This is a genomic window from Mycobacterium sp. (assembly GCF_049647605.1).
Classification (GTDB): domain Bacteria; phylum Actinomycetota; class Actinomycetes; order Mycobacteriales; family Mycobacteriaceae; genus Mycobacterium.
The window spans coordinates 1-53,018 of the sequence record NZ_JBARXZ010000132.1 but is presented as its reverse complement, the minus strand read 5'-3'; the positions used below and the strand labels follow the sequence as shown (position 1 = coordinate 53,018).

77 protein-coding genes, 1 tRNA gene and 3 pseudogenes (1 of these 81 running past the window's edge) are annotated in these 53,018 nt (G+C 64.5%); 8 read left to right on the top strand and 73 right to left on the bottom strand.

The features are described 5' to 3' along the window. The 6 genes from WBB07_RS17815 to WBB07_RS17790 all read right to left on the bottom strand — a co-directional run. Window positions 1-485: the beginning of an ABC transporter substrate-binding protein gene (locus WBB07_RS17815; protein ID WP_526309727.1), read on the bottom strand. The gene continues 964 nt to the left of window position 1, outside the view; the window shows 485 of its 1,449 coding nt (coding positions 1-485); the start codon lies at window positions 483-485; its stop codon lies off the left edge, out of view. A gap of 43 nt (window positions 486-528) precedes the next feature. Then, window positions 529-900 carry an ArsR/SmtB family transcription factor gene (locus tag WBB07_RS17810; protein WP_526309726.1) on the bottom strand — a complete coding sequence of 124 codons (372 nt, stop codon included), beginning with the start codon at window positions 898-900 and terminating at the stop codon, window positions 529-531. A gap of 62 nt (window positions 901-962) precedes the next feature. Continuing rightward, window positions 963-2,375: a sensor histidine kinase gene (locus WBB07_RS17805; RefSeq protein WP_526309725.1), complete on the bottom strand. Its 1,413-nt coding sequence runs from the start codon at window positions 2,373-2,375 to the stop codon at window positions 963-965. Between the two features lies 1 nt (window position 2,376). After that, window positions 2,377-3,036, bottom strand: a complete 660-nt coding sequence (locus tag WBB07_RS17800; protein ID WP_526309724.1) for a response regulator transcription factor — start codon at window positions 3,034-3,036, stop codon at window positions 2,377-2,379. A gap of 69 nt (window positions 3,037-3,105) precedes the next feature. Continuing rightward, on the bottom strand, window positions 3,106-3,411 hold the full coding sequence (locus WBB07_RS17795) for a hypothetical protein (protein WP_526309723.1): 306 nt from the start codon (window positions 3,409-3,411) through the stop codon (window positions 3,106-3,108). A 171-nt stretch (window positions 3,412-3,582) separates the two neighbouring features. Beyond that, complete coding sequence (locus tag WBB07_RS17790) at window positions 3,583-4,764, bottom strand: hypothetical protein (protein WP_526309722.1); 1,182 nt, start codon at window positions 4,762-4,764, stop codon at window positions 3,583-3,585. 187 nt (window positions 4,765-4,951) lie between these two features. Between WBB07_RS17790 and WBB07_RS17785 the strand changes: the two genes are divergently transcribed. The 6 genes from WBB07_RS17785 to WBB07_RS17760 all read left to right on the top strand — a co-directional run bounded on the left by WBB07_RS17785 (window position 4,952) and on the right by WBB07_RS17760 (window position 7,917). Beyond that, on the top strand, window positions 4,952-5,242 hold the full coding sequence (locus WBB07_RS17785; protein ID WP_526309721.1) for a putative quinol monooxygenase: 291 nt from the start codon (window positions 4,952-4,954) through the stop codon (window positions 5,240-5,242). Window positions 5,243-5,528: 286 nt separating this feature from the next. Then, a complete protein-coding gene (locus WBB07_RS17780; protein WP_526309720.1) occupies window positions 5,529-6,374 on the top strand; it encodes a site-specific integrase in 846 nt (281 codons plus the stop codon). Window positions 6,375-6,416: 42 nt separating this feature from the next. After that, entirely contained in the window at window positions 6,417-6,626 is a 210-nt protein-coding gene (locus tag WBB07_RS17775) for a DUF2510 domain-containing protein (protein WP_526309719.1), read from the top strand. Next, entirely contained in the window at window positions 6,614-7,021 is a 408-nt protein-coding gene (locus WBB07_RS17770; RefSeq protein WP_526309718.1) for a DUF2510 domain-containing protein, read from the top strand. Before WBB07_RS17775 ends, WBB07_RS17770 begins: the two co-directional genes overlap by 13 nt. Next, window positions 7,021-7,656: a DUF732 domain-containing protein gene (locus tag WBB07_RS17765; RefSeq protein WP_526309717.1), complete on the top strand. Its 636-nt coding sequence runs from the start codon at window positions 7,021-7,023 to the stop codon at window positions 7,654-7,656. The genes WBB07_RS17770 and WBB07_RS17765 overlap by 1 nt, the downstream gene beginning before the upstream one ends. 3 nt (window positions 7,657-7,659) lie before the next feature. Further along, window positions 7,660-7,917 (top strand): hypothetical protein, encoded by a 258-nt coding sequence (locus tag WBB07_RS17760; protein ID WP_526309716.1) that lies wholly within the window; start codon window positions 7,660-7,662, stop codon window positions 7,915-7,917. Here WBB07_RS17760 and WBB07_RS17755 read toward each other — a convergent pair. The 66 genes and pseudogenes from WBB07_RS17755 to WBB07_RS17430 all read right to left on the bottom strand — a co-directional run bounded on the left by WBB07_RS17755 (window position 7,914) and on the right by WBB07_RS17430 (window position 51,852). Next, a complete protein-coding gene (locus WBB07_RS17755; RefSeq protein ID WP_526309715.1) occupies window positions 7,914-8,087 on the bottom strand; it encodes a hypothetical protein in 174 nt (57 codons plus the stop codon). The two genes, WBB07_RS17760 and WBB07_RS17755, sit on opposite strands and share 4 nt — an antisense overlap. 150 nt (window positions 8,088-8,237) lie before the next feature. Beyond that, window positions 8,238-8,639, bottom strand: coding sequence for a putative phage holin (locus tag WBB07_RS17750; RefSeq protein ID WP_526309714.1), 402 nt, complete (start codon window positions 8,637-8,639; stop codon window positions 8,238-8,240). After that, complete coding sequence (locus tag WBB07_RS17745; protein WP_526309713.1) at window positions 8,639-8,863, bottom strand: DUF7620 family protein; 225 nt, start codon at window positions 8,861-8,863, stop codon at window positions 8,639-8,641. Before WBB07_RS17745 ends, WBB07_RS17750 begins: the two co-directional genes overlap by 1 nt. Then, window positions 8,860-9,150, bottom strand: a complete 291-nt coding sequence (locus WBB07_RS17740; protein WP_526309712.1) for a hypothetical protein — start codon at window positions 9,148-9,150, stop codon at window positions 8,860-8,862. Before WBB07_RS17740 ends, WBB07_RS17745 begins: the two co-directional genes overlap by 4 nt. After that, window positions 9,150-9,512 (bottom strand): hypothetical protein, encoded by a 363-nt coding sequence (locus tag WBB07_RS17735; protein WP_526309711.1) that lies wholly within the window; start codon window positions 9,510-9,512, stop codon window positions 9,150-9,152. The genes WBB07_RS17740 and WBB07_RS17735 overlap by 1 nt, the downstream gene beginning before the upstream one ends. A 5-nt stretch (window positions 9,513-9,517) precedes the next feature. Then, window positions 9,518-11,002: a peptidoglycan-binding domain-containing protein gene (locus WBB07_RS17730; RefSeq protein WP_526309710.1), complete on the bottom strand. Its 1,485-nt coding sequence runs from the start codon at window positions 11,000-11,002 to the stop codon at window positions 9,518-9,520. After that, window positions 10,999-12,549 (bottom strand): hypothetical protein, encoded by a 1,551-nt coding sequence (locus WBB07_RS17725; RefSeq protein WP_526309709.1) that lies wholly within the window; start codon window positions 12,547-12,549, stop codon window positions 10,999-11,001. Before WBB07_RS17725 ends, WBB07_RS17730 begins: the two co-directional genes overlap by 4 nt. Then, window positions 12,549-12,857 (bottom strand): hypothetical protein, encoded by a 309-nt coding sequence (locus WBB07_RS17720; RefSeq protein WP_526309708.1) that lies wholly within the window; start codon window positions 12,855-12,857, stop codon window positions 12,549-12,551. The genes WBB07_RS17725 and WBB07_RS17720 overlap by 1 nt, the downstream gene beginning before the upstream one ends. Window positions 12,858-12,864: 7 nt before the next feature. Further along, window positions 12,865-13,827 carry a hypothetical protein gene (locus WBB07_RS17715; protein WP_526309707.1) on the bottom strand — a complete coding sequence of 321 codons (963 nt, stop codon included), beginning with the start codon at window positions 13,825-13,827 and terminating at the stop codon, window positions 12,865-12,867. Further along, window positions 13,824-14,717 carry a hypothetical protein gene (locus tag WBB07_RS17710; protein ID WP_526309706.1) on the bottom strand — a complete coding sequence of 298 codons (894 nt, stop codon included), beginning with the start codon at window positions 14,715-14,717 and terminating at the stop codon, window positions 13,824-13,826. The genes WBB07_RS17715 and WBB07_RS17710 overlap by 4 nt, the downstream gene beginning before the upstream one ends. Before the next feature lie 18 nt (window positions 14,718-14,735). Then, a complete protein-coding gene (locus WBB07_RS17705; protein WP_526309705.1) occupies window positions 14,736-16,472 on the bottom strand; it encodes a Gp37-like protein in 1,737 nt (578 codons plus the stop codon). Further along, window positions 16,469-18,136: a DUF7257 domain-containing protein gene (locus tag WBB07_RS17700; protein ID WP_526309704.1), complete on the bottom strand. Its 1,668-nt coding sequence runs from the start codon at window positions 18,134-18,136 to the stop codon at window positions 16,469-16,471. The genes WBB07_RS17705 and WBB07_RS17700 overlap by 4 nt, the downstream gene beginning before the upstream one ends. Further along, complete coding sequence (locus WBB07_RS17695; RefSeq protein ID WP_526309703.1) at window positions 18,133-22,044, bottom strand: transglycosylase family protein; 3,912 nt, start codon at window positions 22,042-22,044, stop codon at window positions 18,133-18,135. Before WBB07_RS17695 ends, WBB07_RS17700 begins: the two co-directional genes overlap by 4 nt. Before the next feature lie 19 nt (window positions 22,045-22,063). Beyond that, window positions 22,064-22,441 (bottom strand): hypothetical protein, encoded by a 378-nt coding sequence (locus WBB07_RS17690; RefSeq protein WP_526309702.1) that lies wholly within the window; start codon window positions 22,439-22,441, stop codon window positions 22,064-22,066. A 46-nt stretch (window positions 22,442-22,487) separates the two neighbouring features. Then, the gene (locus tag WBB07_RS17685) at window positions 22,488-22,991 is read right to left on the bottom strand and encodes a hypothetical protein (protein ID WP_526309701.1); all 504 of its coding nucleotides are present in this window, start codon (window positions 22,989-22,991) and stop codon (window positions 22,488-22,490) included. Between the two features lie 108 nt (window positions 22,992-23,099). Next, window positions 23,100-24,182, bottom strand: coding sequence for a hypothetical protein (locus tag WBB07_RS17680; RefSeq protein ID WP_526309700.1), 1,083 nt, complete (start codon window positions 24,180-24,182; stop codon window positions 23,100-23,102). A gap of 98 nt (window positions 24,183-24,280) precedes the next feature. Next, a complete protein-coding gene (locus WBB07_RS17675) occupies window positions 24,281-24,718 on the bottom strand; it encodes a hypothetical protein (RefSeq protein WP_526309699.1) in 438 nt (145 codons plus the stop codon). Continuing rightward, window positions 24,715-25,014: a hypothetical protein gene (locus WBB07_RS17670; protein WP_526309698.1), complete on the bottom strand. Its 300-nt coding sequence runs from the start codon at window positions 25,012-25,014 to the stop codon at window positions 24,715-24,717. The genes WBB07_RS17675 and WBB07_RS17670 overlap by 4 nt, the downstream gene beginning before the upstream one ends. After that, the gene (locus tag WBB07_RS17665; RefSeq protein ID WP_526309697.1) at window positions 25,014-25,445 is read right to left on the bottom strand and encodes a hypothetical protein; all 432 of its coding nucleotides are present in this window, start codon (window positions 25,443-25,445) and stop codon (window positions 25,014-25,016) included. The genes WBB07_RS17670 and WBB07_RS17665 overlap by 1 nt, the downstream gene beginning before the upstream one ends. Before the next feature lie 3 nt (window positions 25,446-25,448). Continuing rightward, window positions 25,449-25,817 carry a hypothetical protein gene (locus tag WBB07_RS17660; protein ID WP_526309696.1) on the bottom strand — a complete coding sequence of 123 codons (369 nt, stop codon included), beginning with the start codon at window positions 25,815-25,817 and terminating at the stop codon, window positions 25,449-25,451. 5 nt (window positions 25,818-25,822) lie between these two features. Beyond that, window positions 25,823-26,104: a hypothetical protein gene (locus tag WBB07_RS17655; protein WP_526309695.1), complete on the bottom strand. Its 282-nt coding sequence runs from the start codon at window positions 26,102-26,104 to the stop codon at window positions 25,823-25,825. Window positions 26,105-26,107: 3 nt separating this feature from the next. Beyond that, window positions 26,108-26,449, bottom strand: a complete 342-nt coding sequence (locus WBB07_RS17650; RefSeq protein WP_526309694.1) for a hypothetical protein — start codon at window positions 26,447-26,449, stop codon at window positions 26,108-26,110. Then, the gene (locus WBB07_RS17645; protein WP_526309693.1) at window positions 26,446-27,387 is read right to left on the bottom strand and encodes a phage major capsid protein; all 942 of its coding nucleotides are present in this window, start codon (window positions 27,385-27,387) and stop codon (window positions 26,446-26,448) included. Before WBB07_RS17645 ends, WBB07_RS17650 begins: the two co-directional genes overlap by 4 nt. A 34-nt stretch (window positions 27,388-27,421) precedes the next feature. Beyond that, a complete protein-coding gene (locus WBB07_RS17640) occupies window positions 27,422-27,790 on the bottom strand; it encodes a capsid cement protein (protein ID WP_526309692.1) in 369 nt (122 codons plus the stop codon). A 1-nt stretch (window position 27,791) separates the two neighbouring features. Beyond that, window positions 27,792-29,093, bottom strand: a complete 1,302-nt coding sequence (locus WBB07_RS17635) for a head maturation protease, ClpP-related (RefSeq protein WP_526309691.1) — start codon at window positions 29,091-29,093, stop codon at window positions 27,792-27,794. Beyond that, window positions 29,090-30,493 (bottom strand): phage portal protein family protein, encoded by a 1,404-nt coding sequence (locus tag WBB07_RS17630; RefSeq protein ID WP_526309690.1) that lies wholly within the window; start codon window positions 30,491-30,493, stop codon window positions 29,090-29,092. The genes WBB07_RS17635 and WBB07_RS17630 overlap by 4 nt, the downstream gene beginning before the upstream one ends. A gap of 15 nt (window positions 30,494-30,508) precedes the next feature. Further along, window positions 30,509-32,062 (bottom strand): DEAD/DEAH box helicase family protein, encoded by a 1,554-nt coding sequence (locus tag WBB07_RS17625; RefSeq protein ID WP_526309689.1) that lies wholly within the window; start codon window positions 32,060-32,062, stop codon window positions 30,509-30,511. A 52-nt stretch (window positions 32,063-32,114) separates the two neighbouring features. Further along, window positions 32,115-32,456, bottom strand: a complete 342-nt coding sequence (locus tag WBB07_RS17620; RefSeq protein ID WP_526309688.1) for a hypothetical protein — start codon at window positions 32,454-32,456, stop codon at window positions 32,115-32,117. 224 nt (window positions 32,457-32,680) lie between these two features. Next, window positions 32,681-33,052, bottom strand: coding sequence for a hypothetical protein (locus WBB07_RS17615; protein ID WP_526309687.1), 372 nt, complete (start codon window positions 33,050-33,052; stop codon window positions 32,681-32,683). Further along, window positions 33,052-33,276 (bottom strand): hypothetical protein, encoded by a 225-nt coding sequence (locus WBB07_RS17610; RefSeq protein WP_526309686.1) that lies wholly within the window; start codon window positions 33,274-33,276, stop codon window positions 33,052-33,054. Before WBB07_RS17610 ends, WBB07_RS17615 begins: the two co-directional genes overlap by 1 nt. Further along, complete coding sequence (locus WBB07_RS17605) at window positions 33,273-33,497, bottom strand: hypothetical protein (RefSeq protein ID WP_526309685.1); 225 nt, start codon at window positions 33,495-33,497, stop codon at window positions 33,273-33,275. The genes WBB07_RS17610 and WBB07_RS17605 overlap by 4 nt, the downstream gene beginning before the upstream one ends. Next, window positions 33,494-33,772, bottom strand: coding sequence for a hypothetical protein (locus WBB07_RS17600; RefSeq protein WP_526309684.1), 279 nt, complete (start codon window positions 33,770-33,772; stop codon window positions 33,494-33,496). Before WBB07_RS17600 ends, WBB07_RS17605 begins: the two co-directional genes overlap by 4 nt. Then, entirely contained in the window at window positions 33,769-34,170 is a 402-nt protein-coding gene (locus WBB07_RS17595; RefSeq protein WP_526309683.1) for a hypothetical protein, read from the bottom strand. Before WBB07_RS17595 ends, WBB07_RS17600 begins: the two co-directional genes overlap by 4 nt. Beyond that, entirely contained in the window at window positions 34,163-34,495 is a 333-nt protein-coding gene (locus tag WBB07_RS17590) for a hypothetical protein (RefSeq protein WP_526309682.1), read from the bottom strand. Before WBB07_RS17590 ends, WBB07_RS17595 begins: the two co-directional genes overlap by 8 nt. Window positions 34,496-34,626: 131 nt before the next feature. Next, window positions 34,627-35,625, bottom strand: a complete 999-nt coding sequence (locus WBB07_RS17585) for a hypothetical protein (RefSeq protein WP_526309681.1) — start codon at window positions 35,623-35,625, stop codon at window positions 34,627-34,629. Next, on the bottom strand, window positions 35,622-35,891 hold the full coding sequence (locus WBB07_RS17580) for a DUF3850 domain-containing protein (RefSeq protein WP_526309680.1): 270 nt from the start codon (window positions 35,889-35,891) through the stop codon (window positions 35,622-35,624). Before WBB07_RS17580 ends, WBB07_RS17585 begins: the two co-directional genes overlap by 4 nt. Window positions 35,892-35,900: 9 nt before the next feature. Further along, window positions 35,901-36,125, bottom strand: coding sequence for a hypothetical protein (locus WBB07_RS17575; protein ID WP_526309679.1), 225 nt, complete (start codon window positions 36,123-36,125; stop codon window positions 35,901-35,903). A 93-nt stretch (window positions 36,126-36,218) separates the two neighbouring features. Next, window positions 36,219-36,539: pseudogene (locus tag WBB07_RS17570) on the bottom strand (WhiB family transcriptional regulator); the annotation flags it as partial. Continuing rightward, window positions 36,452-36,826 carry a hypothetical protein gene (locus WBB07_RS17565; protein WP_526309678.1) on the bottom strand — a complete coding sequence of 125 codons (375 nt, stop codon included), beginning with the start codon at window positions 36,824-36,826 and terminating at the stop codon, window positions 36,452-36,454. The gene WBB07_RS17565 and the pseudogene WBB07_RS17570, both read right to left, overlap by 88 nt. A 713-nt stretch (window positions 36,827-37,539) precedes the next feature. Next, entirely contained in the window at window positions 37,540-37,818 is a 279-nt protein-coding gene (locus tag WBB07_RS17560; protein WP_526309677.1) for a hypothetical protein, read from the bottom strand. After that, window positions 37,815-38,153 (bottom strand): hypothetical protein, encoded by a 339-nt coding sequence (locus WBB07_RS17555; protein WP_526309676.1) that lies wholly within the window; start codon window positions 38,151-38,153, stop codon window positions 37,815-37,817. The genes WBB07_RS17560 and WBB07_RS17555 overlap by 4 nt, the downstream gene beginning before the upstream one ends. Beyond that, the gene (locus WBB07_RS17550) at window positions 38,150-38,464 is read right to left on the bottom strand and encodes a hypothetical protein (RefSeq protein WP_526309675.1); all 315 of its coding nucleotides are present in this window, start codon (window positions 38,462-38,464) and stop codon (window positions 38,150-38,152) included. Before WBB07_RS17550 ends, WBB07_RS17555 begins: the two co-directional genes overlap by 4 nt. Window positions 38,465-38,929: 465 nt before the next feature. Next, window positions 38,930-39,241, bottom strand: coding sequence for a hypothetical protein (locus WBB07_RS17545; protein ID WP_526309674.1), 312 nt, complete (start codon window positions 39,239-39,241; stop codon window positions 38,930-38,932). A gap of 381 nt (window positions 39,242-39,622) precedes the next feature. Continuing rightward, complete coding sequence (locus WBB07_RS17540; protein ID WP_526309673.1) at window positions 39,623-39,886, bottom strand: hypothetical protein; 264 nt, start codon at window positions 39,884-39,886, stop codon at window positions 39,623-39,625. Continuing rightward, window positions 39,879-40,706, bottom strand: coding sequence for a hypothetical protein (locus WBB07_RS17535; RefSeq protein ID WP_526309672.1), 828 nt, complete (start codon window positions 40,704-40,706; stop codon window positions 39,879-39,881). Before WBB07_RS17535 ends, WBB07_RS17540 begins: the two co-directional genes overlap by 8 nt. Next, window positions 40,706-41,302, bottom strand: coding sequence for an HNH endonuclease (locus tag WBB07_RS17530; protein WP_526309671.1), 597 nt, complete (start codon window positions 41,300-41,302; stop codon window positions 40,706-40,708). Before WBB07_RS17530 ends, WBB07_RS17535 begins: the two co-directional genes overlap by 1 nt. 154 nt (window positions 41,303-41,456) lie before the next feature. After that, window positions 41,457-42,620: a DNA cytosine methyltransferase gene (locus WBB07_RS17525; protein WP_526309670.1), complete on the bottom strand. Its 1,164-nt coding sequence runs from the start codon at window positions 42,618-42,620 to the stop codon at window positions 41,457-41,459. Next, window positions 42,617-42,952 carry a hypothetical protein gene (locus tag WBB07_RS17520; protein WP_526309669.1) on the bottom strand — a complete coding sequence of 112 codons (336 nt, stop codon included), beginning with the start codon at window positions 42,950-42,952 and terminating at the stop codon, window positions 42,617-42,619. Before WBB07_RS17520 ends, WBB07_RS17525 begins: the two co-directional genes overlap by 4 nt. Then, entirely contained in the window at window positions 42,949-43,362 is a 414-nt protein-coding gene (locus tag WBB07_RS17515) for a hypothetical protein (RefSeq protein WP_526309668.1), read from the bottom strand. The genes WBB07_RS17520 and WBB07_RS17515 overlap by 4 nt, the downstream gene beginning before the upstream one ends. After that, the gene (locus WBB07_RS17510) at window positions 43,359-43,700 is read right to left on the bottom strand and encodes a hypothetical protein (RefSeq protein ID WP_526309667.1); all 342 of its coding nucleotides are present in this window, start codon (window positions 43,698-43,700) and stop codon (window positions 43,359-43,361) included. Before WBB07_RS17510 ends, WBB07_RS17515 begins: the two co-directional genes overlap by 4 nt. 11 nt (window positions 43,701-43,711) lie before the next feature. Next, the gene (locus WBB07_RS17505) at window positions 43,712-43,951 is read right to left on the bottom strand and encodes a glutaredoxin family protein (protein WP_526309666.1); all 240 of its coding nucleotides are present in this window, start codon (window positions 43,949-43,951) and stop codon (window positions 43,712-43,714) included. 181 nt (window positions 43,952-44,132) lie between these two features. Further along, window positions 44,133-45,182 (bottom strand): hypothetical protein, encoded by a 1,050-nt coding sequence (locus tag WBB07_RS17500; RefSeq protein ID WP_526309665.1) that lies wholly within the window; start codon window positions 45,180-45,182, stop codon window positions 44,133-44,135. Beyond that, window positions 45,179-46,027 carry a PD-(D/E)XK nuclease-like domain-containing protein gene (locus tag WBB07_RS17495; RefSeq protein ID WP_526309664.1) on the bottom strand — a complete coding sequence of 283 codons (849 nt, stop codon included), beginning with the start codon at window positions 46,025-46,027 and terminating at the stop codon, window positions 45,179-45,181. Before WBB07_RS17495 ends, WBB07_RS17500 begins: the two co-directional genes overlap by 4 nt. Before the next feature lie 181 nt (window positions 46,028-46,208). Then, complete coding sequence (locus WBB07_RS17490; protein ID WP_526309663.1) at window positions 46,209-46,529, bottom strand: hypothetical protein; 321 nt, start codon at window positions 46,527-46,529, stop codon at window positions 46,209-46,211. Between the two features lie 342 nt (window positions 46,530-46,871). Then, entirely contained in the window at window positions 46,872-47,087 is a 216-nt protein-coding gene (locus WBB07_RS17485; protein WP_526309662.1) for a hypothetical protein, read from the bottom strand. Next, window positions 47,084-47,425 (bottom strand): DUF732 domain-containing protein, encoded by a 342-nt coding sequence (locus WBB07_RS17480; protein ID WP_526309661.1) that lies wholly within the window; start codon window positions 47,423-47,425, stop codon window positions 47,084-47,086. The genes WBB07_RS17485 and WBB07_RS17480 overlap by 4 nt, the downstream gene beginning before the upstream one ends. Beyond that, window positions 47,422-47,820 carry a hypothetical protein gene (locus WBB07_RS17475; RefSeq protein WP_526309660.1) on the bottom strand — a complete coding sequence of 133 codons (399 nt, stop codon included), beginning with the start codon at window positions 47,818-47,820 and terminating at the stop codon, window positions 47,422-47,424. Before WBB07_RS17475 ends, WBB07_RS17480 begins: the two co-directional genes overlap by 4 nt. Before the next feature lie 56 nt (window positions 47,821-47,876). Beyond that, a complete protein-coding gene (locus tag WBB07_RS17470; RefSeq protein WP_526309659.1) occupies window positions 47,877-48,290 on the bottom strand; it encodes a hypothetical protein in 414 nt (137 codons plus the stop codon). A gap of 235 nt (window positions 48,291-48,525) precedes the next feature. Further along, complete coding sequence (locus WBB07_RS17465) at window positions 48,526-49,023, bottom strand: hypothetical protein (protein ID WP_526309658.1); 498 nt, start codon at window positions 49,021-49,023, stop codon at window positions 48,526-48,528. A 52-nt stretch (window positions 49,024-49,075) separates the two neighbouring features. Then, window positions 49,076-49,333, bottom strand: a complete 258-nt coding sequence (locus WBB07_RS17460) for a hypothetical protein (RefSeq protein ID WP_526309657.1) — start codon at window positions 49,331-49,333, stop codon at window positions 49,076-49,078. Next, a complete protein-coding gene (locus WBB07_RS17455) occupies window positions 49,330-49,563 on the bottom strand; it encodes a hypothetical protein (protein ID WP_526309656.1) in 234 nt (77 codons plus the stop codon). The genes WBB07_RS17460 and WBB07_RS17455 overlap by 4 nt, the downstream gene beginning before the upstream one ends. After that, window positions 49,560-49,799 (bottom strand): hypothetical protein, encoded by a 240-nt coding sequence (locus tag WBB07_RS17450; protein WP_526309655.1) that lies wholly within the window; start codon window positions 49,797-49,799, stop codon window positions 49,560-49,562. The genes WBB07_RS17455 and WBB07_RS17450 overlap by 4 nt, the downstream gene beginning before the upstream one ends. Then, complete coding sequence (locus WBB07_RS17445; RefSeq protein ID WP_526309654.1) at window positions 49,796-50,734, bottom strand: phage antirepressor KilAC domain-containing protein; 939 nt, start codon at window positions 50,732-50,734, stop codon at window positions 49,796-49,798. The genes WBB07_RS17450 and WBB07_RS17445 overlap by 4 nt, the downstream gene beginning before the upstream one ends. A gap of 109 nt (window positions 50,735-50,843) precedes the next feature. Next, window positions 50,844-51,038 (bottom strand): hypothetical protein, encoded by a 195-nt coding sequence (locus WBB07_RS17440; RefSeq protein ID WP_526309653.1) that lies wholly within the window; start codon window positions 51,036-51,038, stop codon window positions 50,844-50,846. Then, window positions 51,035-51,157, bottom strand: a complete 123-nt coding sequence (locus tag WBB07_RS17435; RefSeq protein ID WP_526309652.1) for a hypothetical protein — start codon at window positions 51,155-51,157, stop codon at window positions 51,035-51,037. The genes WBB07_RS17440 and WBB07_RS17435 overlap by 4 nt, the downstream gene beginning before the upstream one ends. Beyond that, window positions 51,154-51,852, bottom strand: coding sequence for a phage antirepressor N-terminal domain-containing protein (locus tag WBB07_RS17430; RefSeq protein WP_526309651.1), 699 nt, complete (start codon window positions 51,850-51,852; stop codon window positions 51,154-51,156). The genes WBB07_RS17435 and WBB07_RS17430 overlap by 4 nt, the downstream gene beginning before the upstream one ends. Before the next feature lie 392 nt (window positions 51,853-52,244). On the opposite strand from WBB07_RS17430, the pseudogene WBB07_RS17425 reads away from it, so the two are divergent. Continuing rightward, window positions 52,245-52,475, top strand: a pseudogene (locus WBB07_RS17425) (helix-turn-helix domain-containing protein); the annotation flags it as partial. Window positions 52,476-52,521: 46 nt separating this feature from the next. Here WBB07_RS17425 and WBB07_RS17420 read toward each other — a convergent pair. Next, window positions 52,522-52,594 (bottom strand) — tRNA-Arg (locus WBB07_RS17420). Window positions 52,595-52,705: 111 nt separating this feature from the next. On the opposite strand from WBB07_RS17420, the pseudogene WBB07_RS17415 reads away from it, so the two are divergent. After that, window positions 52,706-53,018: pseudogene (locus tag WBB07_RS17415) on the top strand (arginine--tRNA ligase); the annotation flags it as partial.

Here is a 53,018-nt window from a genome sequence, read left to right as displayed (position 1 = left end):
GCCATGTGTTCGGTGGCGATGGCGTACATCGCGCCTGGGCCCGACTTCGAGGTCAGCATTCCGATGCGCACCGCACCCGGACTGACCGGTGGTGTGGGAAGGACTATCCCGGTCCGCCGGATGAGCCACGCAACGCCGTCGGCGCCGACGTCGGCACGTACCCGGACCCGGGTGCGTTGCCATCCGGCGCGGTCGAAGCGCAGCCGGATACGCCCTTCCCACGGCTGGGTGTGCGCGATGGTGATCGATGAATTCGGCCGCACCTCGGCGATGTGGCCCAGGAGGTCGACCCCGAAGCGGCTCGACCCGTCGTCATGGGGGAGCCGCAGGCTCACGGCCGCGCCGACGCGGACCACGTCGCAGTGGGCGGCGAACAGCCAGGACTGCGACTCCGGGCGGCCGAAGAGCCCAAAAGCCTTCTCGGCGTCGAGGTCCACAACAGACTCCGCCGTCAACGTTGCCGTATTGGTCAACGTCTGGGTCACGGCGGCGAGTCATTCACGGTGTGCCCTCGGCTGAGCGGCGAGCTCAGCTGACGTTGCGCTTTCGCGAGGATTTTGGCGCCGCAGTTGTTGCCGTGTCGGTATCCGCGGCGTCGCGGCCCGTCAGGTTCGACTCGACACCTTGCTGCAGCAGACCCTGCAGATAGATGAATGCGTCGCGGACCGCGCCCTCGGTGTCGAGTGAGTAGTAGCGGTGGCGTCCATCCCGCCGCTCGAGCACCACGCCAGAGGTCCGCAGCACCCGCAGGTGGCTGGAAATCGTGGTTCGGCCGACCACACCGACGCGCTCGGCGATGTCGTTGACGGTGACCTCGCCGCCTTCTCCGAGAACGGCCAGGATTTGGCGGCGGACCCGGTCAGAGAGAGCCTCGAAAGCGAGATTCTCCTTGGCGTTCACCGCTGCAGATTATCCCATCTGTCGATATCTGTGCACATGTCACTACATTGGCGAATTGCTGCTCACGACGGATGGGGCAGCGTGAGCTCCACCCGGAGACCGGATGGCCGGCACGCACTGACCGTCAGCACGCCGCCGGCCCGTTCGGTGAGTGCTCGCGCGATGGCCAGGCCCAGCCCGGTGCCCTGGCCGACGGTGCTCGACGCCCGGTAGAAGCGGTTGACGAGCAACGGCAGATCTTCCTGCCGAACTCCGGGCCCGGAGTCCGATACCCACACCGTCACCGCGTTTTCGGTTGCCCGGCACCCTATTTCGGCGGTGGTTCCTGCACCGGCGTACTTCACTGCGTTGCTCAGCAGCACATCGAGGATCTGCGTCAGGTCGTCCTCGGTGATCGCGGCCTGGGGTTGTGTCGGCGTCGCGTCGAGAACTGTCACCGCCATTCCCGCTGCGGCGAACGCACCCGACCAGAACTCGTGCCGGCCCGCCACCACAGCGCCCACGTCGCACGACGGGCGGCTGGTGTGCTCCAACGGCCGCGACTCCGCAGTGGCCAGCGCCAGGAGATCGGCGACGATGCCGCTGAGCCGGTCGACTTCCAGCGTGGTCTTGCGATGAACTTCGGCGGACTTACCGGACAGCCGCATACCCAGAGTGTCCAGACGTATTCGCAGTGCGGCCAGAGGATTTCGCAGTGCGTGCGCCGAGTCGGCCACGAGTCGGCGCTGGGCGAGCGCGGCTGCCTCGACGTTGTCGGCCATGGCATCGAAGACCCGGGCGAGCTCGCGTACCTCCGGTGGGCCGGCGTACCTCGTCTTCCCAGCTGACGCGGCGGATGTCGGGGTGAGGGCGACCGGGAGCCGGTCGAGTGCGGCGGCGCCCACGGAGTTCACCCGGGCCGACAGTGCCGTCAGGGGCCGGACCGTCCAGCGAGACAGCGCCACGGCGATCACCGAGACCACCGCGAGCAATCCCACTGCGCCCGCGAGGATCACCGCCCAGGCCCGGGCAACGTCACCGGCCGCCGCTGCCGTCGACGCGGACAGCACCACGGCCCCGTCGACCTGGGTGCCGGTCCCGACCGGGACCGCGATCAACACGTCGGGATGGGACCACGGTGTCAATGTCGACGGCACACTCGTTCGCTGATTCCGCAGGGCCTCGGAGATCGCATTGCCCACATCGGCGGACTCGGTACCGATGCCCGCCGCGGCCCGCGCACCGCCGTCCCTGTCGACCACCACCAGGCCTTCGCCGTAGAGCGAGTGGTACCGATTCACCGCTTCCTGTAATTCGAGGTCGCCGGGGGTCAGGTCACGGGCCGCCAGGTCAGCAAAATACGAGGCAGTGGCAAAACGACTCTCACCGAAACGCTGGAGTCGTTCCCGGCTTACCGTCAGCGCCAGCGGAACGGCGAGACCGACCACAACAATCGCCGAGTAGGCCACCAGGACCAGGAGCACCCGCCGCCACACGTCATGCGCTCCATCGGTAGCCGTAACCGCGGATGGTGGCGATCAGGTCGGGTCGCCCGAGCTTGGCGCGCAGCGAGGTCATGTGGACATCGAGGCTGCGTGAGATGGCCACGTAGGCGTCACCCCAGATCGCGTCCATGAGTTGTTGACGGCTGACGGCCTCGCCGCGCCGGATCACCAGCTGGGCGAGCAGGTCGAACTCCTTGGGCGTGAGCGACACCTCGTGACCGTCGATGTCGATACGCCGGGCACCCAGGTCGACCACGATGTCGTCCATGGTGACGATCTCGACCGTCGACTCGGAGGTCTGGCCGCGCCGGCGGCCGGCGACCTCCAGGCGGGCCCGCAGCTCGCCGAGCCTGGCCGGCTTCACCACGTAGTCGTCGGCGCCGCCTCGCAGTGCCCGCACCACGGAGCGTTCGTCGTCGCGTGCGGTCAGGACAACAACCGGGATCTGGCTGACGGCGCGCAACTGACGCAGCACCGTCAGGCCGTCGATATCGGGCAGACCCAGGTCCAGGAGTACGAGGTCGACATCGCGGTGTCCGAGCAGCAGGTCAGCGCCCCGGTGCATCCTGATCGGGGCGTGGCCCACTTCGGTCAGTGCTTCGACAAGAGCGTCACCCAGACCGTCGTCGTCCTCCACCACCGCGATTCGCATCGATCCAAAGGTACGACACACCGGCCCGGGCTTTACGCAGGTCGGGCCGGTGTGCGGGCATGCCCGCTGTCAGTCGCAGGTGTAGCTCAGGACCTCGGTGCAGCTGTTGGGTGTGGGCATCGGGCTCGCTTTGACCCCCGGCACCGCCTTGATGTTGCTGCGGATCTGGCCCTGGGTGCCCGAATTACGCACATCGCCCTGTACTGCCGACGTTCGAACCTGGGTGCCCGCTCCCGAGCTGGCGGTCACCGTCGACGGGTCCGCCTTGATCTCCGAGGCGTTGGCGGGGGCGGTGCCACCCAGCAGGGCCGCACCGATCCCGGCAACAGCCAGTCCCGCACAGATGATGTGTTTGGCCATGGGTCTCTTCGTCACCGTCCTGCATCCAGTCCGGGGGAGGATGCGTTGGACTCACGGTATAGAAGTACCGCGCAGCGCTGCACGACTCCACAGCGGATCGGGAGGAAACTCCATGGTTGAATACAGACGGAGTTGCTGAAAATCGGCGGCTTGGACAAACATGCATTTTGCGTGCGTTTTGTGGCGTTACGGCTTGTCGCTGGCCAGGCGTCGTAGGCCAAGCGATTCGAACGCGACGACGTAGAGCAGCGTGATGAGCACCATCCAGTCCAGGAACCCGAGCGCATTGCCGCTGATCCCCGGAGCCACCGACGGCTCGTGGAGGATGTGCTGGGCCGCGAACCGGTAGTAGAAGAGGAAGGTGAGCAGGCCCAGCGCAAACGTCACAGCGGTGCGGATGATGTTGTTGGCCGCATCGCTGAAACCGGTCGGCCGATTACCGAACGCGTTGGCCCAGAAGATGATCCAGAACGCCCAGCAGACGCCGAGCTGAGCCGGATACTGCGCGATGGCGCTGCCGAGTGCGTCGCTGGTCTGCGCGCCGAACAACGCTTTGATCAGTGGGACGGCGACGAAGTAGAAGGCGGTGCCGAGCGTCAGGTTCCCGACGGTGGCGGCCAACGCCACCCGGGCCGGGCTGCCCGCCAGCCGCCATGGCCAGTTGTCCAGGGTCTGCCCGGTCAGCAGGACCGAGACGATGACGCAGTAGAACCAGCCCAGAACAACATCGAGTGACAGCAAGGGGCTGGCGTCGGCCAGGGTGACCGACGGCAGGCCGATGACGAAGTACAACACCAAGGTGGGGCCGGCCACCGCCGCGACCTCGGCCATGCCGATGGCGGGTTGTTTCAGTCCCAATTGTGGCCACGGCCAGTGTTGCCAGTTCAAGACTGCCATCACGAAGGTGCCGAAGCCGAACAGCACAAACAGCGCCCCGGTGAAGTACCCGAGACCGCCGGCCCGCTCCGCGGCGAAGTCGGGGTTGAGACTGCCGAGCCCCGCGGACAGCAGCCAGGTCATGCCCACCGCGAAAACAACGGTGGTGCAGGTGATCAGGAGTCCCCGCAGCGGTTGGCTGAATCGGTTGAAACCGGCGAACTCGGCGTTGAACCCGATGAACACCACAAACAGAATCGCCCAGAATAATGCGGCGTTGAACGGCAGCGGGTAGAAGCTCCACGGGCTGACCTCGGGGTCGGCCAGCAGATACCAACCGGCCAGCGACAGCGCGATGACGGCGGCGAGGTTGGCCAGCCCGGACACCACCCACCGATTCCGCGGCAGCTCCGGTGTGGCTGGGTCGGTTGTCGTGACCATGGGTCTGGGGCCGGCGGCGTCCGCGTTCGGCGGGACGTGCGTAGTCGACATCGATGTCGCTCCTTGCAGATGGCGGGGTGATCGGGCCAACTATGAGGTGGATCACAACGCCGATCCAGAGTTGCGGGAGGTTGCGGCGAACAGCCGCCGGCGGTGTCGCTACCCTCCGGGGAAGATCCGACCCCGTCCCGATGAGCCCTGCGGTTCGGGGCGGTACCGATCAAAGGACACCCATCTGATGCTCAAGGTCATCGCCCAGGACTTCATCAAGCCGGAAGCCATCGAGATCGTCACGCCGCTGTATCGGGAACTGGTCGAGAAGACGCGGCAGGAAGAGCTCTGTATCGCCTACGACCTGTTCGTAGATCAGGAAGTCCCTGGGCATTTCGTTTTCGTCGAGGAATGGCCGGATCGGGCGGCGCTTGACATCCACTGCGGCAGTGAACATTTCACGCGACTGGTCCCGCTCATCGATGCTCATCGACGCCAAGATGGGACCGCGATGCTGATGGACCGGTTCCCGGGCTGAGGGTGGGGGTAGACACGGGGGCGCCTGGAGGTGTCCGCGCAGTTTCGCTGTGTTGGCGGTGGCCGCTTGGCGACCTGAACGGCAGATGCCAGATCAAGATGGTGCCCCCGGCAGGATTCGAACCTGCGGCCTTCTGCTCCGAAGATGGATGCACCGATAACGTCGTTGAGCTGGGCACATACCGGGATCGGACCAACGAAATCCCCATGCAGATTCGCGCTTTGAAGTGATTGCGAAAAGGATCACTTTACGAAACTCCCAGCCAGTTCACAGCGAAGTAAAGAACATGACAGCCACGCAAATCACCCACCTGGACGACTGGACCCTCTCGATGCATGGAGCGCGGAACTCCTACACGGTGATTTCCGAACGGGTGCGGATTATTACGCAGTTTGCGGCGGAGGAACGACTGCAGCCGTGTAGCGCCAAACCGATTGAGATAGCAAACTGGCTGGCTCGCCATCGCAACGACTGGTCACCGGGCACCGCCTGCACGTATCACGGCTACCTAAAGGCCTGGTACCTCTGGCTCCAACTCCAGGATCACCGGCTCGACAACCCCATGATCAAGGTTGGTCGGCCACGCTCGCCCGACAAGGAACCGCGGCCCGTGTCGGACAACGCGCTGGTCAAGCTGCTAACGGTTCGGATGCACCACCGGACGCGGGTCATGATTCTGCTTGCCGTCCTCGCCGGGCTACGCGTCAGTGAAATCGCCGCCGTGCGAGGTGCGCACATCGATACCTCCGTGCCGTCAATCTGGGTCGACGGAAAGAACCGCAAGGCGCGCACAATTCCGCTGCACCCTCTGCTGATCGAAGCTGCTGCCACCATGCCGAGTCACGAGTTCTGGTTCCCCGCCAATGCGACTCGTGCGGGCGAGCACGTGTTGGGCAAGTCGGTGTCGCACATCATCAGCCTTGCTATGCGCCGGGCCGAGATTGCGGGTACCCCGCATAAGCTCCGACACTGGTTCGGCACCACCCTGCTCGATGACGGCAACGACATTCGCACCGTCCAAGACCTGCTGAGACACTCCTCGCTGGCCACGACCCAGGGTTACCTCAAAATCCCCGATCACCGCCGTCATGAGGCCATCAATAAGCTCGACCCCTTCAGGGCTGCAGCCTGATCGCCTGACGCGGCGGTTGTATCTCAGCTACGATCCCCGCACATGGGGGAGAATCTGCCACCACCTGCTGTCCCGGCAGGTTGGTATTCACATCCAGACGGCGCGGCTCGTTACTTCGACGGTTCCGAGTGGACCGACAAAGCGGCCCCGCGCATTAGTAAGGGCATCCTCGCCTGGCTCATCGTCGCCTACTCGGTCGCCGCGGCGGGCCTGATTTATGCGCTGTGGCCATACGGGACGTGGCCGCTGTGACGGTGCCGCCGCCGGTAAGCCCCCCGGGGTGGTATCCAGATCCGAGCAACCCCAGCCGACGCATCTACTGGAACGGCGCCGAATGGGTACAGTCGCACGCTCGCCACGATGACGGAGGCAACAAGGCCTCGGTGGCCGTCGGCGCGTGCGTGCTCGTGGCCATCGGATTCGTCATGTCGATGCAGTCCGTGTCTCTCATGACGGGATCTGGGCTCATTTGGACCGGGGCAGCCGTTGCGGCTGGAGGCACGGCCGTGGCGTTCATCCTTCGCGGCGCAACGTGGGTGCGCGTGGTTGCCTGCATCTTCCTGTCATTAGCCGTGCTCAGCGCGGTCTTCACGGAAGTTCAGCTCTCCGACAAGCGCGCCGAAATGTCTCGCATCTTCGACCGCTGATGACCGACGACCAACCCCCCACTAAGCTCGCCCGTCCCGTCGACGCGACCGAGGCATCGCTGGCGTGGTCGATTGATGACAGTCCCGAGGTCGCCCCGTACCGGCCGCGGTGGATCGCGCGGACCGCGGTGGCCGGCGCGCTGGTGCTGATCGCGGGTGCTGGGACGCTGGCCCTGGTGCATGTGCAGAAGGCTCCAGAGTCCACACCTGTCGCGGCGCCGGTGGGCACCACGACGACGGTGACGATCGCGCCGGCGGTTGCGGAGCCGACGCTGACGAGCGCGACCCCCGTGCCGACGACGACGACCAAGCGCCCAGATCCCGAGCCGGTCGAGACGGCCGCGATGCGACGGCCGCCGCCAGAAACGGTCACCGTGCAAGCGCCCGTGCCGATGCCCGTGCGCCCCACCCTGGCGCAGCTCAACGTCGTGTTCATCGATTCGCTACGGCAGCAGGGCTGGACGATCTTCCAGCCCGACCTGATGATCACCCGAGCCCATCAGGCGTGCGATGAGTTCGCCGTCGGCTCCTCACCTGCCTACGTCAACGAGTGGCTCGTCAACGCTGGGAACATCAGTGACTACGAATCAGCCGCGGTGTTCACTTCGACCGCGCGATATGTCTACGGCTGCTGAAGGTTGCCCACGTTCGTCACCCGCATCACGGTCACCCAGACTGATGACTATCAACCGCCTCCGCATGACATCACTGCGGTCCCGGGGTTCACAGTCTGGCTGGTCGAATGGGTGAAGGTGGAGAACGGTCGGGAGGGTGTTTTCCGGACGGTGCTGTATTCGAAGGCTGATGCGCGGAAGCTGACGATGAACCTGCTGACGATGCGACGGCCGGGCACTGAGGTGGGCGATGTGCTGACGTTGGTGGGGTTCGACCTCTAAGGCTGCTCGAGCGGCAGCGTCTCGACCACTGCACCGCGCTCGGTGGCGTACAGCTCAGCTTCGGCGCGGGTGTCGTCGGTGAACACCTTGATCGCCTGCGGGTTGCCCGGTGGTCGCACGATCAACGTGATGTCTTCCATGCGGATCTCGGTGCGGCGCTGCGGATGCATCCGGCGATGGTAGACCCCGCAGACGACGAAACCGCCCCCACCTCGAAGGGTGGGGGCGGTGCGGGGGTGCGTTTCGCGCTGCTGATTGGAGAGAGCAGAAGGGGTACCCGCTGCGGTCAGACAGTAGGACAGGTCAACACGGTGCGCACTTCACTTTCGCCGGTCGAACACCGAGGCGCTCAGTTCAGCCCGGTCGCGGCGCTGTTCCCGCCAGAGGGTGACCACCATCGTCAGGTAGGAAAGCGCCCCGAACGCGTAGATGATGAACCTGATCTGCTGGCGATACGGGTAGTCCTGGCCGATCCACGTTGACGCGACGATCTGCCAGACGGCCACGGACAGAAAGACGCTCTTGGCCAGCAGGATCACGCCGATCCGGTTGGCGCGCCAGTTCGACCAGAAGCCGTAGCGGATCGTGAACGCGGTCACGAACACCGCGAAGAACGTCAGCGACCAGTTCGCCGCGAGCCGGTAGTCGACAGGCAGGCCGATGCCATCGGCGAGGAACGTAGCGAGGATGATCCCCAGGCCGCCGCCATAGACCCAGCGCATCACGCACCCCTTCTCTGCATTGCTTCTTGCATGCGCTCGGTGAATCCGTTGACAGCAAGCTCGTGGCGGACGCGGGCGGTTGCGCGATTGTGAGCGGCGGCGAGCTGCTGAGCGATCTGCAGACGGCTCTCGGCTTCGTGGACTTGCCGCACGGCATCCGCCTCCCGCTGACGTGCCGCCTCATCAAGCGCGGCACGTCGCCGCCGACCCCACGGCCAGATCACTGTCTCTCCAGGGCTTCTCGGAAGGCGGCCATCATGTGCGCGATGGCATCCTCGCGTGCCGTCCCCTCGGTCACCGTGCTGCTGAGTGTGAAGATCGACTCGGCATCCTTGGTGCTGCGCGTCTCCAGGAGGCTGATGGTGCGGTCCCGGCTGTCGATCTCGCGGCGGTGCGTCTTGCCGATGACGAGCCGCTCGGTGATCAGGGACCAGTAGAAGACCGCGGCCATGACGACGACCAAGCCGCCGACGCGGAACTCGTTCCAGACCTCGGGGGTCCAGGTGGGCATCAGTCCCGGCCGTCGAAATCAGACACACCTTGGATGAGATCACCGACGCGACCGGGGATGACAGCCGCGCCGATTGATGCCGCCGACCCGAGGATGTCGCTGGCGGCCTGGCGCACGCGGTCGTAGTCACTGAGCGATCCAGCGGCCCTCTCGGCGGTCTGCTGCATGGCGGTGATCGCGGCGTCGGCGGCTGCAGGGATGATCGTCTTGTTGGGGATGCCGAAGGTCGCGACGCCGGTCAGGATGGCGACGACACTGCCGATCCAGACTGACCACTCCGCTGGCGCGTTGACGGAGACGAGGAACGTGGCGATGGCGCCGAGCAGCGCGGCGATGGCCTTGGCGTATTCGCGGATCTTCATGGCAGTCAGGCCCTTCCGGGGGTGGCAGCGAGGATGTACTCAGGGTTGGCTTCGTCGATCTCGTTGAGGATTCGGGCTGCGCGGCGGATCCTTGCGGGCGTGGGGTTTGGGCCCTGGCCGGCCGCCGTTCGAGCGAGTCGGCGGATCGCATCGATATCGCCGTCGCGGGCATCCTCTTCGGTGAGTAGGCGGTGCGACACCATGTCAGACGTGGCGATCATGACCGCGGCGTCGACGGGCGGCTCGCCAGGTGTGGCGTACGGGGATCGAGATTGAATCTTCATGGCGAGCAGTTCCTCCCAGGGGTCAGCGGTAGCGAGATTGGCGAGCTTGTCGTAGAGCCGTTCGGCCTCCGCGAACCGCTGGTCGTAGCGCTCGGGAAAGGCTGAGCCCTGGACCTTTTGGGCGTAGAAACCGGGCGTGCGGGCCGGGTCGTTGTAGTCGTAGATGCGTCCGGCGGCGTCGCGGATCTTGGTCAGCCCACGCACACCCGGACCCCGGTCGATGGTGAAGAAAATGCGGGTCGATGCCTCGACGTCCATCCGGTCTTGGATCGATCCCCAGGGTGGGCGCTGCTGGTAGATACCTGAGCTGTCGTGGTCCTGGCCGACAGCATCGTGAGGAATCGCCAAAGACGCCGGGTCTTTGCGGTTGGCGTACATCGTCAGGTTTGTCTCGACGAGGCCGACGGCGTAGGCGATCTTGATGCCGCGGGGTGTGATGTTCAGGCGGCGCCCCTCGGCCATGATCCGCAGCGCGTACCGCTCGGCGCGGGTCAGGTCCGGCGGTGGCACGGGGGTGCTGGTCGAGATCCCCAGCGCTCTCCATGTCGCCTGACCCACGACGCCGGCCGGGTCGCCGGTGACGCCCGTGCGCCGCTGGAACGCGCTCACCGCTGCTGCGGTGAGCGGTCCGAACTGGCCGTCGACCTCCAGCCCGGCGCCGTCGCGGTTGAGGCGGTGCTGGAGCTGGGAGACATGCGGACCGGTGGACCCGACGCCGAGCGTGGGCATGTCACCGGCGGCGCCGGTGACCGGACCGGGAAGGTATGCCCAGGCGTGGCCATACGGGTCGGCGATGGCCAGGGCGCGCGGTGCGGTGACGAGACCCTTGCCGCCGCCGGATTCGATGAGCATCCCGTCGAGGTCGCCCCACATGTGTGAGCGCGCCCCGCCGCCGGGTCCGTGGTGGAACGCCAGCTTGGCTGCCGCATTCGCGGGGATGTCGTTCCAGTGGGCAACTCGGATGGTGCCGAATGGTCCGACGCCGCCGACGGGGATGTAGCGGTAGGACTCGGTAGTCGCACCCTCGGCCTGTCGACCGGGGACCCAGCGACCGTGCACCATCTCCAGGACCGTCTGCCACACCTCGGAACAGTCAGTGCCCTGCCGAATGTTCGTCGACAACGCACCGCCGTAGACGTACGGGTTGCCCAGGCGTGCGCGGATGAACGCCTTGGTCGCCTCGACATTCGCGCGAGTGACGGTCATCGAGACTCCTTGAGTGACGGCAATTTCCGGCTCGGGTGGTGGCAGTCGCACATCGCCACGGCCACGCCGATTCCGAACGCGATGATGGCCACTGCGCCGTTACGGCGGCCGATGCTGTTGACGACGTAAACGATTTCGTCGGGGTTGTCGCCGAACCCGATACCGAACCCGGAGCCCGAGCCGTAGCGGGTTTCGGGATCGGGGTTGGACACCCGCCGGCCGCGCCCGCAGTTCTCGGCGACGCATTCGATCAACCAGAGGTTGTCACACAGGTCTAGACCGAAGCCGGTGGCGTGGGTGTTGCGGACCCGCACCCGCCGCAGATAGGTGTCTTTGAGGTGGTGACCGATGAAGCCTTTCCACCCGACCGTGTATGCCGCGTCGGCGGACTGTGCGGACCCGTCGATGGTGAAGTCTTCGAAGTAGATGTCATGCCACGGGAATTCACCCTCAGGGATGTCTTCGGTGGCGGACATACCGAACCACGACAAGGTGGGTGGGGTCATAAAGATTGTCTGGTTCATGCCTTCGCCGCGGATACCGAAATGCCCACCGACTGGCGGTGTGAGGCGGCTGCCGCTGGCATACCGGCCCGCTGGGACTCGGACGTAGTTGATCAGCTCGGTGGAGGCGTACAGGGCGATGACGTCGTTCATCGCGGTTGTCAGCAAGGGTGCAGCGTCGGATTCCCCGTCGTTGGGTAGCTGCGATTCGCTGGCAACCCACTCCCGAAGGTCGATCTCGTTGCGAAGCTTCCGCGGGATCCGCTCTTTGCCCGCAAGGCTGTCCAAGGAGGCGGGCAGCGGGTTGAAATCGTCTGTCGTCTCCCCGAACAGCGACACCGCAATCGTGCCTGGGGCAGACCCCGACACCACACCCGCGCCGATGTTGCCGGACACAAAGTCCGCGACTGCTGGTGGTACTGCTTCTTGGAGGGCTGCGGGCATGTCGGTGGCGATCCGCTCCGCAACCTTCGGCGCCAGATCTGTCATGGTCACCAGGTCAACCGGTTCGCCGATCCACTCCCCCGTCCGGACATTGCGTTGACGGAACAGAGCAGGAGGGCCGTCTGCGTAGGGCTCCCACGCCACCAGGTCACCACGCAACCCCTGGGAGATTCCCTGACCGCCAGCGCGCGGGACCGGCTGCAACTCGGTGAGCTTCTTCACCACATCAGTGCTCGGTGCATTAAACACGAAGCTATCGAACGGAATTGACCGACCAGCGCTGTCGGTCAGCTCCCCGCTGCTCACCCGGTACGGCAGGTTCGTCAGTTGAAAGATCGGGTCATTCGCCCAGAGGCGCATCCCCACGGTTCCGCCGGGCGCGTCTTTCAGCCTGCCATCTGCATCGAGGTATCCACGGAAGGGCCGGAACCAGTAGCTAGCTGGCCGAGGTGTCCGCTCTGGGGCAAGCGCTGGCCGACCCTCGGGCACCTGCGGCGTGAACGTCAACCAGCCAATGACCGCCACTTCAGCGACATCGCCGGTGGTGTCCACGACATCGTTGGTGAGGGCATCGTGAGTGATGGTGAAGTTGATGGGCATCAGTCACCTGCCGGGTACTCGGCGGCGTACTCCTCGGCGGTCATCTTGACGATGAACCCCAGCGAGAATGGCCGCAGCTTCTGCAAATGATCACCGAACACGGCGGCCAGTCCCGGCGGGCGGTCAGGCTGGTCAGGGTCGGGATTCAGCTCCAGCACATAGCCCGGCCCGCCCGACGTCGGAAGCCCCGAAACACTGCCCCTCCACTTGCCGAGCTGACCTTCGTACACCTCACGCAGTACGGCGCACATCGTCTCGAAACTGTCCAGCTCAACATGGCCATCATCATCGAAAACCGATGTTCCCATCATGCTCCTAGAGGTCGCTTTCGAAGAATGTGAAAGATCCAATTCGGGAACAACCCGACTGTCCAAAGCCGTATGCGATTCCCTCACCGCCCACCATCAGATAAACATTGGAGGACAACGAAATTCCCGTAGATGAAGACGACCACACCACCTGGCCGTTGCGTTTGATCGTCGCCTCATCGGGGTCAGTAGACGTACCGAAGTAGAACTCGTAATTGTCCCCGTTAGATGGGGCGCGGGACACGGGCGAAATATCGGAACTGGGCACACCCGCCGCCAGAGTCACGAGGGCAACCCGGTTGTTGGATAGGGACATTGCGACACCGTTGCCCGATGCATCCGCGGCACCCAAGAACACCCGCGGGCGGTTCGTTGCGATGATCTCTCCGGGCTGCTTGGTGATGACCATCGCGCAACCGAACTTGCTTCCCGTGATATGGAAGTCCGGATGTCGATAGATGTTTGACCGGTAAGAGGGGCCGAAGCCGGGCTTCCATGCCAGCTCACTGTTGCCATTCGGACCATACGACCCGCCGCCCGGACCCGACGTATACAGCACATACGGTGCTGAGAGGGTAGCCGCATCGGGATAGTTCAGGTCCTCGGAGTAGTACACGCCGTCGCCAGCGGAAAGCTGCGCCTTGATCGCGTTGATCTCCTGCATCGCATTGGCTGCTGTTGAACCCGCATCATCGGCGCTGATCTGCGCGTTGATGGCACCGTTGTAGGCGTCGTTCGCGCGGTCGGCCAGATCGTCAGCCCAGCCGCGGAGGAACCCGAATGGGTTGCCGCCCAACACCTCGACACCAGCGATCCAATACAGGATCGTCGCGCCGATGCGGAACATGCCCGCATTGGCGACACCCTTAACCCACCGTGAATCCAGGGTGGGCGGCTTGGATGGCGGCTTGTCGTGAATGCCGGGCGCAGTGACCGGCTCATTACCCGACGTGCCCCGGGGTGCGGTCAACGTAACGCCTCAACGCGGACGCTGAACAGACCGCGACCAGACACCGTGTCGAAAGTGTCGGTGCCGCTGCCGACCTGCTCGCAGCGGATGAAGACAGCGCGGCCCGCCCCATCGGCGACCTCACCGAAACCACTCGTACTCCCCACCGGCGGCGATGGCGAGAAGATGAGGTTCTGCACCGCACCACCAGACAAACCCTGGCCGCGCGCGATCACCAAACCGTCGAGTGATCCGTCTCCGGTACCCGTGCCGCCGAGCCGCGCCACCAAGTCAACCTGCACATCCGCGCCGTCTGGGCTGATGATCTGCTGACCCTCCACGCACAGCCGGTACCCGAACTGCTGCGCGGGGATCACCACAGTCGCCAGCGCATTGCTACCCGACACATTCGACAACACGTTGATCGTCGTCGGCCAGTACATGTTGCCGACCTTCAGGGACATCGCCTCGACGCCGTTGTAACCACCAGCCCCGTCGGACTTCAACGCCAACACGTACCCCGCCTGTGCGCCGGTGTCGTCGAAGTCATCGGCGGTGAGGATCGTCAGCGTGCCATCCTCGCCCGCGTCGCCACGGTGAATGGTCAGCTCAACGTCATACAGCGGCGCGGTCTCAGCAGTGCCCGGCGTCACGAGATTGAACAGCAACGACGCCGGGGTTGGATCCTCCGGGTCGAGCTCGACAACGGTCGGCTCACGGAACGTCGGAGGCAGACCAGGAGCACCCTGGGCCAGCGCCGGGAAACTCGCCACACCACCGGGCGGCGCGAACGCCACCATGACGCCATCCTCAGGCCGCCAATGCTTCTTGACACGAAGGAGCGCTTTGAGCTGCCAGTACTCCTCGCCGTCGACGATGATCTCTTCTGGCGTGCCTGCGAGAGTAGCCAATTCCGTTGCCTTCCTTGCTTAACTCGACGTGCGAGGCGCGAGCGTGAGGACGTTCACGGCTTCCATGGCTCCCGTTGCCCACCGCTGGGTGCGAGCTAGTGGACCTTCAAGCGCCTTCGCGTCGCCGATCTGGACTGTGATCTCCGCGCGTTCGTTGCGGTTGTCGCGGATGAAGATGTGCTCGACGTAATCGGTGTAGAGCTCCCACTCGGACCATGGAGTGTCGCGGTGGGCGATCGACATCATTCCGCCCGGTACGAAGTGCTTGCCGAGGCTGAATGGCTTGCCGTTGCGGAACTTCGCTGTGGCCGCCCGCCATCCACGCGTATCCCAGATGTGGTTGACGAACGAGAAGATGGCCTCGATGTTGTACGGGGCTGCGGCGGTCGGCAGGAAGTTCTCTGGTCTGCCGTATGGGCCCACCTCGTTGCGCCGATCGTAGAGCTGGATCGACTGGAACGCGAGGAAGGCGTCGTTGAGGAAGCCATCGAGCAAATTGCTTGGCACACCGGTGATCCCGATGAAAATCATGAGGCTGTCGATCAACCACGACAGGGTGATGTTGATCAGGTTGTTCACCCAGGTCGGGCTGCGTCCACCCAGGAGCATGGTGTGCCCACGAGGGTGGTAGTCGTCGATCGAGAACTCCAACATCGGCGTGTCGGGACCGTCGACAAGCACCGCTATCGGCTGCTCGAAATCCACGCCAGCCAGCCGTGAGATGAACACGCCCTCAGCGCCGGGTGCCTGTTCGATGACTCCACGGATCTCGCCGAAGAACGCGCCACCGAGGTCGACGACCGTCTTGAGGATTGAGTCGATGATCGTGTTGGTTGGGCCGGTGACGGGCAGGCGGTCCTTGACGGTGACCACGTACGTCGGCTGTTGCAGGTTCGCCCAGCGGTCAGGCTGCGGGTCGCCGGGCATCCACAGATCCATGCGGACATCGACGCCGTACGCCTTGGTCATGTCCTCGATGACCGCGCCGACCTTCTCCATGCGCACCGTGCGGGCCACCAACATGCTGGTGTCCTTCAAGATGTTGGTGCGCACCACATACATCGGCGTCTTGAGCGCCTGGAAGATATTGCCATTGTGCTGCAACAGAGTTCCGAACCACGCCCGCATATCCGGGTTCAGCGACAGTGCCTGGTTGACGAACTCCCACATGCCGGACTGCAGTCGCAACGCCTGCTCGGCGATCATCGACTCAATGCACGACACGATCGGCCCGATGAACACCGCATGCGAGATCGGCTGCACCTGGATCGGCAGCCACCACGTCGGCAGAACGTAGATGTAGTTCAGGATGTCAAATATGCCAAGGCAATTCGCGGTGAGCGTCCGCCTGCCATCCTTGAAGTTGTACTTCGTGTGGTCGACGAATCCCGCCCACCGCACCGGACCGACCTCGACGGTGATCGGCACAAGTTCCTTGCGGCACTTCCGCAGTGCCGGGATATGCGGATCGGGAGCACTCGGCCCCTCGGTCGATATCCCGTCACCGCCCTTGACCACGAAATCACATGTCGGGGTGGTGTTTCGGGGGATGTCGGCGGTGAGTTCCATGTAGTCGCCGATGACGCCAACCCGGTTCCAGAACTTGTCGTATCGGGTGACGACGACCTCGGTCTGCTCAGTCGCCTTGATCTCGGCGAGCTGCGACGCTGCTGCCGCACGCTGCTCGAGAGTGCCGGCGCGCAGCTGCGAGTGCAGTACTTCGACGAGTTCGTACTGCTGAGTCGCGGTGGTCATTGCGGGTAACGCCTCAGCGGCGTCAGCTGAGCCATGACCATCGTGTCCGCATTGCCGCCCGTGATCGACACCTTGACCAGGTGCTCAGCGACGCGCATGCCCGGCTGCTTGGCGGGGATCATGCAGTCATTCGTGAACCGCCCCCGGAGCTTCTTGTACATCTGGTCAGTGACCTTGGCGTTCCACAACATCGGCGCGGTCTCATTGCCTGTGCGCGGGGTGTAGTCGAACACTCCGCCGCGGCGCGGGTCTGTGCGGATGTGCATGATCTCACCGGCCTTCAGGTCTCGGATCTCCACGAGTTCAGTGCTGCCGGGACCGTTGGCGATCTCCACCTTCGTGGCCGGGCCGTAGACGGTGTATTCGTCGTAGGCGTCCTGGTCGCCCGCGTTGTGCCGCTTCAGGAATCCCGTCTGGGCGGCGAGCGTGTTGTCGCCCGCGCTGATCTTCCGCACGATCGCCGGCGTCGCCTGCGTGATGAGCGCGCCAGCAGCCCGAACACCGAAGCCGATACCGCGGTGGCTGGCGTTCATCACCGACTGCGTGCCGACCTCTTTGTGAGTCAGAATCGTCGACCCATTGCGGTACACCTTGAACATTCGCGGGCCGCCGCTCTCATCGTCGAATCCAGCCGCGAGCTGCCACTTGTCACCAGGGAAGGGTGGAATGCCACCAATCCAGATGCCGGGCAGGATCTCCAGTCCCATCCGCTGGCTGCGCTGCCACACCACCTCGTAGTCCACCCACGCCGACAGATGCACGATGTTCGTGGTGCAGCGCAGCCGAATTCCGTTGCCATTCCACGATCCGTCGAGATTGCGGCCCATACGCGCCCACAGGTCATTGGCGCCGGTCTCGGGCACTGACCATTCGGGGAAGCTGCCGAGGACCATCGACGCGATCTGATTACTACCGGCGGTCGCGAAGTCCTTGTATGGACCGCAGACCACTGACCGTGAACGGGTGGTCCACGGGTCATCCGGATCATCGCGCCACCGCGCGTGGTCGCCGTTGCTGTACAGGTAGCCGCCGCCGTCGCCGTCGTAGCGCATCGGCCAGTTCGGGCCGAGGTCACGCTCAGCCGTGCGATTCAGCGTGAAAGTCTCGGTCATGTCGGCGTATTCGAGGGCAAAGGTATCGATGTCCGGCCACGACTGCCAGAACCCGGAGTCGCCACGAAGTCGCAGAGTCAGCGCCTGTTGCGCCTGATTGGGGTTGTTCTCGGGGTTGTCCGGCTTCTTCCATAAGCGCACCGGCGCCCACCAGCAGCCCAACTCGGGGGTTTCCCAGCAGAGTTCGGATTGCTGCTTGACATCGAGAGACTCGAATAGGTGGCGGCGCAGTTGGCGGAGGTGCTTGGCGTCGCGGGCGAACAAGTCGACGTCGACGTCGATCTCCGTGGCTCCGTAGAGTGCGTCGATGAATGACACGCCGTCCTCGGTGGCGCCCTGCTGGTCGATGGTTTCCCACGGTGCGATCAGCCCGCGAATGCTCTTGACCTGTACGGATTCCGGGTTGGCGATCTTGTCGGCCATCGACAGGCCGCCCATGAGGTCGATGGAGATCTGCTCATTGGGGGACGTCAGTGACACGTTGGGCAGATCACCCTTGCGGATGGCGTAGAGCGCGTGGGGCGTCGGCTTGCCTATGGGGTACCGGATCATCGCGTGGGCGCCTGCGCTGCTCGGCCAGCCATGATCGCAGCCTGGGCGTCGCGTCCGCTGCCACCCTCGTCGCGCTGCTGATGGTTGTTGATGGTGGTGTTGTAGGTGTCGCCCGGCTTTCCGGGTGCCGCGTCTTTGCCACCATTGGCGGCCTTCGCGGCCTCGCCCGCCGCGGCCTGCTCGGGCGTCAGCGGCTTGGATCCCGCTTCGGCCATCGCCTTGTTCTGCTCGCCGCCGAGCTCACCGGCAGTGTTGGGCAGGGCGGGCCGGATGCCTGCGGCTGCACCAGCGAGACGCCCAAACCACGATGCGCTGGGGTCGCCGAGCGCGGACCCGTTGAGTGAGAAGGTCTCGAGGACGCCGCCAACTGCGTTGCCCGCGTACTGTCCGCCTGCGCCGATCGCGCGGCCGATGAGCTGCATAGCCAGATCGCCACCTGCCGCTGCTGCGCCGCCGCCCATGCCGCCCGCCATGGCGCCGCCGGTAGACATTGCCGCGCTCATCGCCGCGCCGATCACCCCGCCGCCAAAGCCGATGCCGCCAGATGCTGGCTGGCCCGCTCCCCACGCGCGGCCGCCGGTAGCGGACTGCGAGGGGGCGGCCTGGCCGCCGGGCGTCATGAGGCCAAGGCTCGGCCCGCCGATGCCCTGCGGTGCGCCAGCTAAGCCGGGTCCACCGGTGGGCATCGGTCCGGCACTGCCTGGCGTGAACGTATTTGGCCAGGCGCCGGGCCCCTGTTGCCGCAAGAGGCTCTCGCCCGCCATGGCCTGCTGGTACGGAGTGGCCAAATCTGCTCGCGGCGCATACTGAGGTCCGCCAGCCGCTTCCCAGCTCGACGGCAAGAATTGCAAGCCGCCGTAGTAGCCGTTGCCGGTGTTGATCTGCCAGTTACCGCCCGACTCACCTTGGGCTATGGCGTTCCAGTTGGCCGACCACGGCGTGCCGCCGGGGCCGTACATGGTCTCGTCGGGGCCATCGCCAAACCCGAGGCCGCCACCCTTGGCCGGTTCGATGTGGGCGTGGTCTTGGTGGCCCGCCCAGTTCTTCGCGTAGTAGCCCGGTTGATCCGTGCCGGGGCCGACGAGTTGCCCAGAGCGAATGCCTGTCTCCTGCCCCGTGCTGGGGTCTGAGTAGATGAACTCCTCGAACAGGCTGGGGTTCTGACGCGCGAACTCAGCCAGGCGCGCTAGCCCATTCCCGCCAGAGGGGTCGGTCACGTCGACCTCGCGATCAGTGGGCGCACCGTCGTTGGTGTGACCGGCGTAGGTGGTGCCCTTGAGCCCCATGCTGCGGATCAGGTCGAGCCCGGGTTGGTTGGTGACGTCGCCGCTGGTTCCAAGGGGCACGCCTGCGTACGGGGTTCCGCCTGACATGCCTGCGATCGGCACGCCGCCAGGAGTGACGCCGTAGTCCGAGCCGCTGCCGCTACCCTGTCGCGCCCACCGCGGCACCGGCACATAATCGGGACCGAAAGCGCCTTGGCTCGCCGCGATACCGAACATCCCACCGCCGGCCTCACCCTGACCGAAGCCGTTGGCCTCACGGATGCCGGTGAGCGCGCCATAGACAGGGGCAAAAGCCAGGTTGGCCAGGAACTTCGTCAGGTTCTCCGCGATGCCAGGTAGACCCTCGGACACGCCGAAGTCCTGGTCAATCTGCGCACCGATCTGGCCAAGCTGATCCGAGGTGCGGCCGAGAGCGTCAATGCCCTTCTGCGTCTCGCGGATCTGCTGCTCGATGAGGTTGTTCTTGGCGTCGGTCAGTGACCGCTCAGCCTGGGTTTGATCCTGTTGCGCCTTGGCCAGATCGTTCTCAGCCTTCTGGATGTCCTCGGCCTCAGCGACATTCGACGAGCGCAACTGATTCAGCCGCGCTTCCTTCTCGGCGACCGCGTGCATCACTTCGTCGAGGCGCGTGGTGGCGTTGGCGATCGACGAGGGCATGCCGGACGTGTCGGTGTACTGGATGGGCAGCACGGGTGCGTCGGGCAGTGAGTCGCCACTACCGCCGTTCGCCGCATCGAGTGCCGCCTGCTGGGTGTCGGTGAGGATCGGCGTGCGCGCGCCAGGCACAGGCGCGTTGGGATCGGCGCCGAGCGTGGGGTAGAGCCGCTTGTAGTACTCATCGGTCGGCAGTGAAGACGATGGCGTGACGCCGGCGTTGCCCGTGAGTAGATCGTTGAGGCTCGGGTTGGCGGCCGCCGAACCGGGTAGCGGAGGGCCTTGGCGCAGGGGGCCAGGCAGCGCGCCGTCGGTGGGGCTGAGTGGGCCCATCGGGTAGATGCTCACGCCGGGAGCTGCAGAGGCGAGTCGGTCGGCCTCCATCTGCGCGATGCGGTCGCCCTTGTTGATCAGCTCATCCAGCGCCGTGGCCAGGTTGGTGATGAACGGGGTAAAGCTGCTGGCCAGCTTGGTCTGCAGATTGGTGATGCTCTGCTCGATTGACCGGGTTGCCTGCTCCCACTTCGCCGCAGCGTTGTCCGACGCGGTGTTCATCGCCTCGTTGGCGACACCCTTGAGCTCGCCGAACTGGTTCTTCGCCGGCGACAGGTCGAAGCGGTTGATCGCGTCACCCATGTCCTCGAACTGGGTGCCGAACAGGCTGGTCCAGACGAGCGACTGTTGCATCGGGTCGTCGATCGCCTGCAGCGCCGTGAACACCGCGGACAGCGCCACCCGGGCACTTTCGCCACCGGCAGCGAACCGGCGGCCCATCTCGTCGGCATCGAAGCCCAGCGCCGCGAATCCCTCGGCTGTCGTCTTGGAGCCGTCGACCGCGCGGATCGAGAACTCTTTCAGCGAGTCGGCCACCTTGTCGGTGTCACGCGCGCCGCCCTCAAGGCCCTGTTGCAGCAGGGTCAGCGCCTGGTCGGCATCCAGGCCCAACTTGCGGAACTGGGTCGAGTACTCGTTGATGGTGTCGAGCCAGTCGCCCGAGATGTCGAGCCCTGACTGGAATCCCGCCGTGATGATGTCGGAGGCGTCGGACACAGAGCCGGCCAAACCCGTGCGCGTCAGGGTGGCTATGGAGCGCGACAGTTCGTCAGTCGTCGAGCCGGTGATGGACGAGACGCCCTGCAGCTGCTCGATGACACCGCGGATCTGCGCGTCGGTGTCACGCGGGTCGATCAGGCCGCCCTGTAGTGCCGCCTTGGTCGCCGCCAGGTTGTCCTGCACCGACTGGCCGAAGTTGTTGGCGTAGGCGGTGCCTGCAGCACTGGCAAACCGGGCCATGGATGCGTCGTCGACACCCATCGCCGCCTGCATCTGATCCTGCATCCGAATCGTCTGCAGGCCCGCGATGATGTTGTCGCCGAGCACCTTGCCCGACATCACGCCCAGCGCTGCCACGCCGGCGAGTGCCAGGCCGATCGGACCACCAGCAGCGCCGAGACGCATCAGAGCAGAGGATCCCGCGAAGCCGCCGACGAACTCAGTGGCCATGTCGCCGCCAGACTGGCTGGCGCCAGCAACTGCACCACGGAGCCCCGCGAGCATCGACGTGCCTGCGTCCTGGCCGGCCTGACCAGCGTTGCGGGCGGCGCGCTCGTACTCCTCGTACGCAGCGGCCGCCTCCTTGATGGCGTCCTTTTCCTGGCGGCGAGCGCGGCGCACCAGTTCGGCCTGCACCTCGACGCCGCGGGCACCCTGCTCACGCATGTCCCGCAGCTGCCGCTCTTGACGCTTCAGCTCGTCGGTGGCGTTGCCCACGCGCTGGTAGGCAGCGCGGGCGTCAGTGGCCATCTTCTCGATTGCCTGGCCACCGTCACGCGCACCCTTGGCCAAGCCCTCAGACAGCGACTTGCTCATGTCGCGAGCGGCGTCAGAGTAGACCTTCTGGGCCCGATTCGCTGCCGCGGTGGCTGAGCGCTCGTCCAGCTCAGACTGGATGGACAGGATCAAAGGCACAGGCGTTCACCACCTTTCGTCATGAGAAGCCAATTTGGGCGTTGAATTCCTCGACCCCCTGCGCGGCGAGTGCGTCTTCCTCGGCCTTGAGTTCGGCTAGGGCCTTCTCGTCGATCGGGTCGCGGTAGATGCGCGGCTCGTAGATCGCGTCTTTGCCGCCGTTGACTGCGTAGTACGACGAACGGAGCCAGGCGATCTCGTTGTGTAGATCTTCGGCGACACGTTCTTGGCGAGACTGTCGGCCGTTGCGTTCCGAGACCTTCTTGAACTCGCTGTCGTCGGGGAGTTTGTCGAGCAGAACCAGGAGGCGGCGGCTAGAGAGATACGGGCCGCCGGTCTGGGGGTTGATCGCTAGCGTGTGCCAGAGGCCGATGTCGACGTTCCGGTGTGCCAGCAAGTCGTTCTCGATGATCTCTGGCCATCGCAGCCAGACGACCAGCGCCTCAACGACTTTTGGGATCGCGCTTGATGCGCTCCTCCATCTGGAGGTTCATCATGCGCCAGTGGACCTGCACCTGACCGGGAACGCCGCCAGCGTTGAGGAAGCGCTCGTAGACCTCGGGCAACGTCTCGCCGTCGCTCTTGAGGTACGCCTCGCGATCCTTCATCACGTCGTCGCCCATGAGCGCGACACACAGCAGCTCGTCCTCGTCGATCAGTTTCTTCTTGTAGGTCAGCGGCCAGATGGTCTGCACCCGACTGGTGTCCCGGCCGGTGATCGGGTCTGTGCCCTTGATCGTCTCCTTGTCCAGATCCTTGGACATGAAGCGCAGGTGCTCGAGGTAGCGCCGCTTCATCTTCGGCGGCATGTAGGCCGGATTCGGCAGGTGCCACGTCTTGCCTTCGTCGAGGTCGAAGTCGACGCCAGCGGTGAACCCTAGGAACTCGGCCGCCTGGGCAGCCGCGTCCTCGGGGCGTGTGGGCTTGAGCTTGTCGTCATCGGACATTGGGGGTACTGACCTTTCGGGCGGTGGGCGATTCCCCTGGGCGTAGGTGGAGCTCACCGACCGCGCGCCGCCCAGGGGGTCACCCTTGCGCGCGGCCGGTGAGGCTCGTTAGGTGATGGTCACCGAGGCCGACTTCGGGGAGTACGACCACAGGCCGTTGGTGCCCTTCGCGGCGATGCGGAACTTCTTGGCGCCGGCAGCAACCGGGCCGTTCACGGTGACGTCACTGCCGGCCACGGTCGGGGTGGAGTCGAGCACGACCTCGCTCCATGTGATGCCGTCGTCGGTGGTGAACTGGAAGCCGTACTCGAACGGATCGTTCGGGCCGGTCGGGACCGGGGCCGTCAGGGTGACCGATCCGGTGCCGGGGGTGCCGGTCGGCTGGGTCGCCGAGAACGTCGCCAGGCCACCGAGTGCAGCCCAGCCCGAGCCACCCCAGATCCGGTAACGGGTGACCGGCTGGTACACACCGTCGATCACGGCCATGCAGAACTGATCCCGGATCGGCAGGTAGGTGAGCTCGGCGGCCTCCGAGTCCTTCTTGTCCATCTTGGAGTTGCCCTGGTCATCCCACCTCGAAGCGGGAATCACATCGCAGGAGTAGATGGGCTTGCCGTTCCACCACCGGGCCCGGAAGAACAGGAACTGGCGAACGAGGTTGTTGCCCGAGCTGGTGCGCGCGTAGACCGCGTTCTCTGCTCCGATGTCCCCGATCAGCGAGTCACCATTCTCGTCGGAGAAGGGGTTGTTGTCTGTCAGGCGTTGCACCCACGGCGTGCCGGTGTCGACCGGGGTCACGCTGAATGGCTGCGTGAGCTCGGTGATCTCGGTGTCGTAGGGCTCGATGTCCTGCAGGATCATGAAGCGGTCGTTGGTGACGTTGGTCGTCCACGACGGGCCGTCGCCATCCTTCTGCGGACCGAGGTTGATGAACCCCTCGTTGGGGTCCGGGTTCGGCGTGAAGAAACCGTTCGGCTTCAGGATGTGCAGCAGGTCGTCACGCAGTTGCATGTCCTGCGCGTACGGCGACCAGCGCATCGAGCCGTCGGCGTTGTGCGGCGACAGGTCGGTGGCCAGGCCGCGGGCGTCGCGGCAGAACGCTGCGACACTCTTGCCGCGGCGCAGCAGTTCGGGGGCTCGCAGGTCCATGCCCGCCGAGATCCAGTCGGTGCCAACTTCGGGAATCGCCATGTTCCATCTCCTTCTTTCCAGGGGGTGTGCCGAACAGCCCTGAGGCGTCGGCGGTTAACCCCCTGTGCGACCTGCACGGGGGTGGCTTGCTTTGGGCGTTAGGTGAACGACAGTCCGAGGCGGTATTCGCTGACGAAGCGCGTCACGACCGACTCGGCGCCATAGCTCTCTTCGTGAGCCGCTGCGATGATGTCGACCCAATCGCAATGCACGATTTGGCCGTCGGAAAGTGTGGTGTTCCAGCCGGGATGCTCCATCAGCACGCGCATCCGGTCATCGGTGGCCATCGCGGCGGTGGCAGCCTTTGAGTAGTCGATGTCGAAGGTGTGCACGTGCATCACTGGCTCGTCGCTGTAGTCGGTCTGCGGGCCCGTGATGCGGCGCACGGTGCGATACGGCTTGGGAAGTGTGGTTGCCCACATCTTCGACCCGATGGCCGCGGCCGGCGGTGTCGTCGTGACGATCGGCAGCAGCCAGGCGCGCAGGAACACTTCAGCGTTGACCGCGGCGGTGTCGGGCTTCAGTGGTGCGGTCACATCGTCTCGCTGAGGTGATTCTCGGTGCGGGCGCGGACCGGGGTTGCATCGTGGTCCTCGGTGCCGAACTCGACCCAGTGAGACTTGTAGTCGGAGAATTCGATCGCCACACCACTGTTGCCCAGGCGGCCGATGCGGATCCCGTCTTTGTAGTCGCCCTCATGGACCGGTGCGATCGACTTCGCGTACTGCACGCCCTGTTTGGCGACAGCCAACTTGTAGGCGATCACCTCGTCGTCATCCTCGAGGGTGCCGTTGATGTCGGCTTGCGGGATGAAGTCAGTCAGCTTGGCCATCAGCCCTGCTCTCTCTCGCTGACGCAGAAGACGTGATCCTGACGGCCGCGAATGTCCTGCTCGAGCACCGAATCGCCCCGCATCGCATATCGCAGGCCGTTATGCACTAGCCACGCGCTGGAGTTGATCGTCGGGAGGCCGGTGATCTCGTTGAAGAAATCGATCGGAGCGGGCTCGCCACCATCGTCGACGGCCGGCACCGCACTGTCGCCAATCGGCAACATCGCCCACGCGATCTCTGAGGTGGTCACTGTCATGTTTTGTTGCTCAGTCGGCGTCTGAATCTCAAAGCAAGAGTTGTCAACCCACAGCACGACCTCGGTGACGATAGGCTCGCCGAAGTCGGTGAACTTCGGGTGGCCATCGTCATCGAGAACCGGCACATGCAGGCCGACTCCGACGCGCTGGTTGCCGATCGGGTAGACCGCCACTGCTCAGTAGTCGCACTTCTTGAAGTGGCCCCGCGGTGATGCGCGGCGAGACATCCCGAGCATCTTTTTCTGGCGGTCTGTCAACAGATCGTCGACCGCCTTGGCCATGTCATCGAACGTCCCAGACTCCTGTCGGCGGCTGGTGATGTTCTGGAAAGACGACAGTGGGCCGAGGTGTCCGTACATCGCGGCGTCCCGCACGATCTCGAACACCACTTGCTGAGCGTCGGTCGTGCGCGCATTCGGCGCCAAGTCACGCACCCGGTCAGACGCCACCACCAATAGCCTCTCGGCCGTGGTGGTTTCGCCTGCCGTCAATGTGCCCGGGTACTCAGCCTTGAATGCCTCGATGTCAAGAAACGGATCGGCCACCGTCGTCAGTCCTCGTCGCGGGACTTGCGAGGGCGGCGCGGGCGAGGTGTCGGATCGACCTCGACCGCGACAGCTGAGTCGAGGTCGATCTCCGCGACCTGCTCCAGTTGCGCCTTGACCTCAGGATCGCGGTCGAGACGTTCCGTCGCCGAGGGGTACGTCTCCAGCGAACCGTCCTCGACCAGTGGCGAGGCCACCTCGTCGTCGACCTGAATGGGTTGCGCCGTGGGCCGTGCGTAGTGGAGCTTGCCCACTACGCACGGCTTCACGACGTTGTAGTAACCCACCGATCACTCCACCGAGTCGACGATGGCCCGCAGGTCCGCCTTTTTGAGCGGCGGTCCCAGCTCATCGGCGGTGTAGTCGCTGCCGTCCTCCTTCTCGACATTGGCGACGATCCAGGCGATGAGCTCCTTGTTGGTGGCATCCTCGGCTGGCTTTCCACCGGCGGCAGCGGCTTCGTCGTCGACATCCGCAGCGTCGGCGCCGAACTTGACGACCAGGCCGGTGTTGAGGAAGTGCGAAGCTTGCTCGTCGGACAACCATTGGACGACGCCGCCCTCGTATACGTGGTGGGGGCGACCACCCTGGTCCTTGGCGATGACCAGCGGGGCGACCACCTGGTAGCTCATGCGTTCACCCCGTTGATCAGCCACGCCGCGGCCGGCTCCAGGATGATCGGCACGGTGATGCGCCGCGCCCGGATGCGCCAGCCGTCGACGTCCTTGTCGCGAATCGACTGGACCTGCAGGCCGTTCTCGGTCTGCACGTAATCCGGTGAGGCCAGGCGCTCGTCAGCGAACCCACCGAACACGGTCGGGTCGACCATGAGCGCCTTGCCGGTCACCGGGGCGTTCGGGCTCGTGATGAACGTGAACCCACCGATCTGCCGCATGTACGAGCTGCCCAGGCCGGCGGCCACCGGCGCCGAGCCGACGCCGCCGGTCTCACGCGGCAGCAGCTTCATCAACTCGTCGTCGGACACGACGTTGGCGAACACGTCGGGCTCGACGAACACCAGCGTGGGGTTGTATCCCTGCTTGAGCTTGAGGATGCTCGTGTGAGCACGCATCAGGTCGCGCAGGATCTTCACACCGCTAGACGCCTTCCAGGAGGCGATCGCGTCGGTGTTCTGGGTGACCGCGGACACGATGGCCGACAAGGCAATCGAGTCGATGGTCTGGATGTGGCTGTTCATCAGCTTGCGGAATGACCGCTCGACGACGTTGTAGCGCTGACGGCTGATCAGCTCGTCGGTCAGCAGTGCGTCGTTGCCCCACTTGACGACGTTCGCCGTCGCGGCGGGGCCGGTGCTGATCGGCGTGATCGGGTACTCGCCACCGGGGGGAACCGCCTTGGGCGACCGGTCGGCGTAGATGCCCTCGTTCTGCTCGTATCCGATCGAGCCGGATTCGGTCCAGAACTGGCCGGTGAGGATCTTGTCTGAGACGAACTGCTCGTCACCGACCGAGCGCAGGGCCCGGGCCACCCACGGGGTGTCCTTCAGGAATCGGTTGATCGACAGGACGTCGCCATTGAGCGACGGCGCTGCGACGGGGTACTGAGGCATGTTGGCCTACTTTCTCTTTCGGTTGACCCGAGCCTCAGCGGCCCAGCTTGATGAGGACTTTGGAACTGGCCGCGGCAGACAGTGCGGTGCCGATGATCTCTTCGGGTTCGTCGGTGCCGGTGGTGAACGCGGCGACCGTGCCGCCGGTGGCTCCAATGACGGGCTTGCCGGCGGCGATGGTGCCGGTCGCGCCTACGAGGTGCACGCCCTCGGTGTAGACGACCACCTGTGCACCGCTGGCCGCGTCGTGACCGGCCACGCCGAGCCACGCCTCGTTCGGCGCGGCGATAGGCGCCACGGTGTCATTGCCGGAAACGACGACCACCTGGCCGCCAGTCACCGCTGCGGAGGTGGTGCGGGGCAGGCGATCTGCCGGGAGGTAGTGGGGGGTGTGCTCGGCCATGTCAGGCGTCCTTTCCGAAGGTGGTGCCGGTGATGCGGGCGAAGACTGTGCCCAGCTCGGCGTCCATGGCGTTGTCCTCGCGGGTCACGCCGTGGCCGATCTCGTCGACCGGCACCGCTTTGTTGGCCGGCAGCGTGGCGAGCAGCGCCAGGGTGCCCTCACGGTTCTTGGTCAGCTCATTGCGCCAGGTGTCGGCGCTCGCAGCGTCGATGCGACCGGATGACAGCGCGCTGGTGATCGCCGACTCATTCTCGGCCTTGATCGCCTCGTCGCGACGGGCCTCCAGGTTGGCCACCGACGCGGCCAGCTGGTCGTAACCGGCGGCGTTGACCAACTTCTGGCCGAACTTCGCGGCGACCTTGGCGGCCTCCTCGATCGTCGGCTCGCCGGCCGGCTCGGGTGCGGTGATCTTCTCGATCGCCTCATTGATGGCGTCTTCGTCAGCTTCGGCGTCGAGGCCGAGCTTCGTGAGCGCGCTTTCACTCAGTGCCACGGTGGGCTCCTTTTCCTTGGGTGCCTCGGCCTCGACCGGCTGAGGGGTCTCGTTGTGCGCCTGCGGAATCTGCGGCGCTGGCGCATTGGAGCGCCCGGCGTGGTTGAACACGGATAGGTTGAATCGGTCTCGCGCGGAGTTCTTGGCGTCACGCTTGGGCGTCTTCAGCACCTTGTCGGCGATGCCCGCGGCGACCGCTTCGTCTGCGGACCACCAGGTCTCGGCCGTGAGGATGGCAACCCAGTCGTCGAGCTTTCCGCCGGCGCGGGCCTGGAAGATGGAGGCGATGTTCTTGCCGATGCGGTCGAGATCCTCGGCCATCTTGCGCATCTCGTCGGCGTCACCGATCATCACCGCCCACGGAAGGTGGGCCATGATCTCTGCATTCTCGGATACGACCAGCTCGTCGCTGGCGCCGACGGCGATGAATCCCGCCGAGCTGGCCGCGTAGCCGTCGATTGTGGTGACCACCTTGGCCTTGTGCTGGCGCAGCGTGTTCATGATCGCCAGTGCCTCGTAGACGTCACCGCCGGGCGAGTTGATGTGCAGGTCAATCGTGTTGACCGACTCGGGCAGCGCTTTCAGCTGGTCGCGGAAGTCGCGGGAGGTGACACCCCACAGCCAGTCGATCTCGTCGTAGATGTCGATCTGCGCGGTGGTGTCGTCGTCGGCCAGATCCTTGACGGTGAACCACGGGCCGCGCGGCTCGCTGTCAGCCTTCGACGACTTGAAGGTCCGGGCACCCATGTCCCGCAGTCGCTTGGCCGACTCCTCGGCCAAGGTGCCGATCTCGGTATCGAGTGTGTTCACCACAGTGGTTGCGCTCCATCCGGTGTCTTGCGGCGGTCCTTCGGGCTACGGCCGCGGGGCCGACTCCGCGCTTGGGCATCCGCCGCCGCGGGAGGCTCGGGTGGTGTCGCGGGTTCCCGGGCCGTATCAGGGTCGGGTGACGGCAGCCCGGTGGCCGACCGCAGGAACGATTCGAGCTTCTGGTCGGGCGTCAGGAGGCCAGCGTTGACGAGCAGCTGCAGCGCTGCGGCGGTCGCGTCCTGGCGGCTGCCGATCTCGTCGAACACCAGCAGCGGCGCCGGTTCGTCGGGGCCCCAGTTGCGGTCAACGATGTCCTCGACGACGTGTGCCTGGGTGATCTCGCGGATGTCGTCGGCCACCGTCTGCACCGACTGAACGAACGTGTTCTCCTGCACCGAGGCGAGCGCGTACGAGCCGCCCTTGCCTTCGAGGTTCAGAAAGTGCGCCAGTGCGACGACTGCCATCGCGTGGTCGTGCCACTCGATCGCCCGGCGGGGGTCCATCGGCGTACCCGACGGCGAGAGAATGGAAGCCGTTTCACCTTCGGTCAGCGCCAAGCCCGCGGACTCGCCGCCGCTGTAGTTCGAGGCAAGGGTGAGTAGCTCATCCATGCGCTCTTCATCTTCGGAGTCAGCAGCGTTGCCAGTGAGTACAGGGACACCGATGCCGTGACGACGGATCGCCGCTGCCTCAATGCGCATCAGCTCGTCTTTCCAGACCCAATGCTTGTACGCCGGCCGCAGTAGCGAGTTGCCCACCCAGACGCCCGGGTCCATGTCGCGCGTGTAGACCACTAGGCGATCGACCGGGATTGGCTCACCCATGTTCGTCGGCGCCATCACAACCATGCCGGGTCCGCCGAACGTGCCGGCCGGCCACTGCTGCACAGAGATCAGGCCGCCGTCGCGGTCGACGTTCCAATAGGCGATCGACGACTGTGGGCGCGGGGCCAGCTTGCGTAGTGGAAACAGTCCATTGACCGGTTCGCCGTAGACGATCTCGAAAACCGAGTGCCCAAACTGCTGCGATGTCAGCGCCTGCTGTAGATGGCGGGACCAGGAGAACGACCCCTTGGTGCGCGGTGTCGGACGGTCATCGTTATTGCCCTCGATCGGCAAGCCCAGCGATGTGGCGACATGCTCGGCGACCGCATCGGATGCGCCGTTCTGTCGAATCTGCCACTTCGTGCGGCGAATCGGCAGCCCGAGGGCCCGGAAAACAGAGGCGATTCGGGCATCTTCGCGGACCATCCGACCGTACGTGAACACCGAATTGGGCCACGTGAGGTCCGGATTGAGCTCGAACTGGTCGAGCATCGGCAGGCCCCAGGCAGCTAGGTTGCCCGGAATCGGGTTGACGTAGCCCTTTTCGGTGCGAGGAGCGACGGTTTTCGGTGCCACATCGCTCCTTTCTGCCTAGAAGGCTGCCGTCATCGGGTCGAATGAGCGCGACGTGCGCCGCTTGGTTTGTTGTGCGCCACTGCGCGGTGCGACAGTCTTTCGTTTCGTTGGGGCGCCGTGCTTCAACAGCGCCCACCGGGCCAACGTCGCGCCCATCAACTGCGCGTGCGACGCCGGATCGAACACCTCCCAGATGAAACCGCTAGGAGCGATCTCACGCTTGTGCGCATGCTTTGCTGCGGCAGCCAGCCCCAACTGCCCGGAATGTGACAGCAGCGGAGGGGAAGTCTCGGCCAGCGCATCCGACAGAAAGCCACCGCACGCCTGCGCCTCGTCGGTGCGCTTCGGCACGATCGGCTCAAAGCCGGCCAACTCGAGCTCTGGCACAACCTCAGCGGCCTCACCGCGGCCCACAACCACCGCAGACGGATCCCACAGCGACCGCAGCTCCACCAGCTTTGCGACGATCTCGTTGGCCGCAGCAGCATCCGCGTAGCCAACCTCGATGTGGATCCGCCCGTCAGCGGTGCGTTGCGCCGCGGTGATCGCCCACGTGTCCTCGCGGGTGAGCGTCACCACCGGCCGACCGATCAACTTGGGGGCCGGGTTACGCATGGTCTCCCACTTCTCCGCGGAGATCTCAGACTGAGCGCCACTGGCCGGGGGCGGATATGAGCCCCACCCCAACCAGTCCGCATCGAACAGAGCGAGGTCGATCGGTCCGGCATCCTTGGCGCCCTGCAGGTGCGCTTCCATCTCGCGGTCATTGCCGACGACGCCATACGACGGCTGCGCCAGCGGGTACGCCTTGGGGTCACCGCGCTGAAAGCGCTTCGGCGCCCGGTACAGCGCGCCATACAAACCTGGTGCACCACCCGCGATGATCGTGTGGATGAAGCCTGCAAACCGACCGCAGTTCGGATGCTCCGACACCACGGGCGGCGTACTCGCATAGATCGTCTGCGGATTATCCGACGCAGCCTGGGCGCCGGTGAGGTTCGCCGTTTCCTTCGGCACCAGGTCGTATGCCTCATCCAAGATCAGGTCATCGATCTCAGTGAAGCCACGAGCGAAGTGTTGCGTGCGTGGACCGAAGTTCGCCTTCACCACATGCTTCTCACCCGGCATCGGCTTGAGGATCAGCGTGCCGCGGTTGTTCTTCTTCGACGGCGGCGCGGCGAGGCGGTTCCGCAGCGAAGGGATCCGATCGATGATCGCGCACACCCGGTCAAAGACGTCCTCGACGGTCGCCCACTGCTGCGCGGTGTACACCACCCGTCGCCGATACTTGAACAGACGACGAATGATCAGCAGCGCCAGCATCAGCGTCTTGCCCTGCTGCCGCGTGACCTCCCACACCACATTGCGGTGCGTCCACAGCTCGATGCCCCACTCATCAGGCGGCTGCGTCGACTGCGCCGCGCGGACGAGCATCCACTCCCACGGCAGCAGCCGGACACCGACCTTGATTCCGAAGCGGGCAGTGCGGTCACCCTCGGACTCATCGCCGGGATGCCATGTCTCGTACTCCGGTTGCTGCCGACCAGTGAGCCTCGGAAATGCACCCAACCACTCCGGCCATTCCGTCGGCCAAGGCCGATTCGTCTCGCCGGGCGGAAACTCAGTCGTCGTCGAGGACGTCATCATCCTCAGTTGGCGCCGAAGCACCCGAACGCTGGCGATTAATCTCAGCGAGCAGCTGGCGGAACTCGGTAGTCAAGTTCTTCACCTGCTTCGCCGCATCGCCGATATTGACCTCAAGCACGTCATCGCGTCCTGTACGAACGAACATCCACTCCGACTGCTTGCCCTGAATGAGGGCGTCGCAGCGATCGATCATGTCCCGGAACCGGCCAGCGCGTTCAACCAGCTGGGTCACGATCGCCGAGTCTCCCTTCTGCGTCAGTGCCTCAGCGAGGATCTGCCCGTTCGTTTTGGTGAAAGACAGCTGCTCCTCAGCCATGTGAGTGAAATCCGTTGCAGCGCAGCAAACTTCGAGACCCCAAGATTGGCGAATGTTGCTGTACCGCAACACGACTCGGCAGCGCATAACTGCAGGTCAAAGTCATTTTTGCGGACCTTCGGGAATAAAAAAAGCCTGACTGGCGGTCTGGCAGCTAACCCCCCCGCCCCTCGGACATTTCGAGGGGGGTCGGCCTGGCCCGAAACCTGTTGGCGTGCAACGACTTACCACGGCCAGTCCATCACCAGTTGTTCGGGCTCTGCGTTCCGGTTGGATGCGGCGAGGTGGTCGTTGACTCCATCGCCGCGTTGTTGGTTGCAGCGTCGGTGTAGCAGTCGGTCGGGCAGTGGGATGGGTACGCCGCGGCGGATGGCTTCGGCTCTGGTCATCTCGCCGTGGTCGCCGTGCAGGCCGCCGCTGCCTGGGGTGTCCTCTGTGTAGTCCCAGTTTTTGGTGGGGTCGAGGTACATGGGCTTGCCGCACCATTCGCATGGTGAGCCGTCGCGGTGACTGCGTTTGAGTGCGTCGACCTTCTGTTGGTGTTTCCATCCGAGGCCGCGTTCGGTGGTGGTCTTGCGGCGTGCAGCTGTAGCCATCACAGCTGCCCGCCGAATGTCTCGGCGACGGCCATCCGGTCTTGTGCCTTGTCGATGAAGTGGCCGAACTGCTCACCCATCTGCTCCATCGGTACACGTTCGTACTCGATGGTGGTGTGGCTTCCGTCGTACTCAGCGCTGATGGGTCGGAAGAATCGGCCCATGGTGCCGACGAATGAGTCTGGGTCGAACGCTCTTCGGTCGCCGGCGAATCGTTGCCTCATCGCGTCCCCACTCGATGTGAGCGGATCGCGAAGTAGTCAGGCTCCTCGTCAGCTTCCCAGCGGTCGCCGGCGTTCCAGACGACGATGCTGGTGGTTTCCCAGATGTCGATGATGTAGATCTCGCCGTTGACCTCACGTGGTTCGGTTCCCACGAACGTGACGTCGACTGGTGTGCTGGTGCCGTCGGGGTGTGCGATACGGAGACCGGAGAGTCCACTCACAACGTCACCTCGGCATCTGGCATCGACGTCGGTTCGATCACCTGGACGTGCAGGCTGAATCCGTCGCTGCGGCGTTCGGTGGTGCAGGTGATCCACGGCAGCTGTTCCTTGCTGTTGAGGATCTGCTCAAGGTTGGCCACCAGCATCGCTGAGTATTCGATGCACTCTTGCCGGTTGAACACCTTGGGTACGTTCTTGTATTGCTCGCGGAGTTGTTCGGGGATCATCTGCGGGCGGTTGGAGAGCCTGGCCGCGCGACGTTGGGCTCGGTTCACGAGCACACCTCGAGATGCTGCTGCAGCACCCCGACGAACACCTTGGCATCCACACGGTTGTCGCCGACGTAGACGTTCATCAGTGCGGTGTTGCAGCGCTTGCACCGTAGTGGGACCTTCTCGACAGGCGCCGCCTGTTCGGCCACAGCTGCTTTCACCTGGGCCTTGATGTCGGACTCGTGGATGACGCGGTACTTGTACCGCTGCTCCAGCGTCTCAATGACGGCCTCGCTGATGGCTTGAGCCAGCATGCCCGACTCGCCGGCCTGTTCCTCTGACATGCCTGCGGTGGATACGAAGCCGGGCAGGTGGACCATGCCGACCTCACCACGGTTGTTGGTGTGCTGGAGGCGGCCGAGGTCGGCGGCGAGTAGTGGGGCGGCGGGGTGATCAGCCATTGGGCAACCCCGGTCGTGCGCCGGCGAGTCCAGCCGACATGCGGTCTGCCACCTGCTGCATGTTCTCGCTGATCGGCGCCATGCCCTCGTTGATCCCCAGTGCACGTCGAGCGGCACCCTTGCTGGCGAATTGGCCGTCCTGAACTAGGGCGTCGGGCAGGCTGGCGTAGTCGACCGCAGCGCCGTTCATCTGCCGCGTGAGGTCGGTGATCTGGTAGTTGCCGTCGTCCGTCTCGGCGATCAGGCAGCGGGCACTGTGGAACAGCGCCTTGCCGTCCTTGCCGATGAGGATCACTTGGCGTTCGCGGGTGTTGGGATTGGGCATAGCGACTCCCTGGGCGAGGGGGGTGAGGGTTGCCCCGGAAGTGGTCACGGGGGCGATTTTGGGAACGACTTGTCAGCGACAAGATTCGCGGCCAAAGATATCACACGAACACATCCATGTCTTTATCCAGCTCAGACGGCATGTGCGACAGCCTTCCGGTCGGAGTGCTGAATCGAGGCCTCAGCCTCCTTGCGCACATCGGACAGCCGATACAGGGGCTCGTCATCAGCGTTGCGCTTCGTCAGCCCTATGCCGCCGCTTGGACGTCGCCAGCCACGTATGGGCACTCGGTTCTCCTTGCGCCACCGGCGCCACGTTCGCTCAGGGAGCGCCTCGTCGAGCTCGCGCATGACCCAGAGGATTTCGTTCGACGTGAACCGCCAATGCTCCAGGTCGGCCAGGAGGCGATTGAGCAGCGTCTCGACTCGGTGTGTCGCTTTGCAGGTCGGGCACGTCACCTCGCGCACCTCCTCGAGCTGCCCCCGCACCATGGCGTAGCGCCTGAACCTCAGGGCGGTCCCGCAGGCGTGTGGATGCCGACTCTCGCAGCCCCGTAGGTGGTCATGGTCAACCTGCGTCGGGCATGGGCCACAGAACCGCATGGGGATGGGGTGGTCGATCTTGGCCTGGATCGAAGAGATGAAACGCTGGATCTCCTCGAGGATCTGGCCCGCATCCTCGCTGAGTAGAAGCGCGTCGCAGTGCACCTCAAGCCAGAGGGCGATATCGGCACCATGCCTGGCGTACCGCACCCCGCGCACTTCATCGACACGCAGCGGCCCAATGAGTCCCGAGCGGACGAACCGGATGGGCCGATACTCGATGCCGCGCTGCTCACATAGGTCTCGCCGCCATAGCTCCAGGCCGTCCCTAACCTGACTGAGCAGAGTTGACGCCTTGCTATTGAACCGAATCGGGCTCTCATCACCACCCGTATTCCGCCCGTTCTGGCCGCCCATCTTCGTGGCCCCATGCGCCGCATCAGCCAGGTTCTCAATCCACCCAGCGCGAGCGCGGCCGTTCTCGACGGTGCCGGCCAGCTCGGTCAGCAGGCGGCGCAGTTCGGTGCTGTGAGTGCGGCAGAGGGAAGCACTCGGCGATGGCGCTGAGCAGCGTTGGCAGGTGGTCATTGAGACTCCTCGGCTGGCCTAATGGACATCGCGACATAGCCCTGCTCGATTCCGAACTGCCCGCCGGGAACGATGTGCGTCACCAGACGTTCGCAGACATCCCCCGTGTAGTAGTCATTGCTGGGCGAGTACTCCTGCAACACCAGGGTGTCGCCAACTTGAAATCGTCGGTCATCTTTTCGAACCTCGACAGTTTTTCGGTTGGCCACTACTTCGCGAAAGAACACCGGCCATGTCTTCAGCTCATGCCGCGCACAACTTCCCATCATCGAATCCTACCGACTTCCATTGCTAGTCAACAGGTCTGACTGAATATCAACCGCCATCTTGAGCGCCTCCAGCAGCAGCGCCACCCACTCGATGCCGAACCCACCCGTGCGGAACTTCCCGCCCATGACCAGCTCGCCGGACTTGCGCACGTGGACCAGGACGATGCGCTGGCCGTCGTGCTGGGTGTGGATCTCGTGGTTGCCTTTGGCGTGGCTGGTGACTTCGATCATTGGTCGACCTCCTCAAGCATCTCCAGAATCCCCTCTCGGTCCGCCCAGTGGTGTTCCGCAGCTTCGGCGCAGCGTGGGGCGTTTGCGCTCTGCCATCTTTCGCCGTTCGCGTTCAGACTTGCCTCCCCATATACCGAACCTCTCACCGTTGTCGAGTGCGTACGCAAGGCATTCGGCCTGTACTTCACATCCCTGGCAGACCCTTTTTGCCGGGGCCGTGGTGCCGCCCTTCTCGGGGAAGAACAGCTCTGGATCTGTTTGCGCACAGACAGCACGCTCGGTCCACTCGGGGGGCGGCTCGGCGGCGTCCGCGAGTGCGACGATGCTCATGCGATCACCGGCCAATCGATCTTGTCGAGCGTGTGACGGGGGCGAACCTCGAACGTCGGCGGCATGGGGTCGCCGAGGTGGAATGCGCCAATGAGGGCCAGCGCCGCAGCCTCGCATTCGTCATCCTCCGAGTCGCCGGTCGCGAACTTCCAACCTGGAAACCAGGGCTTGATCGTGTTGACCATCAGCAGCTTGTCCCGCTTCTGCCGCTGATACTTCGACAGCCCGGCCTCGCGAGATGCACCCTTGCCGGTCACCCACATCTTGAGCTGCTGCGGGTTGATGACCCTGATGGGAATCTCGGGCCAGTCGAATGCCTCGTAGACCTTGCCCCAGAGGTAGCACCGATCGATGACGCCGACGCCCTGCATATGCTGCGGTAGACCCTCTATGACGATGAGGTCGGGTCGTCCGTGACTCATTGCAGCGTCTCTGATTTGGGCAGCAGTCCAGCGCCCCCGTCGATTGCGAGACTGGTAGCTCACGCCACCGGTACCACTGAACCCGTGATGCGAGACGTGCACAGGCTGACCGTCCCCGAGGATCGCGACGCCGGCAGATGTCAAGCTCGGGTCGATGCCAACTACGAGCGCCATCAGAAGCACCCGCCCGCGTGCACGAGATGGCACTCTTCACACTTCCGCTCATTCCGCCTCGGTGCATCGTCGTCATCCTCAGGGCATCGGTCATGCACGAGCGGTCCTCGGTATCGGTAGTGGACGTTTTGGCCGGGCTCGATGGGGTCGGGGCAGTCGCCGCATTGGCCTCGGTACTTGGCTTCGAAGCTGTCGATCACCGCTTCCCCCAAGCACTCCGCCGAGTCCTACGCCGACAACGAGCCCACAACAAAAGATCCAGATTCACCGCAGCTCCTCACTGGAGTAGATCAGCTTCGCGGTGTCGCAAGGCCAAATGAGCCGACATGCCGGACAGACGGTTAGGCCGATACGGTCTTGGCCGGGTCGGTGCAGCTGCCGTAGCGGTGCCAGTGCCTCCCGGGCAGCGTTTTCCGCGAAGTCTTCTGGGCCATCCCCACACGTCCCGAGCCTCTTGGCTCGTCGTACCGCCTCCACTGCTGGGTCGCTCATGATCGCTCCGGTGGGTAGGTCAGGTCATAGACACGCACTTCGTCCATCAGCCAATCGCCCTCCATCAGTGCACGGTTGATGTGGGTTCCGCACGCAAACCAGCGGGTGATGAAGTCGATCTGACCGGATAGTGGTGGCCCTACGTCTTCGGCGCGTGCGATGGACCAGCGGGCAAACGCATCGCAGTGGTCACACTTCGGGTGGTGCGGGTTCGGGTCGTCGACGGTCGACCAAGCCCAGGGGGGCTTTCGGGTGTCGCGGAGTTCGGCGGTCATCGGCGGGACTCCAATTCCTCGCGGATGACTGCTGCGATACCGTGCTTCACGTTCAGTCGAGTCCGCCACTCATCGTCGGGCTCGTTCTGCGGGATTGATGTGCGGCAGATGACCACATGTAAGCCTGGAACCCAGAGGTAGCGAACCGATTTGGCCATGGCGACCGTTGTGACAATCGATTCTCGCTGACCCCACCGCTTGGGCCAAAGCTTGTACTCGTCGCCCGCCCACTTCGCTGAGGCCCAGATGACCGCCATAATGGCGATCAGCACTCCAGCAACCGCCAAGGCCGCAAGGGGTATAGCGAACATGCCCCACCAGAAGTCCTTGCTCATGACTGTTCCTCTCGGATCTGTTCGGCAAGTGCGGGATAGCGGAGGAGGTAGCGGGCAATCTCGTAATAATCGGCGTGAACATACGGGTGGCTGTCCCATGGATATCCGTAGTTTCTCGGGTCGGCGTTGTACACCTCCCGGGCCAGTTCCTCTACCCGCTTCTCTCGCTGGGCTTCCGCAGCCTGCTCACGTTCGAGGCGGTCGGCCTCCCGTCGCAGCACGCCGCCAATCCCGCCATCGCCGATCAGGTCGCCGTAGGCGTCAGCCACTTCTGCTGCGTCCCGGATTCTCTCGGGGGTCAACTCGCTCACGGGTGGTCCTTTCGGTTCAGTTGGCAGCGTCATGCCGCACTGACAGATATGGAACTTGTTGGCGTGATCGGCGTCGGCGAAGCAGCTGTGCACTCCGGTGTCCAGCGCATCGCCTGGCCCGGTCCCAGTAGTCCACGTGTGACGGCACCTCACGGGTGGTCCTCTCGGTTGTCGGCGGCGATGCACTGGACCACTCGCCAAGGTCCACGGGCATCCAGGGGGACCAAGCTGCTGTCGAGGTGATACCACCGGCCATCCCTGCTGCGGGTTGCGTTTGTTCGACCGCTCTGGGACAGAACACGTGTCGCGTTTGCGGGCACGTCCTCCAGTAGCTCGTAGGGGTAGCTATCTCCAATGTGCACACTCGCGCTCATCGTTTGCTCTCCGGGTCTCGGTTAAAGGGCTGGGGGGTCTTGGTAGGTGTGCTCAACCCAAAGTCGAGGCACATCTGATCGAGTCGCTTTGTCATCGGTCCACCGCCTCGAACATCACGCCCGGTCGGCCCCGCACATCGTCACGGATCCACCACCGTTCGCCGTTCTGGAATCCGTTGCGATACCAACCCGGCTGCGGGTCGCCAACACCGTTGACGCCGTACCAGTAACGGCACATCTGGACGGCTAAGTCATGCGCCTGATCCGGGTCGAGAGTGCCGAAGATGATTACCCCGGATTCCCCGATGTTGTGGTTCTCCCATAAGTGCGCTTGAAGGCCGGTGAATCGCGGTGTGTACGGCTTGCCGTTCGGTCGCGTGAGGATGGCCTGTCGCTCGCTCATCGCCCCTCCTCGATTGGTTCGGTCAGTGGTCCGTGGCAGCACGCCAGATGTAGATCCACAGACGGTGGGCAGCCCTCGTACCGGCGTTCCCCGCACAGGCAGGAGGTGTAGTCGTGGAGCGGGTTGAACGTGACGCCGGGATGACCATGGGTGGCGCACAGGTCGGGGCGAGTTCGGTAACGGAGTGGGCCGGCAGCGGCGGCGGTGCTGAGAGCCTCGCCGGACCCCGCTCTGGTGTAACCACCCTCGGGAGTGGGTTTTGATCGCTCCACGGACCGCTCGTCAAGCAAAAACAAGGCTTCCTGGCTCATCTCGTCACCGCCCGAACGAACAACCCCACGATCACGAGCGCCGAGAGCAGGGCGACGACGTTGGTGGCGGTCATGGCTCAACCGCCGGCGACTCGGTGCGCGCGCGGTCGGCCTGGCGCTTGCGGATCTTGGCCAGCTCGGCCCGCATGAGCTCGCGGCCATGGCGGGTGTCGCGGTCGGTGTGATCGCAGACGAGCGTGCCTCGGTAGCCCTGTGCGTCGCAGCGAGTGCAGGCGGCGATGGCTTGGGCGCGGACCTCGGTGGTGGTGGGCTCGGCGGGGATCTCGTAGACCGTGCCGTCGGACACGGTGCCGTCGGGGTTGAGTTCAGGCATTGGATGCCTCCTGGAGTTCGGGCGGGTTGTCCGGGTGGGCGCAGGTGCCCATGAAGCTGCCGAAGTCGCGCTTGCCATTTCGGTCACAGAGGTCACAGAGGTCGATGGCTTCACGGCGGCGCCGGCGGGTGGCCACCTCGTCAGCCTTCTGGCGGTCAGCTTCGGCCTCGTCCCACTTGCGCCGCGCCTTGCATGCCGGACACGGCGAGGGTGAGTTCTCCTTGTGCCGTCGACATTTCGGGGGGGCTTCTCGCGCGTCACCTGACGTAACCCCTTCTTGAGAAGTCTCTACAAGAGAAGGGTTGGGTCGGGTCGGGTCTGGGTCGGGGCGCTGTGACTCACACCGTGACACAAATTTGCTGTCGGCCGATTCCGACTCGTCACTGTCACGCTGTGACACTTCTGCGTCGTCGCTGCTAGTCGCTTTAGGGGGGACGTAATTCCGTCCCTTTTTGCCCTTCCGATAGCTCGACTGGCGGGCCGCGTCGGCTTCGCGCTTGGCTGCATTTTCGGCCCTAGTTTTCTGCCATTTTTCCCAAGATTTGAACAAAATTTCGCGAGAATCTCGCCAAGATTCCGGCGGAATCTCCGGATTCTCATGGCCCCAGAGGTTGGCTTGCTGGTGTAGGGCACGGATCAATCGCGGTGTCCCGCCGAAGGATTTGACGGTATCGAGAGGCACGCGGCCATCCGTCTCCTCCTTGGCCGACCATGCCCCACACCGCACCCAAAGCCCAATTGCTTCATTGCGTAGTGCGCGGTCCAGGGCCATCACTGGCTTGCTGTCCGCGAACATGTCGTCGACGTAGAACCAAGGCACTACTCGGCCTCCAAGAGTTGACGCGCGACCTCTTGCCGATCGCGGATGATCCCCCAGGCGACGCCACAGAAGTACTTCCAGTTGTGCTGATCACTGATTGCGCGATTGGCTGACGCCTTCCGAATGGCCCGATCTAGGTCATCGAGATCGAGTCCGTTGTCACGGAACTGGAGGACAGTCCTGCGTATGCCCTCAAGTCCACCGACCGCGGGCGACCTGAGATCGGGGACGCAGTAGGTCCGCTCATTGGGGTCAGCCTCGAGGATGGCTTGCACGTTCTCGATGAACCGGCCGACGAACGCGATATCGTCAGTGCGCTTGCCGTGTTCGATCTCTGCGGCGCGCTTCATCGCACCAGCCCACCTCAGCGCATCGTTCGTGACATCGGCGACAAGCGCGGCATCGGACGGCACCGACGACTTGCCGGCGTTGCAGTCTCTACACGCCGCAACAAGGTTCGTTGGTTCGTCCGTCCCGCCGAGCGCCACCGGGATCACGTGGTCGATGGTCAGTGGGCTGTCAACCGACCGGCAGTAGCGGCAGGTGTAGTTGTCTCGCTTGAGGACTTCATGCCTCAAGCGCTTACTGACGGCCATAGTCGGCCCCTCTCTCACTCATCTCGCTCAGCCCAACGCCACCCACACGCGCACTCATGACCGCCGTCGTGGTCGTCCCCCAGGTCGCACTCATGGATGCGCCGGCCGTCGTCACAGCGGCCGAGGGATTCGGCGGGGCAGGGGATCTCGCCGGTCATGCGGCCATCTCAAGGCTCAGTAGCCACCGCAACGCCACAGCGGCACACTGTGGGACAACACCGTTGCCGATGATGCGCAGCTGATCGTTGCGCGAGATCCCTGGTACGGCGGTGACCCAGCCGTCGGGCCAGCCCATCATCCACTCGGAGAACGCGGGATTCAGGCGCGGGTTGCCTTTGGTGTTTGGTTCGGTGGGGCTCGGTGCGGGGCGAGTGGCTTCCTCCCAGCGGGCGATGGCCGGCGCATACTTACCCCAGCGGCTACCCCGCTGCTGAGTGGCGCGGGCGCAAATGGTTACCAGGTCGTCGCCACCAGATCCGACGCGGTTGGCCCGGGCGAAATCTGGACCGCGATCCCCGTCTGCGGCGGCAGGTGTCGGCAGCAGTTCGGTGATGCTGTCGAGTGATGGTCTGATCGCAGCGTTCGGACCTTGCGATCTGTTTCGTCCTGATCGTGCCGCTGCTGGTGTGGGTAGGAGTTCACCGTTCCCATAGGCGCGCGCAATGCCAGGCAGAAGCAGCTCGCCTGAGCGAGAACCAGAACGGGTGAGGTGGCCGCCGCCGCCGTCTGCAGCGCTCGGTGTTGGCAGCAGGTCTACATCCGTATCACTGCCGAGGGCAGCATCAGGTCCCCCGACGATCCCCGTTGATTCGGCCCGCCCTTCGTTCCGTCCGACGCGCGTGGTGTCGGTAGCGATGGCGAAGAACCGGTTTCGCTGGTGAGTGGCACCGATGTCGGAAGCGCGTAGGCATGTCCATCGGAGGTCATACCCGAGGTTGGCCAAGCTGTTGGCGACTCGTCCGAACTCTCCAGCAAGGACAGCTGAGACGTTCTCCAACACGATGATTCGTGGTCGAACCAGGCAAATGGCTCGCGCGATGTGCGGCCAGATGGCGCGTTCGTCATCGGCTCCCTTTCGTTTTCCGGCGAGGCTGAACGGCTGGCAGGGCCAGCCGAAGGACATGATGTCGACGGGTTCGACGGTCGACCAGTCAGTCATGATGAGGTCGCGGTGGTTCGGCACGCCGGGGTAGCGATGCTCAAGCACCCTGCTGGCAGCATCATCCTTCTCGCAGTGCCATGCCGTCGTCGCGCCGAACACCTGCTCGACAGCCATGTCCAGGGCACCTGCTCCTGAACAGAGGGATCCGATCCTCACCCGATCACCTCACTCTTAACCCGCCCATCGCGGTACTCGACGGTGAGGCGGGTGGGCTCGCCGCCGTACTTCGGATCGAACAGCAGCTCAATCAGCGCGCGTATATCCGCTTCTCGCAGCGACTCCGGGCTGACATCTGGACCGCCGAGAAAGGCGCGCATGTGCCGCACCCGCTCAGCAGCGCCGCCGCCAAACAGGTTCCGCACGACCGTCTCGGCGTCAATAGCCCGCTCGTACCCCTGGCTTGAGTTCAGCAGCGAGTGCCCATTGTCGGCGCGAACGTAGATGTCGAACTTCTGATCGGCGCGCGGGCGGATGATGATGTCGGTCATGACGCCTCCGGGTTGTGCGTGGTGGCCGGGTGGAATTCATCGAGACCACTCGGGGTGTGGTCCGGGTACTGCAGCACCAGCCACAGCGCAGCCTCGCCAGGCTCGTGAATGACAGGCTCGGGAGTGGAGACGTGCTCGGTGTCGTCGTCGGGCACAACGCCAGCGTCAACGATGCCGTCCACCAACGCTTTTACTGTGGGGTAGAGGTTGCCCCGGTCTCGGCGGCGACGGTCCCTTGGTCGGTAGTGCAGGGTGATGACCAGACGTTCCGCCCGAGGTGCATTCCGAGACAGAAGGGCTGCAGCTTGGCGGATCTCGCGCGTGATGCACGCCTTCTTGGCCCAGTGCAGGCGCTGATTCGAACTCAGCGGCGGGCGCTTCCATGGCAAGTCGATGTGGATATCACTCACCCCCGCACCTCCCCAGTCCTCGGGTCGATATCGGAGAACGCAGCGGTGATCTCGTCCTCAAGCTCCATGGGCAGCACTTCGCCACCGGATCGGCCTTCGAGTGCGCGGCGCACCAGCTTCTCGGCGGTCGGCAGGTCCTCGCGGCGGATGCGCTCAGCGCGGCGGATGCGTGCCTTGACGGTGGTCGCGCCAGTGTCTTGGTCGGTCTCGACGGTCTTGCAGTCGATGAGGACTATGACCGCATGGACCTTGAGCGGGTTGTCCAGCATCTCGTCAGCGAGGCCGACGAGCCCATTGGCGTCATCTCCCGGGAGGTTGCCGATAATCTTGAGCGTCATGAGTGGTCCTTTCAGGCAGCGTTGATGGCGGATGCGAGTGCGTCGATACGGTCAGGCCGAAAGCCAGTCCAAATGTCATCCCCGGCCTGGACGATGGGCGCGGTCAGCTCGAGGCCCAGCGCCCGGACGGTGGCCATCACCTCGTCAGTCGGCGAGGCTTCGGCGTAGTCGAGTCCGAGGCGGGCGAGCTTGGCCTTGGTGAGACGGCAGGGTTGGCAGTTGGGGTTTGAGCTGTAGAGGGTGATGGTCATCAGAGCGCCGCACTCGGACGGATTCTCGCGAGGCCTTCCTTCGGCTCTAGCGTGTCGGCCAGTCGGCGCACTTGAAACACGAGTGCGTTGATACTGCAAACGATCTGACGGGCGTCATTCGTCTCGCAGTCATTCGGATTGCCGGGAGTCTCCTCCATGAGCCATCGCTCTTCGTCCCACATCACTTCCCACCCTTCAGATCCACCAACAGCGCCTCGGCTTCATCAGCACTCAGGTCGCCCACCCCATCGAGCGGCTCCTCGTTGCCGCGGCCCTTTCGCCAGGCGGCGAGGAAGTCGGCTTGGGTGGCAAGGTCTTCGCCGGCGGCTCGGGTGAGGAGTTCGGTGAGTTCAGCGATCTGCTCAGCGCTGACCATGAGAACATCGGCGGGGATCTCCTGCTGGGCGGGCTCAGCTTTCGGCTTCCGCTTTGAGCTGGCCGCGATGTCGTCGGCGCTGACTCCCGCATTGACAGGCGGGAACATCTCATCCTTGTCGTAGCCGTCTCTAGTGATCGATGTGTATGCGATGCCGAGCTGTGCGATATCGCCGGCGTCCCACTGGCCGCGCTTCTTGGCCAGCTTGGTCTCGATCTGAGACTCGGTGATGCCGATACCCTTGAACGCTCCCAGCATTTCGGTCACGCGTTGGGCCAGTGGCTTTCCCTCACCGTGTTCCAGTGTTGCGTGGCAGCGATTCTGAGCCTCTTCGGTGAACCACCTCGGCAGGACGTTGGAGATGCACTCGCGCACGGCGCGGGCCCCGACGTTGTTGTTGTTGTTCTGGATGTCGCCGAGGTCGGTGAGCTGCTGGCGCCCCTTGCCCTTCATTCGCTCGTGCGGCACGACGAATGTGCGGCTGGTGCGCGTGTTGGTCTGCACATCCCAGGCGAACGCCTGGATCTCCGACTCGCCTTTGTCGTCATCGCGAGCCAGCTCGTGGGTGCCGTGCTGCACGTTGCCCCAGATGCGGGCCAGCTCGCGCAGGAGATGCACCGACGGGCCGTTGCCTCGGTTGGGCACCTGGTAGAACGCCTGCTTGGCCATAGCCAGACGGCTGCATGACTCCTGCATCTCGGCGACGGCGCGCTGGATGTCGCGCGGGATCTGCTGGGCCACAACGACGGCGGCCTGGACCTCGGCGATTGCGCGGGACTGCTCGACGGCGGTCTGCTGGCCAATGCTGGCCGGTCGAGTGCTGGGCGGCTGGTAGGGCTGGACGGTGGCGGTCATTCTGCCTCTTCCTGGTAGTAGATGTAGCTGGGTAGATCGACGTCGTGAATTCCTGGACCCCAGTCGGGCCAGATGTCAGATTGGCGACAGCGGTGATAGAGGTCGAATGCCTCGCGCACCTTGGCGCGGCCCAGCTCGACGGCCCGCGGCCGATGGCGGGTAACGCTCACAAGGTGGGGAGGCTCGGTCTCGACGTTGACGAACACGAAGTCGACGTTTTGGGCCCCAAGGGATTCGGCCGCGATGCGATAGAGCGCGTCCTGAATCCAGTAACCGAGGTCGCCAGACGTCTTCGACCACGTGCGAGGGTCGGCCGACTTGCTTGTGGTCTTCACGTCGCCAATGACGATCCAGTCGCCAGTCGGCGCGAAGATGTCGAACTTCGCCCGGCCACGCTCGCCGGTGAGCGGGTCATGGAAGTAGGCGCTCAGCTCGAACTGTGCGTCATCATTGGCGAGCAGGCTGCCCGCGAGGTGGTGATCGCGAACGCGCTGCGCCATCGTCTCGGCGGGATCCACCCAGCCGGCGAGGATGGGAACCTTTCCCTCGGCGTACGCCTCATCGCGCTGCGCTTGGGCCGCCTTGCCGTTGAAAGAAGCAGCGTCGATGACGACCACCTCAGCTCCGACGCCGAGCACTAAGCCGTGTACGTAGTGGCCAAGGTCGAAATGCTTTGCGTGCTCTGCCGGCTGGCCCTGTGCCCAGTGGAACTTGTAGGGCGACTTCAGCAGCTTGCGCGCGCCGGTGCTCGACAGGCTGTCATGGTCGGCGTGGTAGATCGCGTCGGGGACCCCCGGCCAGAAGCCATCTTCGGTGGGTACTGATTCGGTCGCCGGCGCGCTCATATCTCCAACCTCTCTCCGCACGTCACGCAGTAGCCCCAGGGCCCTCGTGACGCGATCCGCTTGTGCTGACACCCGATAGCTCTGTCTGATTCGGTCATGAACCGCCGGGCGTCTCGCTCCTCCTCGCGCTCGTGGGAGCCCGCTTCCATCACCCAGTTGTCCAGGCGGCGCATGCTGACAGTCATGAGGTGGCCGCCGGATTTAGGCGAGACCGACCGCGCTCGTGGTCATCGAGGTAGATGCGCCCGCGCAGATCCTCCGGGTCGGCGCCGGCCTTGATCGCTGCGCCATAGAGGAACTCGCAGCGGTTGCGGAGAAATCTTGTCTCCTCGCAGAGTTCCGTCTGCGCCCAGTGTCGAGCCGACTCGGCGTCACGCTCCGCTGATTCACGCATGCATTCAGCGATTCGCTGCCGCTCCTGGGCCTGCCGATATGACTTCTCGCGCAGAACTACGAACCCGTTGTCTGCCAGCAGCTTCTTGGCGCCGTCGACGTCACTCATCGCACCGTCCTCCAGCAGTCCGCCACCAGCCACGCCCCGACCGCTAACGCCAACCCTGCGAAGAACACCGGCCCCGTCGACAGGAACAGGCCGTGAGCAGCGACCAGAGCACCAGGGAGGGGGGCGAGGCGGGTCATGCAACCCACCGCCTCTCAATGTCATCAGCACGGAACGCCAGGTCCGCAGCGATCGTGATACGGAACGGCTCCCGACTCGCCGGACACTCACGCCACCGCAACGAATCCATATGCGCCTCAATCAATCTCTGCGGCCCATACCAGGACACGGATCGGTAGCAGACCGGGCAGACCCGCTCATCGTTGGCCACTACCAGGCGGCGACTCATGACCGGCCCCGCTTCACGAACCGGCCATCGGGACCGCGGGCTGGGGTGATCACGATGAACTCCCACTTGCCCGGCTTGAACGTCGCGATGGTCTCGCCATAGCGAGCGCGCTGGACGGTCAGGTAGCCGTCCTTGTCGACGCTGCTCGCTTCTCCGTGGGGGATCTGGACGGTGACGCCTCGGTAGTAGTCGACGGTGACGATGGCGCTCACAGCAGCACCCCCGCACGCTGCCCGCTACCCAACTCCACCAACAACGCCATATGCCGGGGACACCAACGCGAGACAGCCTCCGTGAGCATCAACCCAGCAGCCTCAGGAGCGAACCCGTCACCCACAATCCCCAAACCGACACCCAACACCCCCGCCAAATCAGGGGAACCATCAAGCACCGGACACATCGCAGACTCACCGAACTCCACGACATACCGCTCCTGATCAGCCGGCAAACCGTCAGCCTTCGCGCTCGGCATAGACCCGATGACCGCGCCAGCCAGGAACGCACCGAGGGCCATGAGGGTGAGGCGGGTGCGGAGGACTCGAGGTCTCATGCGCCAGCCTCGTTCTCGTACTCGTCGAGCTCGCGCAGGTCGTCGCCGTTCGCGAGATCTTTGACCATCAGCCGCAGCATGTCCCGCGTGTTGTTGGCGTCGAACAGCGTTTCCGCTTCGGCCTTGGTGAGCCCCAGCAGTCGAGCAGCTTGGATGCTCATGCGTGGGTGGTTGCCGTTGGGCAGCCTGTCATTGAACGGCGCGGGAAGCTCAAACCCGTAGCCATCCAGGACTGAGGTCCCAAAGGCTAGGAGGGCGGACCAGCCAGCGAAGCACGCGGCAGTGCCGCACGAGTTCGCCCAGTCGGCTTGGTCGTGCAGTTCGGGATGGTCGTCAATGTGCTGCATGGTGCGCTCCAGCAGCTCGACGTTGCGGGTAGGTTGTTGCTCTGACATCGGGTTCCTTTCAATCCGTGTCGTGGTGGCCTCGCCGGGCAGGGCGGGGCCGCTTTTCATTCGCTGGTCGCGACGCGGAGGTAGAGGGCGTCGACGATGGGTTTGATGGTCTTGACGTAACAGCCTTCGGTCACCGGACCGCCGGCTTGCAGTAGCGCGATTACGAGAGCCGCTTTCCGCATGAGCTGAGCCTCGGATTCACAGGCCGCCAGGGCCGCCTCAACCTCGGGGTCACCGTTGAGGTCGGGGGTGTCGGGGGTGGAGGGCAACCGCGGTGGGGCAGGCCATGTCGGCGGCTCGTCATCGAACGCCACATCCGGGCTCATCTGATCAGCGGCGAGCACATCAGCCTGCGACAGGAAATCCCCAGCCTCACGATCAGAGAACCCGGACGCACGCTCCCGCAACGCATCACGGACACTCGACCAGAACCGGCGGGCTGCGAACTCGGCGCGGACAGAGGCGCTCATGAGCCAGCTCATCGCCCACCCCGAACATCAAAGACGTCCTTGACGCAGGATGAGTAGCTGCCCCTGGCGAATGCGGTCAACGCCTCGGCGCCAGTGGAGAATCGGATTGGCTTCATCTTTGGCAGGTCCGCCCGATGGGGAGGTAGGGCGAGCCATTGGCCTTTGGCGCTGGGGTGCCCTTTGGTTATGAACCACTTGTCAAGGTCGAGCCCAAATGCCCTCTGATCCTCAATGCTCACCGCTCCACCACCTTCGGTTCCCGTGCCCACTCCTCCAGGTCATGGACACGATCAGCCAGCTCGTCACGCTCACGGATCAACGCGTCGCGTTCATCGGTGACGGTGGCCAACTCGCGGCGAAGTTCCGCTTCGGTGTCAACAGTGGGGATCCCGTATGCTTCGCGGATGAATCGCTCGGACTTGTTCAGCAAGTCCTGAAGCCACTCAGGTGATTTGGGTCCAACTCGTCTGCGTAGGTCTTCGACGTACTCGGTGAAGATTCGCCCGTCTGCCATCTGCACCGAGACGAGATCGCCATCACGGTGCAGCTCCAGGGGATTGACCTCGATGCCATTCACCACCCACGGCTTCGGGCTGTTCTCCGGGTGCCGAACGCACGCATCGAAATGCTGCTGATCGTTCGGCGCACCACAGTCCGGGCACGTGTCGCCGGACATCACGGCGGCCAGGAGGGCTTGAGTCTCGGGCGAGTAGGTGTGACCCGTGGATGACACTGCGGGACTGTTGCATTCGTCCCAGGCGGATGCGGGATCGTAGGTCATCGCGTCACCACCCGTCGTCTTGAAATGCATAGTGCTCGCAGGGCTTACGATCAGGTTGACCTGACTCCCGTGCTGGATAGCGCGTCTCCCGTAGCACTGGCGTATCCGTCGACGCGAGTCCCCAGGTGATGTCCATCTGCGGATCGCCGCCATGCAGCTCTCCTGACATGTCCGTGCAGCCAGACAGTGGCCGCAGCTTCTCGTCACGTTCGGCGTGAAAGATGGCGTCACGTTCAGCGCAGGCGATCTTGAGCCAACTCATGCCGCCCTCCGACCGCTCAAGATGTCAGCGACCTGCGCCTCAAGGTGACCGGCGGCGTCCCACGAATAGAGAACGCCGGCCGTGATCTGCAGCTCGAACGGCGTCAGGTCATTCGTCGACTTCACGACGCGGGTGTTGATGTAGCTGAGGATGGCAAGGCGTTCGTCGCGGGTGACGCTGGTGCGGTTGAGGATTGCGAAGATTTGACGGGAGTCTTTGGTGTGGATCATCGGGTGATCACCGCCAGAGTTGCCCTGATGGCGAGGTAGGTGAGCCCGATGGCGCCGAGCATCGCGACGGTTACAGGCCACGCCGCTGCAAGAACGCCGATGCTGAGCGTGAAGAACGACGCGCCGATCGGGTCGTCGTCCATCGCGCCCCTCAAGACCTCGCGGTTCACACGAATCGTGACGACGAATGCCGTGATGGCCACTGCTACATAGGCCGCGATGATCCAGGTGCTCATCCCACCACCACCGGCGACCGGTCCAGCTTCTTGCGCAGGAAGTCGACACCACTCGGCCGTACAGTCGTTGTGGCAGTGGGGATTCGCTCACCAGTCTTCGGGTGCACGTAGGTCCCGGGCGTCACCTTGAAGTGGTGCTCGTAGCGCTGGTAAGGCAGGTTGTTGCCCTGGAGCACGCCCGACCGACGCAGCTCCCGCATCATCACGTTGCGACCCCAGCCGAGCATCTTGGAGGTGGCCAGCATCGAGTAGGTGCCGTCGGCTTCCATGAGTTCGTCGTAGAAGGCGGCTTTGGGCTCGAGCTCGGCGACGTGAGCTTCGGCCAGATCGGCGCGGGTCTCAGCGTCGACCACCCACTGAGCCAGCGTCTTGCGATCTGGGAGGGCAAGGCTGCTGTCGTACCGGCCCGTCTTGCGGATCGTCGGCAGCACCTCGTGGGTCAGCCATCGCTTGAACGGCTTCACCTTGTCGGAGCGGCTGATGAGCATCAGGGAGTAGATGCCAGCCTCGGTGACCGCCGACATCCGTTGCGGCCCACCAGGGGTGTCCACGACCACGGACACCCTCTCGTCGTCGTCGAGCTGGGCCAGGGCGTCGCGGTACTTCGAGATCCCGACTGCATCGCAGACATCTCGACCGATCCACACGGGCTGGTCGGTGATGACGTGCCGGATGCTGGTGCCCTCGAAGGCGTTGGACACCGCAGTGAGACCGGCGGCACCGCTGTCGTGGTTGAACACGGCCAACTGCCTCTCGGGGGTGTGGTGGGTCAGATGCCAGTGGCCGCCAGCGCTGCACTCGTACGGGTAGAGGCGGTTCTGATTGCCGCGCGACCGGCGCTCGATCTCGGCGTGCTTGGCGGTGGCCTGTGAGCGGTAGGACTGCTTGGAGGGGGTTGGGCAGATGCCGGTCATGGGCATCTCGATCTGAGTCACGACCGCCGCCCTTCCGCCATCCGCACGAGACGACCGAGGTGTCCCGCGATGGCCATGGAGACGAGCAGGTGCAGGGAGCCGATGACGACGAGGGCGATGAGGAGGCCGGTCATTTCTTGCCCCGCTTCGGCCGGATGAAGTCAGCACCGCGCCAGGTCTTGCCGTCAGCCGACCAGGCTTTGTCGACGGCGGCCGCGAGGGGGGAGGCGGGCTTCGGCTTGGGGCGGCGGGCGACGGCGCAGAGGGTCATCGGGATGCCGGCCATGACCAGGGCGATGGGGCCGATGAAGTCGATGGCGGTCACTGGGTCACCTCATCTGCGATCCGGCCATCCTCGATCGCGGCGAAGATGCCGGTGAGGTCCATGTCGGAGGCGTCACCCATCTCGACGTGGGAGGTGGTGACGGGGTGGGGGTTGGTCATGCGGTGGCCTCGCTTCCACCGGGGAGTGCGCGCATCTCGTGCCGCAACTGCTCATCCAGCGCGAGATCCAGCTGGAGTTGCGACTGCATGTCACCCAGTGCGCGGCGGGTGTCGACCAGCTTGCGGGTCAGTTCAGGCAGGATGTGCGGGTGGAGGGTCCACGCAGATCCGGTGTGCCAGAACCAATCTCGGTATGCCTTCTTGGGCGAGCCGTTCTGCTTGAGCACGCCAGCATCGCGCAGGCCACGGGTGACGGAGGTGACGTCGAGGTCGATGCCGTACCGCTGACGGATCAGCGCGGTGGCTTCATCCCAGGTGACCGTGTTGGGCACGGTGGCCGCGTGACGGTCGGCGGTGAAGTGGGCTTCGATGACGTCGGCGACCTCGCACTGGTAGGCGGCGAGCTTGGGGCGAACGTGCTCGGCGACGCGGGAGAGGGGGATGGTGGCGAGTGCCATGAGGAAGGTGCGGACGTCGGAGGTGATGACGTTGCGGGTGCGCGGATCACCCGGGAGACGGACTGGCGTAACGCCCGTTCGCGCCCAATGCTGCTGCTGAACCTTGGCGACCTGCGTGGCTGCGTCGAGGCCGATGGCGGTGAATGCGGCGTTGAGCACCACCTGCGGACGGCCGTCGACGTCGGCCACTAGAAGGTCGTCGCCATGGAAGGGGATGGTTGCGAGGGTGGCGGTCATGATGCCGCGCGCTCCGCGTCGACCACGCCCGCAAGGAGGGTGGAGACTGGCGTCCCGAGAACTTGTGCGAGAGAAACAATCTCGTCGATGGTGAAGGGACGCTCCCCACGAAGACTGCGGCCGAGGGTTACACGGTTCTGTTGGAGACCCCGGGAAAGGGTCTGGTTGTCGATTCCAAGGCGGGCCGCTTCAGCTCGAACGTTCCCCGCGACTGTTCTGGATGGTGTCACGTTGTTCATAGTTGAACAGTACGCACGCATGCGAACGGAAATCAAGCACACCGTGAACCAAATCGAGGTGCGTTGTTCAGATTTGAGCTTCGAAGAGCCGTATTTGTTACGTCGCGTCATGAACTAGTGACACAATGCTACGTAATTGATACTCTGACTCACATGAGCACCGAGAATGTCGTGACCAGCATCAGCGTCGCGCCCAATGCGATGCCGCGTTCTGCCCAGATTCTGCGCCGCATCAAGGGGCAGATGGGTGAGCAGGAGATGACCAAGCAGGAGCTCGGCGAGCGCAGTGGCATCCACCGCGTCACCATCGGCCGGGCGCTCAGCGGCCAGCGGCCGTTCACGATCGACGAGCTCGAGTGCATCGCTTACGCGCTCGAAGTCGGCTTCGACTGGCTAATCACAGGAGTGGGAAGCCCCACCCCTCCAGATGTGCCCCCGGCAGGAATCGAACCTGCGGCCTTCTGCTCCGGAGGCAGACGCTCTATCCCCTGAGCTACGGGGGCGCATTCACACTGCGCCGATTGGGCTTGCATAGCCTAACGCATCGGAGAGGCTGCTTTGTCCTCGGTAATCGATTCGGGTTGCAACCACCCCAGACCATAGGATGGATCCTTGTGACACCCGCCGATCTGGCCGAGCTGCTCAAGAGCACCGCCGCTGGGGTGCTGGCCGCCCACGACCTGGACACTGATGCGCTGCCCGAAACGGTGACGGTAGAGCGCCCGCGCAACCCTGACCACGGAGATTACGCCACCAACCTGGCACTTCAGGTGGGTAAAAAGGTCGGCGCCAACCCGCGTGAGTTGGCAGGCTGGCTGGCTGAGGCGCTGGCCGCCGCCGACGGGATCGCGGCGGCCGACGTCGCCGGACCGGGTTTTGTGAACCTGCGCATCGACACCGCCGCCCAGGGCCGCATCGTCGATGACG

Coding starts and splice junctions, on each gene's coding strand:
- WBB07_RS17750 (WP_526309714.1), bottom strand. CDS start 8,639: ATGCGCTGGGTCTATGGCGGCGGCCTGGGGATCATCCTCGCTACGTTC.
- WBB07_RS17460 (WP_526309657.1), bottom strand. CDS start 49,333: ATGAGTTGGCTCAAGATCGCCTGCGCTGAACGTGACGCCATCTTTCAC.
- WBB07_RS17470 (WP_526309659.1), bottom strand. CDS start 48,290: ATGAGCGCCTCTGTCCGCGCCGAGTTCGCAGCCCGCCGGTTCTGGTCG.
- WBB07_RS17495 (WP_526309664.1), bottom strand. CDS start 46,027: ATGAGCGCGCCGGCGACCGAATCAGTACCCACCGAAGATGGCTTCTGG.
- WBB07_RS17480 (WP_526309661.1), bottom strand. CDS start 47,425: ATGAGACCTCGAGTCCTCCGCACCCGCCTCACCCTCATGGCCCTCGGT.
- WBB07_RS17590 (WP_526309682.1), bottom strand. CDS start 34,495: ATGCCCAATCCCAACACCCGCGAACGCCAAGTGATCCTCATCGGCAAG.
- WBB07_RS17645 (WP_526309693.1), bottom strand. CDS start 27,387: ATGCCTCAGTACCCCGTCGCAGCGCCGTCGCTCAATGGCGACGTCCTG.
- WBB07_RS17520 (WP_526309669.1), bottom strand. CDS start 42,952: ATGACCGACATCATCATCCGCCCGCGCGCCGATCAGAAGTTCGACATC.
- WBB07_RS17555 (WP_526309676.1), bottom strand. CDS start 38,153: ATGAGCAAGGACTTCTGGTGGGGCATGTTCGCTATACCCCTTGCGGCC.
- WBB07_RS17490 (WP_526309663.1), bottom strand. CDS start 46,529: ATGAGTGACGTCGACGGCGCCAAGAAGCTGCTGGCAGACAACGGGTTC.
- WBB07_RS17670 (WP_526309698.1), bottom strand. CDS start 25,014: ATGGCCAAGCTGACTGACTTCATCCCGCAAGCCGACATCAACGGCACC.
- WBB07_RS17700 (WP_526309704.1), bottom strand. CDS start 18,136: ATGATCCGGTACCCCATAGGCAAGCCGACGCCCCACGCGCTCTACGCC.
- WBB07_RS17735 (WP_526309711.1), bottom strand. CDS start 9,512: ATGAAGATCCGCGAATACGCCAAGGCCATCGCCGCGCTGCTCGGCGCC.
- WBB07_RS17725 (WP_526309709.1), bottom strand. CDS start 12,549: ATGCCCATCAACTTCACCATCACTCACGATGCCCTCACCAACGATGTC.
- WBB07_RS17640 (WP_526309692.1), bottom strand. CDS start 27,790: ATGGCCGAGCACACCCCCCACTACCTCCCGGCAGATCGCCTGCCCCGC.
- WBB07_RS17430 (WP_526309651.1), bottom strand. CDS start 51,852: ATGACCGCCACCCTCGCAACCATCCCCTTCCATGGCGACGACCTTCTA.
- WBB07_RS17800 (WP_526309724.1), bottom strand. CDS start 3,036: ATGCGAATCGCGGTGGTGGAGGACGACGACGGTCTGGGTGACGCTCTT.
- WBB07_RS17705 (WP_526309705.1), bottom strand. CDS start 16,472: ATGACCACCGCGACTCAGCAGTACGAACTCGTCGAAGTACTGCACTCG.
- WBB07_RS17545 (WP_526309674.1), bottom strand. CDS start 39,241: ATGAGCGAGCGACAGGCCATCCTCACGCGACCGAACGGCAAGCCGTAC.
- WBB07_RS17530 (WP_526309671.1), bottom strand. CDS start 41,302: ATGGCCGTCAGTAAGCGCTTGAGGCATGAAGTCCTCAAGCGAGACAAC.
- WBB07_RS17455 (WP_526309656.1), bottom strand. CDS start 49,563: ATGATCCACACCAAAGACTCCCGTCAAATCTTCGCAATCCTCAACCGC.
- WBB07_RS17780 (WP_526309720.1), top strand. CDS start 5,529: ATGACAGCCACGCAAATCACCCACCTGGACGACTGGACCCTCTCGATG.
- WBB07_RS17620 (WP_526309688.1), bottom strand. CDS start 32,456: ATGGCTGAGGAGCAGCTGTCTTTCACCAAAACGAACGGGCAGATCCTC.
- WBB07_RS17475 (WP_526309660.1), bottom strand. CDS start 47,820: ATGTCAGAGCAACAACCTACCCGCAACGTCGAGCTGCTGGAGCGCACC.
- WBB07_RS17720 (WP_526309708.1), bottom strand. CDS start 12,857: ATGGGAACATCGGTTTTCGATGATGATGGCCATGTTGAGCTGGACAGT.
- WBB07_RS17595 (WP_526309683.1), bottom strand. CDS start 34,170: ATGGCTGATCACCCCGCCGCCCCACTACTCGCCGCCGACCTCGGCCGC.
- WBB07_RS17505 (WP_526309666.1), bottom strand. CDS start 43,951: ATGACCATCACCCTCTACAGCTCAAACCCCAACTGCCAACCCTGCCGT.
- WBB07_RS17775 (WP_526309719.1), top strand. CDS start 6,417: ATGGGGGAGAATCTGCCACCACCTGCTGTCCCGGCAGGTTGGTATTCA.
- WBB07_RS17580 (WP_526309680.1), bottom strand. CDS start 35,891: ATGGGAAGTTGTGCGCGGCATGAGCTGAAGACATGGCCGGTGTTCTTT.
- WBB07_RS17680 (WP_526309700.1), bottom strand. CDS start 24,182: ATGGCGATTCCCGAAGTTGGCACCGACTGGATCTCGGCGGGCATGGAC.
- WBB07_RS17435 (WP_526309652.1), bottom strand. CDS start 51,157: ATGACCAACCCCCACCCCGTCACCACCTCCCACGTCGAGATGGGTGAC.
- WBB07_RS17765 (WP_526309717.1), top strand. CDS start 7,021: ATGACCGACGACCAACCCCCCACTAAGCTCGCCCGTCCCGTCGACGCG.
- WBB07_RS17790 (WP_526309722.1), bottom strand. CDS start 4,764: ATGTCGACTACGCACGTCCCGCCGAACGCGGACGCCGCCGGCCCCAGA.
- WBB07_RS17565 (WP_526309678.1), bottom strand. CDS start 36,826: ATGCAGGGCGTCGGCGTCATCGATCGGTGCTACCTCTGGGGCAAGGTC.
- WBB07_RS17615 (WP_526309687.1), bottom strand. CDS start 33,052: ATGGCTACAGCTGCACGCCGCAAGACCACCACCGAACGCGGCCTCGGA.
- WBB07_RS17730 (WP_526309710.1), bottom strand. CDS start 11,002: ATGACCGTCACTCGCGCGAATGTCGAGGCGACCAAGGCGTTCATCCGC.
- WBB07_RS17685 (WP_526309701.1), bottom strand. CDS start 22,991: ATGTCCGATGACGACAAGCTCAAGCCCACACGCCCCGAGGACGCGGCT.
- WBB07_RS17510 (WP_526309667.1), bottom strand. CDS start 43,700: ATGACGCTCAAGATTATCGGCAACCTCCCGGGAGATGACGCCAATGGG.
- WBB07_RS17650 (WP_526309694.1), bottom strand. CDS start 26,449: ATGAGCTACCAGGTGGTCGCCCCGCTGGTCATCGCCAAGGACCAGGGT.
- WBB07_RS17450 (WP_526309655.1), bottom strand. CDS start 49,799: ATGAGCACCTGGATCATCGCGGCCTATGTAGCAGTGGCCATCACGGCA.
- WBB07_RS17585 (WP_526309681.1), bottom strand. CDS start 35,625: ATGACCACCTGCCAACGCTGCTCAGCGCCATCGCCGAGTGCTTCCCTC.
- WBB07_RS17610 (WP_526309686.1), bottom strand. CDS start 33,276: ATGAGGCAACGATTCGCCGGCGACCGAAGAGCGTTCGACCCAGACTCA.
- WBB07_RS17785 (WP_526309721.1), top strand. CDS start 4,952: ATGCTCAAGGTCATCGCCCAGGACTTCATCAAGCCGGAAGCCATCGAG.
- WBB07_RS17575 (WP_526309679.1), bottom strand. CDS start 36,125: ATGATCGAAGTCACCAGCCACGCCAAAGGCAACCACGAGATCCACACC.
- WBB07_RS17560 (WP_526309677.1), bottom strand. CDS start 37,818: ATGACCGCCGAACTCCGCGACACCCGAAAGCCCCCCTGGGCTTGGTCG.
- WBB07_RS17755 (WP_526309715.1), bottom strand. CDS start 8,087: ATGCATCCGCAGCGCCGCACCGAGATCCGCATGGAAGACATCACGTTG.
- WBB07_RS17500 (WP_526309665.1), bottom strand. CDS start 45,182: ATGACCGCCACCGTCCAGCCCTACCAGCCGCCCAGCACTCGACCGGCC.
- WBB07_RS17540 (WP_526309673.1), bottom strand. CDS start 39,886: ATGCCTGAACTCAACCCCGACGGCACCGTGTCCGACGGCACGGTCTAC.
- WBB07_RS17740 (WP_526309712.1), bottom strand. CDS start 9,150: ATGCCCACCTGGACCCCCGAGGTCTGGAACGAGTTCCGCGTCGGCGGC.